The sequence below is a fragment of the Mesorhizobium sp. M1329 genome, assembly GCF_040318035.1.
Lineage (GTDB): Bacteria > Pseudomonadota > Alphaproteobacteria > Rhizobiales > Rhizobiaceae > Mesorhizobium.
In genome coordinates, this window is record NZ_JAMYLN010000014.1 from 1 (window position 1) to 56,834 (window position 56,834).

General features: G+C 62.7%; 54 protein-coding genes and 1 pseudogene (1 of these 55 running past the window's edge). 39 read left to right on the plus strand and 16 right to left on the minus strand.

The annotated features are described in order from the left end of the window. Positions 1-414: 414 nt before the first annotated feature. From recR to NKH21_RS16055, 8 genes are all read left to right on the plus strand, one after another. Entirely contained in the window at positions 415-1,020 is a 606-nt protein-coding gene (gene recR, locus NKH21_RS16020) for a recombination mediator RecR (protein WP_352448580.1), read from the plus strand. Positions 1,021-1,194: 174 nt separating this feature from the next. After that, positions 1,195-2,466, plus strand: a complete 1,272-nt coding sequence (locus NKH21_RS16025) for a lytic murein transglycosylase (protein WP_352866132.1) — start codon at positions 1,195-1,197, stop codon at positions 2,464-2,466. A 201-nt stretch (positions 2,467-2,667) separates the two neighbouring features. Further along, positions 2,668-4,311 (plus strand): ABC transporter substrate-binding protein, encoded by a 1,644-nt coding sequence (locus NKH21_RS16030; protein ID WP_352866135.1) that lies wholly within the window; start codon positions 2,668-2,670, stop codon positions 4,309-4,311. Positions 4,312-4,329: 18 nt separating this feature from the next. Next, positions 4,330-5,397 carry an ABC transporter permease gene (locus NKH21_RS16035; RefSeq protein WP_352866138.1) on the plus strand — a complete coding sequence of 356 codons (1,068 nt, stop codon included), beginning with the start codon at positions 4,330-4,332 and terminating at the stop codon, positions 5,395-5,397. A gap of 13 nt (positions 5,398-5,410) precedes the next feature. After that, positions 5,411-6,331: a nickel transporter permease gene (nikC, locus tag NKH21_RS16040; RefSeq protein ID WP_352866141.1), complete on the plus strand. Its 921-nt coding sequence runs from the start codon at positions 5,411-5,413 to the stop codon at positions 6,329-6,331. A 10-nt stretch (positions 6,332-6,341) separates the two neighbouring features. Further along, positions 6,342-7,175, plus strand: coding sequence for an ABC transporter ATP-binding protein (locus NKH21_RS16045; RefSeq protein ID WP_352664307.1), 834 nt, complete (start codon positions 6,342-6,344; stop codon positions 7,173-7,175). Then, entirely contained in the window at positions 7,172-7,921 is a 750-nt protein-coding gene (locus NKH21_RS16050) for an ABC transporter ATP-binding protein (RefSeq protein ID WP_352664305.1), read from the plus strand. Before NKH21_RS16045 ends, NKH21_RS16050 begins: the two co-directional genes overlap by 4 nt. 144 nt (positions 7,922-8,065) lie before the next feature. Further along, positions 8,066-9,343 carry a 4-aminobutyrate--2-oxoglutarate transaminase gene (locus NKH21_RS16055; protein WP_352866144.1) on the plus strand — a complete coding sequence of 426 codons (1,278 nt, stop codon included), beginning with the start codon at positions 8,066-8,068 and terminating at the stop codon, positions 9,341-9,343. Positions 9,344-9,405: 62 nt separating this feature from the next. Here the strand turns inward: NKH21_RS16055 and NKH21_RS16060 are convergent, their stop codons facing one another. Beyond that, complete coding sequence (locus tag NKH21_RS16060) at positions 9,406-10,008, minus strand: sulfotransferase family protein (protein WP_352866147.1); 603 nt, start codon at positions 10,006-10,008, stop codon at positions 9,406-9,408. 116 nt (positions 10,009-10,124) lie between these two features. After that, positions 10,125-11,378, minus strand: a complete 1,254-nt coding sequence (locus NKH21_RS16065; protein ID WP_352866150.1) for an NAD(P)/FAD-dependent oxidoreductase — start codon at positions 11,376-11,378, stop codon at positions 10,125-10,127. Between the two features lie 425 nt (positions 11,379-11,803). Here NKH21_RS16065 and NKH21_RS16070 point away from each other — a divergent pair, with 425 nt between their 5' ends. From NKH21_RS16070 to trmB, 17 genes are all read left to right on the plus strand, one after another. Next, a complete protein-coding gene (locus tag NKH21_RS16070) occupies positions 11,804-13,093 on the plus strand; it encodes an imelysin family protein (RefSeq protein ID WP_352866264.1) in 1,290 nt (429 codons plus the stop codon). A 56-nt stretch (positions 13,094-13,149) separates the two neighbouring features. Beyond that, entirely contained in the window at positions 13,150-13,461 is a 312-nt protein-coding gene (locus tag NKH21_RS16075; RefSeq protein ID WP_023676882.1) for a (2Fe-2S)-binding protein, read from the plus strand. Further along, positions 13,427-13,912, plus strand: coding sequence for a bacterioferritin (bfr, locus tag NKH21_RS16080; RefSeq protein WP_023676883.1), 486 nt, complete (start codon positions 13,427-13,429; stop codon positions 13,910-13,912). The genes NKH21_RS16075 and bfr overlap by 35 nt, the downstream gene beginning before the upstream one ends. Positions 13,913-13,993: 81 nt before the next feature. Continuing rightward, on the plus strand, positions 13,994-15,532 hold the full coding sequence (locus NKH21_RS16085) for a di-heme oxidoreductase family protein (protein ID WP_502911897.1): 1,539 nt from the start codon (positions 13,994-13,996) through the stop codon (positions 15,530-15,532). Beyond that, positions 15,532-16,605, plus strand: coding sequence for an imelysin family protein (locus NKH21_RS16090; RefSeq protein ID WP_352866155.1), 1,074 nt, complete (start codon positions 15,532-15,534; stop codon positions 16,603-16,605). Before NKH21_RS16085 ends, NKH21_RS16090 begins: the two co-directional genes overlap by 1 nt. 2 nt (positions 16,606-16,607) lie before the next feature. Next, entirely contained in the window at positions 16,608-17,714 is a 1,107-nt protein-coding gene (locus tag NKH21_RS16095; RefSeq protein ID WP_352866157.1) for a DUF1513 domain-containing protein, read from the plus strand. A 158-nt stretch (positions 17,715-17,872) separates the two neighbouring features. After that, on the plus strand, positions 17,873-18,550 hold the full coding sequence (tsaB, locus tag NKH21_RS16100; protein WP_352866159.1) for a tRNA (adenosine(37)-N6)-threonylcarbamoyltransferase complex dimerization subunit type 1 TsaB: 678 nt from the start codon (positions 17,873-17,875) through the stop codon (positions 18,548-18,550). Continuing rightward, positions 18,550-19,044, plus strand: a complete 495-nt coding sequence (gene rimI, locus NKH21_RS16105; RefSeq protein ID WP_352866161.1) for a ribosomal protein S18-alanine N-acetyltransferase — start codon at positions 18,550-18,552, stop codon at positions 19,042-19,044. Before tsaB ends, rimI begins: the two co-directional genes overlap by 1 nt. A 21-nt stretch (positions 19,045-19,065) precedes the next feature. After that, complete coding sequence (olsA, locus tag NKH21_RS16110; protein ID WP_352866163.1) at positions 19,066-19,866, plus strand: lyso-ornithine lipid O-acyltransferase; 801 nt, start codon at positions 19,066-19,068, stop codon at positions 19,864-19,866. 63 nt (positions 19,867-19,929) lie between these two features. After that, entirely contained in the window at positions 19,930-21,339 is a 1,410-nt protein-coding gene (miaB, locus tag NKH21_RS16115) for a tRNA (N6-isopentenyl adenosine(37)-C2)-methylthiotransferase MiaB (RefSeq protein WP_352866166.1), read from the plus strand. Positions 21,340-21,422: 83 nt separating this feature from the next. Then, positions 21,423-22,415, plus strand: a complete 993-nt coding sequence (locus NKH21_RS16120; protein ID WP_473556448.1) for a PhoH family protein — start codon at positions 21,423-21,425, stop codon at positions 22,413-22,415. Between the two features lie 17 nt (positions 22,416-22,432). Then, a complete protein-coding gene (gene ybeY / locus NKH21_RS16125) occupies positions 22,433-22,930 on the plus strand; it encodes an rRNA maturation RNase YbeY (protein ID WP_352866168.1) in 498 nt (165 codons plus the stop codon). 28 nt (positions 22,931-22,958) lie between these two features. Then, entirely contained in the window at positions 22,959-24,032 is a 1,074-nt protein-coding gene (locus NKH21_RS16130) for a hemolysin family protein (protein ID WP_254816261.1), read from the plus strand. A gap of 69 nt (positions 24,033-24,101) precedes the next feature. Then, positions 24,102-25,688, plus strand: coding sequence for an apolipoprotein N-acyltransferase (gene lnt / locus NKH21_RS16135; RefSeq protein WP_352866171.1), 1,587 nt, complete (start codon positions 24,102-24,104; stop codon positions 25,686-25,688). Between the two features lie 137 nt (positions 25,689-25,825). Continuing rightward, positions 25,826-26,245, plus strand: a complete 420-nt coding sequence (locus NKH21_RS16140; RefSeq protein WP_352664277.1) for a helix-turn-helix domain-containing protein — start codon at positions 25,826-25,828, stop codon at positions 26,243-26,245. 329 nt (positions 26,246-26,574) lie between these two features. After that, positions 26,575-27,864 (plus strand): methionine adenosyltransferase, encoded by a 1,290-nt coding sequence (gene metK / locus NKH21_RS16145; RefSeq protein ID WP_352866173.1) that lies wholly within the window; start codon positions 26,575-26,577, stop codon positions 27,862-27,864. Positions 27,865-27,875: 11 nt separating this feature from the next. Then, the gene (gene trmB / locus NKH21_RS16150) at positions 27,876-28,577 is read left to right on the plus strand and encodes a tRNA (guanine(46)-N(7))-methyltransferase TrmB (RefSeq protein ID WP_352866175.1); all 702 of its coding nucleotides are present in this window, start codon (positions 27,876-27,878) and stop codon (positions 28,575-28,577) included. A 60-nt stretch (positions 28,578-28,637) separates the two neighbouring features. On the opposite strand, the gene NKH21_RS16155 is transcribed toward trmB, so the two are convergent. Continuing rightward, positions 28,638-28,802 (minus strand): hypothetical protein, encoded by a 165-nt coding sequence (locus NKH21_RS16155; protein ID WP_352866177.1) that lies wholly within the window; start codon positions 28,800-28,802, stop codon positions 28,638-28,640. A gap of 282 nt (positions 28,803-29,084) precedes the next feature. On the opposite strand from NKH21_RS16155, the gene rimP reads away from it, so the two are divergent. The 11 genes and pseudogenes from rimP (at position 29,085) to NKH21_RS16210 (ending at position 41,977) form a co-directional block, all read left to right on the plus strand. Beyond that, complete coding sequence (gene rimP / locus NKH21_RS16160; RefSeq protein WP_023719564.1) at positions 29,085-29,717, plus strand: ribosome maturation factor RimP; 633 nt, start codon at positions 29,085-29,087, stop codon at positions 29,715-29,717. A gap of 47 nt (positions 29,718-29,764) precedes the next feature. Next, the gene (gene nusA / locus NKH21_RS16165; RefSeq protein WP_352686820.1) at positions 29,765-31,360 is read left to right on the plus strand and encodes a transcription termination factor NusA; all 1,596 of its coding nucleotides are present in this window, start codon (positions 29,765-29,767) and stop codon (positions 31,358-31,360) included. Between the two features lie 38 nt (positions 31,361-31,398). Next, positions 31,399-32,049 carry an RNA-binding protein gene (locus NKH21_RS16170; RefSeq protein ID WP_352488163.1) on the plus strand — a complete coding sequence of 217 codons (651 nt, stop codon included), beginning with the start codon at positions 31,399-31,401 and terminating at the stop codon, positions 32,047-32,049. Further along, entirely contained in the window at positions 32,046-34,613 is a 2,568-nt protein-coding gene (gene infB / locus NKH21_RS16175) for a translation initiation factor IF-2 (RefSeq protein WP_352664270.1), read from the plus strand. The genes NKH21_RS16170 and infB overlap by 4 nt, the downstream gene beginning before the upstream one ends. A 16-nt stretch (positions 34,614-34,629) precedes the next feature. Then, complete coding sequence (locus tag NKH21_RS16180) at positions 34,630-35,202, plus strand: YcxB family protein (RefSeq protein ID WP_352866267.1); 573 nt, start codon at positions 34,630-34,632, stop codon at positions 35,200-35,202. Between the two features lie 48 nt (positions 35,203-35,250). Next, the gene (gene rbfA, locus NKH21_RS16185) at positions 35,251-35,673 is read left to right on the plus strand and encodes a 30S ribosome-binding factor RbfA (RefSeq protein ID WP_352866180.1); all 423 of its coding nucleotides are present in this window, start codon (positions 35,251-35,253) and stop codon (positions 35,671-35,673) included. After that, entirely contained in the window at positions 35,673-36,632 is a 960-nt protein-coding gene (gene truB, locus NKH21_RS16190) for a tRNA pseudouridine(55) synthase TruB (RefSeq protein ID WP_352866183.1), read from the plus strand. The genes rbfA and truB overlap by 1 nt, the downstream gene beginning before the upstream one ends. 146 nt (positions 36,633-36,778) lie before the next feature. Further along, a pseudogene (corA, locus tag NKH21_RS16195) lies at positions 36,779-37,872 on the plus strand (magnesium/cobalt transporter CorA). Positions 37,873-38,012: 140 nt separating this feature from the next. Next, the gene (gene rpsO, locus NKH21_RS16200; RefSeq protein WP_352866269.1) at positions 38,013-38,324 is read left to right on the plus strand and encodes a 30S ribosomal protein S15; all 312 of its coding nucleotides are present in this window, start codon (positions 38,013-38,015) and stop codon (positions 38,322-38,324) included. A gap of 407 nt (positions 38,325-38,731) precedes the next feature. Next, complete coding sequence (gene pnp, locus NKH21_RS16205; RefSeq protein WP_292654001.1) at positions 38,732-40,879, plus strand: polyribonucleotide nucleotidyltransferase; 2,148 nt, start codon at positions 38,732-38,734, stop codon at positions 40,877-40,879. Positions 40,880-40,963: 84 nt separating this feature from the next. Further along, a complete protein-coding gene (locus NKH21_RS16210; RefSeq protein ID WP_352866186.1) occupies positions 40,964-41,977 on the plus strand; it encodes a class I SAM-dependent methyltransferase in 1,014 nt (337 codons plus the stop codon). Between the two features lie 36 nt (positions 41,978-42,013). Here NKH21_RS16210 and fabI read toward each other — a convergent pair whose 3' ends face one another. The 3 genes from fabI to fabA all read right to left on the minus strand — a co-directional run bounded on the left by fabI (position 42,014) and on the right by fabA (position 44,700). Next, a complete protein-coding gene (fabI, locus tag NKH21_RS16215) occupies positions 42,014-42,826 on the minus strand; it encodes an enoyl-ACP reductase FabI (RefSeq protein ID WP_352664258.1) in 813 nt (270 codons plus the stop codon). 13 nt (positions 42,827-42,839) lie between these two features. Further along, positions 42,840-44,060 (minus strand): beta-ketoacyl-ACP synthase I, encoded by a 1,221-nt coding sequence (gene fabB / locus NKH21_RS16220; RefSeq protein WP_352866188.1) that lies wholly within the window; start codon positions 44,058-44,060, stop codon positions 42,840-42,842. 121 nt (positions 44,061-44,181) lie between these two features. Further along, a complete protein-coding gene (fabA, locus tag NKH21_RS16225; protein WP_352866191.1) occupies positions 44,182-44,700 on the minus strand; it encodes a 3-hydroxyacyl-[acyl-carrier-protein] dehydratase FabA in 519 nt (172 codons plus the stop codon). A 240-nt stretch (positions 44,701-44,940) separates the two neighbouring features. On the opposite strand from fabA, the gene irrA reads away from it, so the two are divergent. Both irrA and NKH21_RS16235 read left to right on the plus strand, forming a co-directional pair. Beyond that, positions 44,941-45,372, plus strand: a complete 432-nt coding sequence (irrA, locus tag NKH21_RS16230) for an iron response transcriptional regulator IrrA (protein ID WP_023676913.1) — start codon at positions 44,941-44,943, stop codon at positions 45,370-45,372. 10 nt (positions 45,373-45,382) lie between these two features. Beyond that, the gene (locus NKH21_RS16235) at positions 45,383-45,742 is read left to right on the plus strand and encodes a DUF4260 domain-containing protein (RefSeq protein WP_023676914.1); all 360 of its coding nucleotides are present in this window, start codon (positions 45,383-45,385) and stop codon (positions 45,740-45,742) included. 80 nt (positions 45,743-45,822) lie between these two features. Here NKH21_RS16235 and NKH21_RS16240 read toward each other — a convergent pair whose 3' ends face one another. Next, positions 45,823-46,380 (minus strand): SH3 domain-containing protein, encoded by a 558-nt coding sequence (locus NKH21_RS16240; RefSeq protein ID WP_023676915.1) that lies wholly within the window; start codon positions 46,378-46,380, stop codon positions 45,823-45,825. Positions 46,381-46,535: 155 nt separating this feature from the next. Between NKH21_RS16240 and NKH21_RS16245 the strand changes: the two genes are divergently transcribed. Beyond that, the gene (locus NKH21_RS16245) at positions 46,536-47,537 is read left to right on the plus strand and encodes a 2-hydroxyacid dehydrogenase (RefSeq protein ID WP_254816279.1); all 1,002 of its coding nucleotides are present in this window, start codon (positions 46,536-46,538) and stop codon (positions 47,535-47,537) included. A 64-nt stretch (positions 47,538-47,601) separates the two neighbouring features. Here NKH21_RS16245 and NKH21_RS16250 read toward each other — a convergent pair whose 3' ends face one another. The 9 genes from NKH21_RS16250 to NKH21_RS16290 form a co-directional block, all read right to left on the minus strand. After that, a complete protein-coding gene (locus NKH21_RS16250) occupies positions 47,602-48,090 on the minus strand; it encodes a GNAT family N-acetyltransferase (protein WP_352866196.1) in 489 nt (162 codons plus the stop codon). Continuing rightward, positions 48,087-48,848 (minus strand): molybdopterin-synthase adenylyltransferase MoeB, encoded by a 762-nt coding sequence (locus NKH21_RS16255; protein WP_352664250.1) that lies wholly within the window; start codon positions 48,846-48,848, stop codon positions 48,087-48,089. The genes NKH21_RS16250 and NKH21_RS16255 overlap by 4 nt, the downstream gene beginning before the upstream one ends. 76 nt (positions 48,849-48,924) lie before the next feature. Next, positions 48,925-50,073, minus strand: coding sequence for a DNA replication/repair protein RecF (gene recF, locus NKH21_RS16260; protein ID WP_352664248.1), 1,149 nt, complete (start codon positions 50,071-50,073; stop codon positions 48,925-48,927). A 26-nt stretch (positions 50,074-50,099) separates the two neighbouring features. Beyond that, positions 50,100-51,218: a DNA polymerase III subunit beta gene (gene dnaN / locus NKH21_RS16265; protein ID WP_023676920.1), complete on the minus strand. Its 1,119-nt coding sequence runs from the start codon at positions 51,216-51,218 to the stop codon at positions 50,100-50,102. A 199-nt stretch (positions 51,219-51,417) separates the two neighbouring features. Beyond that, entirely contained in the window at positions 51,418-52,965 is a 1,548-nt protein-coding gene (dnaA, locus tag NKH21_RS16270) for a chromosomal replication initiator protein DnaA (RefSeq protein WP_376702025.1), read from the minus strand. Between the two features lie 838 nt (positions 52,966-53,803). Next, entirely contained in the window at positions 53,804-54,070 is a 267-nt protein-coding gene (gene rpsT / locus NKH21_RS16275) for a 30S ribosomal protein S20 (protein WP_023676922.1), read from the minus strand. Positions 54,071-54,229: 159 nt separating this feature from the next. Further along, positions 54,230-55,003: an enoyl-CoA hydratase gene (locus NKH21_RS16280; protein ID WP_023719544.1), complete on the minus strand. Its 774-nt coding sequence runs from the start codon at positions 55,001-55,003 to the stop codon at positions 54,230-54,232. 27 nt (positions 55,004-55,030) lie between these two features. Then, positions 55,031-55,921 carry a bifunctional DNA-formamidopyrimidine glycosylase/DNA-(apurinic or apyrimidinic site) lyase gene (gene mutM, locus NKH21_RS16285; protein WP_352664246.1) on the minus strand — a complete coding sequence of 297 codons (891 nt, stop codon included), beginning with the start codon at positions 55,919-55,921 and terminating at the stop codon, positions 55,031-55,033. Then, positions 55,914-56,834, minus strand: the 3' portion of a protein-coding gene (locus tag NKH21_RS16290; protein WP_352866200.1) for a phosphopentomutase. 321 nt of this gene lie beyond the right edge of the window; only the last 921 of its 1,242 coding nucleotides appear in the window; its start codon lies beyond the right edge, outside the window; it ends in the stop codon at positions 55,914-55,916. The genes mutM and NKH21_RS16290 overlap by 8 nt, the downstream gene beginning before the upstream one ends.

Sequence of the window (56,834 nt, forward strand, 5' to 3'; positions counted from 1 at the left end):
CAAGGTCATGCGCATCGGCCTCGCCGAATTCCACGCCATCAAGTACGGAACCAAACTCAATCTGCAAAATGTGTGAATCCGATAGGTATAGTGACGGGGAGAAGGACGCCTTTGCCAAGGACTTCGCCAATTTCCGGCGCTGCAAAAAGGGTGCCGAGGTCGCGGTTGGCCCTTTCTCCCCGTCACTATACGGGCAGAAATGCCCGGCAGGGCAATGAGGGGCGGCGCAAACCTAAAGCGATTGCCTCCTTGCGCGCCGAACAGCACGCGCCTCAGCAGTGTTCCAAAACCCGCTGAAAAATCTAGACCCTGATCCATTCCGATAGATCGGAATGGGCTCTATCGTCTTGTTTGACCATGATCTTTTCCGAAAACCGGTTTCCACTTTTCGGGATCATGGTCTAAACCGGTGCGATGTCGAAGCGAATCGCCGGTCCCGAGATCGAACGCCTGATCCAGCTGCTGGCCAAGGTGCCGGGGCTCGGCCCGCGTTCGGCACGCCGCGCCGCGCTTCACCTCATCAAGAAGAAGGAGCAGCTGCTGGCGCCGCTCGCTGCCGCCATGGGCGAGGCGGTCGACAAGGTGCGCATCTGCTCGACCTGCGGCAATGTCGATACCTCGGATCCATGCATGATCTGCACTGACCCGCGCCGCGACCCCACTACGCTCATCGTCGTCGAGGACGTGGCCGACCTTTGGGCGCTGGAGCGGGCGACCGCAATGAACGTGCGTTATCATGTGCTCGGCGGCACGCTGTCGCCGCTCGACGGCATTGGCCCCGATGAGCTCAACATCCGTTCGCTGGTCGATCGCGTCGCCGGCGGCGAGGTCAAGGAAGTGATCCTCGCCGTCAACGCCACGGTCGAGGGCCAGACCACCGCGCACTATCTCACCGACCAGCTTTCCGGCTTCGACATCAAGGTGACGCGCCTGGCGCACGGCGTTCCGGTCGGCGGCGAGCTCGATTATCTCGACGAAGGCACGCTGGCCGCCGCACTGCGCTCGCGGACGGTGTTTTGAGGCGAGTTGCAGGGTAGTTCTGAGATGATTGCGTTCCGTCGCGCCCCCCTCTGTCCTGCCGGAAATCTCCCCCACGAGGGGGGAGATCGGACGTCACGCCGGCTTTCGCTAACCTTCAAAGCCGGAGAAAAGGCGCCGCCGTCAAGGCTGGCAATCTCCCCCCAAGTGGGGGAGATGTCCGGCAGGACAGAGGGGGGCGCGACAGAACGTCGGTTTTGCGGATTGGCGATCTTTCTTGCAGTCCTCTTTGCCTTCCTCCTCGCCACCCCCGCCTCCGCCTCAAAGATCGACGACCAGTTCCGCGCCTGGCTTGGCAACGACCTCTGGCCCGAAGCCAAGGCCAAAGGCATCTCCAAGAAAACCTTCGATGCCGCCTTCGACGGCGTCAAGCCGAACCTCAAGCTGCCCGACCTGGTGAAGCCGGGCGAGAAGGCGGCGACGCCGCAGAAGCAGCATCAGGCCGAGTTCGGTTCGCCGGGCGCCTATTTCGCCGAAAGGATAGTCCGAGCGGTGACCGCCGGCGGCCGCACCCGCGAGGCGGCCAATGCGAGCATGCTGGCCGCGATCGAGAAACGCTACGGCGTGCCTGGCGAAGTGCTGCTGGCGATCTGGGGCCGCGAGAGCGGCTTCGGGGCGGCGAAGATGCCTTATGACGCCCTCGAGGTGCTGGGCACCAAGGCGTTCATGTCGACCAAGAAGGAATTCTTCCGCACCGAGCTCGTCGCGGCGCTCGAGATCGTCGAGCGCGGGCTTGCCCCGGTCGACGCGATGAAGTCGTCCTGGGCCGGCGCGCTTGGCCAGCCGCAGTTCATGCCGACATCGTTTCTGAAGCATGCCGTCGATTTCGACGGCGACGGCCGCACCGACATCTGGAATTCGACGCCCGACATACTGGCCTCGATCGCCAATTATCTCGTGGATTATGGCTGGGTCAGGGGCCGCGACTGGGGCTTCGAGGTGACGGTGCCGGACAGCGTCTCGTGCTCGCTCGAAGGTCCCGACCAGGGCAAGAAGATTTCGCAATGGGCTGATATGGGCATCAGGCGTGTGTCGGGTAAACCGTTCCCGGCGAGCGAACTGAAAGCCGAGGGCTTTCTTTTGATGCCGGCCGGGCGTAGCGGCCCGGCCTTCATCGTCACCCCCAATTTCTATGTGCTGAAGCAGTATAACACCAGCGATCTCTATGCCCTGTTCATCGGCCATGGCGCCGATCGCATCGCCCATGGCGACAGCAATTTCTCAGGCAATTGGGGCGCGGTCGGCGGGCTCTACCGCTCCGACATCGCCGCCCTGCAGCGGGCGCTGGAAGCCAAGGGCTACGATGTCGGCAGCGCCGACGGCCTGCCCGGCTTCAAGACGCGCCGCTCGATCGGCAAATGGCAGGCCAGCAACGGCCGTTCCGCTACCTGCTTTCCCGACGCCGACCTGGTTACCGCGCTGAAATAGCCGGATTTTCGCACCGCCGGTCTGGCCCAATCAACCGTTCTGCAAATGCTCGTTGCCGCGCTCGAAACCGCCGGATATGGTGAACCGGAACCGCACAAAAAATTGCCAAGACGACGGTCCGGGGATCACCGTTCGACGCGGCAAGAAATGCCACAACCCTGAGCCGGGAACTCAGGTCAACAAAAACAGGGAACAGTTAAAATGATGATGGAAAAGTTTGCTCTACGCTCCCGCTTCTTGCTCGCGGGCGCGGCCATGTCCGCGCTGCTTCTGGCCGGTGCGCCTGCCTTCGCGGTCACGCCCGCCGACACGCTGGTCGAGGGTTTCGCCATCGACGACATCATCTCCATGGATCCGGGCGAGGCATTCGAATTGTCGACCGCCGAAATCACCGGCAACACCTATGATCTTCTGGTGCGCCTCGACCTCAGCGACACCTCCAAGGTCAAGGGCGATCTCGCGGAAAGCTGGAGCGTCTCCGACGATGGCCTGACCTACACATTCAAGCTCAAGCCCGGCCTCAAATTCGCTTCCGGCAATCCGATCACGGCGGCGGACGTCGCCTATTCGTTCGAGCGCGCCATCAAGCTCGACAAGAGCCCGGCCTTTATTATCGGCCAGTTCGGCATCGATGGCGGCAACGTCACCGAGAAGGCCAAGGCTGTTGATGATACGACGTTCCAGTTCACCGTCGACAAGGCCTATGCGCCGAGCTTCGTGCTGAACTGCCTGTCGGCGACGGTCGCCTCGGTCGTCGACGCCAAGCTGGTCAAGGAGCATGTCGCCGCGGTCACGCCGAGCGCCGACTACAAATGGGACAATGATTTCGGCAATGCCTGGCTGAAGACCGGCTATGCCGGCTCCGGCGCCTTCAAGCTGCGCGAATGGCGCGCCAACGAGGCCGTCGTCCTCGAGCGCAACGACAATTACAACGGTGAAAAGGCAAAGCTTGCGCGGGTCATCTATCGCAACATGAAGGAAAGCTCCGGCCAGCGTCTGGCGCTGGAAGCCGGCGACATCGACGTTGCCCGCAATCTCGAACCGAACGATCTCGACGCGATTGCCAAGAACGCCGACCTCACCACCACCTCAGCGCCGAAGGGCACGGTCTTTTACATCAGCCTCAACCAGAAGAACGCGAACCTCGCCAAGCCCGAGGTTCGCCAGGCCTTCAAATATCTGGTCGACTACGATGCCTTGAGCTCGACCATCCTCAAGGGCATCGGCGAGATCCATCAGACCTTCCTGCCCAAGGGCGTGCTCGGCGAACTGGACGAAAACCCGTTCAAGCTCGACGTGGCCAAGGCCAAGGAACTGCTTGCCAAGGCCGGCCTCGCCGACGGCTTCAGCGTTACCATGGACGTGCGCACCGGGCAGCCGACGACGGGCATGGCGGAATCCATCCAGCAGACGCTGGGACAGGCCGGCATCAAGCTGGAGATCATCCCCGGCGACGGCAAGCAGACGCTGACCAAATACCGCGCCCGCAACCACGACATCTATATCGGCCAGTGGGGCCAGGACTATTTCGACCCGAACTCCAACGCCCAGACCTTTGCTAGCAACCCCGACAATTCGGATGAAGGCAAGACCAAGACGCTGGCCTGGCGCAACGCCTGGGACATCCCGGACCTGACCAAGCAGACCGAAGCGGCTCTGCTCGAGAAGGACGCGGCCAAGCGCGCCGCAATGTACCAGGATCTCGAGAAGAAGATCCTCGACACTAGCCCCTTTGTCATCATCCACCAGCAGCTGGAAGTGGCCGGCCTGCGCAAGAACCTCAAGGGCTTTGCGCTCGGCCCGAGCTTCGACACCAACTTCGTCGGGCCCGTCTCGAAGGAGTGACGCCGGCGGACGCGCCGTATGAGTGTGGCTGAAAGCGAAGTGACAGCAGGGCGCGGCGGCGCCCGCGCCGTTGCCGTGGCCTCATCGATCGCCCGGTTCCTGGTCATCGCGATAACGACCTATCTCGGTCTGCTCGCGGTGACCTTCTTCATCGGCCGCGTGATCCCGATCGACCCGGTGCTGGCGGTGCTCGGCGACCGGGCGCCGGCCAATGTCGTCGAACGCACGCGCCGCGAGATGGGCCTCGACCTGCCGCTGGTCGAGCAGTTCTACATCTATGTCAAACATGCCCTGAACGGTGATTTCGGCACCTCGGTGCTGACCACCAATCCGGTGATGACCGATATTCGCCGCGCCTTTCCCGCGACGCTCGAACTGGCGACGCTGGGGACACTGATCGGTTCGGTGATCGGCGTGCCGCTCGGCGTGCTGGCTGCGGTGCGGCGCGGCAGCATCATCGACCAGGTCGTGCGCATCATCGGCCTTGTCGGCTATTCCGTGCCGATCTTCTGGCTGGGACTGCTGGCGCTGGTGCTGTTCTACGCCAAACTGCAATGGGTAGCCTTTCCCGGCCGCCTCGACGTCGTCTACGAATACACGTTCACGCCGGTTACCGGCTTTTACCTGCTGGATGCACTCTGGCAGCGGCAGTGGGACGTATTTGCCGATGCCTTCCGCCACATCATCCTGCCGGCCTCGCTGCTCGGCTATTTCTCGCTCGCCTATATCAGCCGCATGACGCGCTCCTTCATGCTGAACGAACTCACCCAGGAATACATCGTCGCGGCGCGCGCCAAGGGCCTGTCGGAAACGCGCATCATCTGGGGTCACGCGTTGCGCAACGCCGCGGTGCCGATGGTTACGGTGATCGCTCTGTCCTATGCCGGGCTGCTGGAAGGCTCGGTGCTGACCGAGACGGTGTTTTCGTGGCCGGGCATCGGCCTCTACATCACCAACTCGCTGCAGAACGCCGACATGAACGCCGTGCTTGGCGGCACGATCATCATCGGCTCGGTCTTCATCGGCATCAATCTTTTGTCCGACCTGCTCTACCGGGTGCTCGACCCAAGGACCAAGGCAGCATGAGGACCAAGGCAGGATGAGCGCAGAAGCGATTCAAACCCGCCGCGACTGGCTGCTCAGCGAGCGGCCGGCGTCGCGCGTGCAGGCAAGGCTCGGCCGCGCCTATGTCGCCTGGCGGCGCTTCTCCGCCAACCGGCTGGCGTTTCTCGGCCTGCTCACCATCATCGCCTTGTTGTTGGTCGCAGCCTTCGCCGACGTACTGGCGCCCTATTCGCCGACATTCGGCGACCTCAAGGGCTCGCGGCTGCTAGCGCCAAGTACGGCGCACTGGTTTGGCACCGACGATCTCGGCCGCGATATCTATTCGCGCATCATCTTCGGCTCGCGCTGGACACTCTACGTCGTCGTTCTGGTTGCCATCATGGCCGCGCCCATCGGCTTGCTGGTCGGCACCGTCGCCGGTTACTCCGGCGGCTGGACCGATGCGATCCTGATGCGCATCACCGACATCTTTCTCGCCTTTCCGAAGCTGATCCTGGCGCTGGCCTTTGTTGCCGCGCTCGGCCCCGGCATCGAAAACGCCGTGCTTGCCATCGCCATCACCTCGTGGCCGCCCTATGCCCGCATCGCGCGCGCCGAAACGCTGACCGTGCGCAATTCCGATTATATCAAGGCGGTGCAGCTGATGGGCGCCTCGCCGTTCCGCATCGTGCTTCGCCACATCATGCCGCTCTGCATCTCCTCGCTGATCATCAGGGTGACGCTCGACATGGCCGGCATCATCCTGACCGCCGCCGGTCTCGGCTTCCTCGGCCTCGGCGCGCAGCCGCCGCTGCCGGAATGGGGTGCGATGATCGCATCGGGCCGCCGCTTCGTGCTCGACCAGTGGTGGGTGGCGGGCGCGCCGGGCTTTGCCATCCTCATCGTCAGCCTCGGCTTCAACCTGCTCGGCGACGGCCTGCGCGACGCGCTCGACCCCCGAAGCGGCGACCAATGAGCGGTGACCAATGAGCACGCTTCTCGAAGTCGACGACCTGCGCGTCACCTTCCCGACGCGCACCGGCCTGATCGAGGCAGTGCGCGGCGTCTCCTTTTCGCTCGGCCGCGAGCGGCTCGGCATCGTCGGCGAGAGCGGTTCGGGCAAGTCGCAGACCGGCCGCGCCATCATGGGCGTCACCCCGCCGCAGGCCGAGGTGACCGCGAAGACGCTTGCTTTCGACGGCATCGACCTGCTGGCGGCCTCGCCGCGCGAGCGCCGGGCGCTGCGCGGCAAGCGTATCGCCATGATCCTGCAGGATCCGAAATATTCGCTCGACCCGGTGATGAGCATCGGCCGCCAGATCGTCGAGACACTGCGCACGCATGAGAAGGTCTCCAGGGCCGAAGCCCGCGACCGCGCGCTGGCCATGCTGGAGGCTGTGCAGATCCGCGATCCGGCCCGTGTCTTCGACCTGCATCCGCACGAGGTTTCCGGCGGCATGGGCCAGCGCGCCATGATCGCCATGATGCTGATCGCCGGGCCGGAGATGATGATCGCCGACGAGCCGACCTCGGCGCTCGACGTCACCGTGCAGCTTGACGTGCTCGGCATCCTCGACCGGCTGGTCAGCGAGCGCGGCATGGGGTTGATCTTCATCTCGCACGATCTGCGCCTGGTCTCGTCCTTCTGCGATCGTGTCATCGTCATGTATGCCGGTAAGGTGGTCGAACAGCTCAAGGCCTCGGAGCTCGGCCGCGCCCAGCATCCCTATACGCGCGGCCTGCTCAACTGCATGCCGAAGATCGGCGCCGACCGCCACCCGCTGCCGGTGCTCGACCGCAAGCCGGAGTGGGCGGCATGACGGCAGCCCTTTCCGTCGACAGGCTGGAGGTGATGTTCGACCGCTTCCGCGCGCTGAAAGGCGTCAGCCTCGAGGTGCAATCCGGTGAATCGTTCGGCCTCGTCGGCGAGTCCGGCTCCGGCAAGTCGACGTTGCTCAGGGCAATCGCCGGCCTGGCGCCTGCCGCATCGGGCACCATTACCGTCAACGGCAAAACGCTCGGCGCGCGCCGCGACAAGGCGTTTTATCGCGAGGTACAGATGGTGTTCCAGGACCCGTACGGCTCGCTGCACCCGCGCCAGACCGTCGACCGCCTGCTGCAGGAGCCACTCGCCATCCACGGCTTCGCCGACGGCGAAAAGCGCATCCAGCGGGCGCTGGACGAGGTCGGCCTGGGCACCGGTTTCCGTTTTCGCTATTCGCATCAATTGTCCGGCGGCCAGCGCCAGCGCGTGGCGATCGCGCGCGCCCTGATCCTGGAACCATCGATCCTGCTGCTCGACGAGCCGACCTCGGCGCTCGACGCTTCGGTGCAGGCCGAGGTGCTGAACCTGCTGGAGGAGATCCGGCGCCGCCGCAAGCTGACCTTCCTGATGGTCAGCCACGACCTCGCCATCATCACCCACATGTGCGAGCGGCTGATGGTGATGCAGAACGGCGAAGCGGTCGAGCACCTCACCGCCGGCGATCTCGTCGAGCGCCGCGTCACCGAGGACTACACGCGCAATCTGCTTCGGGCGAGCGAAGGGTTTGTCAGGACGGCATGAGCGGCGGGCGTTCGGCTGCCGACACCGGCATCGGCAGGCCCAATCGCCCGGCGATGCTGCCAACTTGAGGAAAACCTGAAATAAGCCCAGAAGAGTCTCAACAGCCATCAAACGAGAGCGGGCGCTGGCCCGGTGAGGGATACGATGACAAATTCAGCCATTTCCGAACGCAAGAGCCAGTCGATTTCGCGCGGCGTCGGCATGACCACGCAGATCTATGCCGATCGCGCCGAAAACTCGGAGATCTGGGACGTCGAAGGCCGGCGCTATATCGATTTCTCGTCCGGCATCGCTGTCGTCAACACCGGCCACCGTCATCCGAAGGTGATCGAAGCGGTCAAGGCGCAGCTCGACCGCTTCACCCACACCTGCTACCAGGTCGTGCCCTATGAGAGCTATGTCAGGCTGGCCGAACGGCTCAACGGCATGCTGCCCGGCAAGTTCGACAAGAAGACGATCTTCGTCACCACCGGCGCCGAGGCGGTGGAGAATGCCATCAAGATTGCCCGCAACGCCACCGGCAGGCCGGCGGTCATCGCTTTTTCCGGCGGCTTTCACGGCCGCACCTTCATGGGCATGGCGCTGACCGGCAAGGTCGTGCCCTACAAGGTCGGCTTCGGCGCCATGCCGGCGGATGTCTTCCATGCGCCGTTCCCGGTGGCGCTGCACGGCGTGTCGGTCGCCGATTCGCTGGCGGCGCTCGACCGGCTGTTCAAGGCCGATGTCGATCCGGCCCGCGTCGCCGCGATCATCGTCGAGCCGGTGCAGGGCGAGGGCGGCTTCTACGAGGCGCCGCGCGATTTCATGACCGCATTGCGCAAGATCTGCGACCAGCACGGCATGCTGTTGGTCGCCGACGAAGTGCAGACCGGCTTTGCCCGCACCGGCAAGATGTTCGCCATGGACCACCACGAGGTGGCAGCCGACATCACCACCATGGCCAAGAGCCTGGCCGGCGGCTTCCCGCTGGCGGCGGTCACCGGGCGTGCCGAGATCATCGATGCGCCGAACCCCGGCGGGCTCGGCGGCACCTATGGTGGCAGCCCGATCGGCGTTGCCGCGGCGCATGCGGTGCTCGACGTCATCGACGAGGAGAAGCTCTGCGACCGTGCCAACACGCTGGGCAACCGTCTGAAGCAGCGTCTGCAATCGATCCGCGACGAGACGCCGGAGATCGTCGATATCAGAGGCCCCGGCTTCATGAACGCGGTCGAGTTCAACGACGTGAAGAAGGGCCTGCCGTCGCCGGAACTCGCCAATGCGGTCCGGGTGAAGGCGCTCGACAAGGGCCTGATCCTGCTGACCTGCGGCGTCTACGGCAACGTCATCCGCTTCCTCGCGCCGATCACCATCCAGGATGGCGTCATGAACGAAGCGCTCGACATCCTGGAAAGTTCGATCCGCGAGGCCCGCTCCGCCTGAGCGGCGAGGATATCGCCTAGATTCAACTGCGGCGAGGGCCGAGATAGGCGGCAAGCCGCCGTTCAACGCCCTATGCGAGCACGAAATTCGGTAGTCGAATTGGTGCGTGGAAACGGTTCGGAAGGCAACTGTACACCGAGAAAGGCACAAAGCGGCTCCCACCCTTCGGAGGCCTGATAAGTAAGAAGGCGTTCAGGTGGCAGCGTTGATTTCACGGAAGCGTTATGTGCTTCATAGACAGCGATTGCGTGATCACGGTTATCAAATCGACCGCCAAAGACAGTGTTTCCAACCACCGCCACACCAAAGGACTGTGGATCATTGGTAGCAGCATCCATCGTGAGCCCTATTGTTTGCACCATGCTGTCATACCAGGCTTCCGGTTCACGAACTGTCAGGATAACCTTTGCATCAGGGTAGTGGTCACTCACTTCGCGCCAAAAATGCGCCGTTGGCCAATCGACCGCGGAAAGATAGCCGGCATATGCCGCATCCCAGGTCGGGAGTTGTCCCTGGCCGGCGGCGCGCCACAGCGCCTTCTGCTCGGGATTGGCGTGGACATCTGCCATGTGATGACACGGCCCGAACCCAAGATGCTCCAACGCGAGCTTCAGCGAATATGTGCCAGTGCGACCCATGCCTGCGCCAATGACAAATAGAGCCATGAGCACCCCCCGACGATTTCAATTGGTCAAAATACCGCTGTTTCCTTTACTTCGCTATACGTTTTGAAGGTCAGCTCCCGGTCGAACTCGGTCATTCAGGGTGATTGGGTTTGATCTTATCCCGCAGCGCGGGCAGGCTCTGCCTGCTGGAAGGCGGCGAGCGCCGCCTTCAGCCCCTCGGGCCCGGTCGCGACAATCTGCGGCGACGGCGAAAAGCCGGCGCCGAGCATCTTGCGGCCAAGCATATGGTCGCCTGGCCGATTGACCGATTCGATGCCGAGCAGCCGGCTTCCGGCGTAGTGGTAGATCGAGAATTTGTTCTCGGCCACGTCGCCCAGCACGACATGGCTGTCGCCGCCCGCAATCAGGCCGACCATCTGCAGCTTCATGTCGCCGATATCGGACCAGAACCACGGCACCGCCGAGTAATTGTCGGCGTGGCCGACGACGGTGCGCGCGGCAAGCCGCGCCTGGTCAGTGGCGTTCTGTACCGATTCCAGCCGCACATCGCCGCCGGTGAACCAGTGCCGGTAGGAGGCGGCGTCGCCGATGGCGAGGATTTCCGGCACCGACGTGCGCATCTGCTGGTCGACGCGGATGCCGTTGGCGATGGCAATGCCGGCGGCTTCGGCCAATTCGACATTCGGCACGACGCCGATGCCGATGACGACCATCTGCGCCGGCAATCTTTCGCCGGATGAGGTGATAGCAGCCGAAATACGGCCGTTCTCACCCTCCAGCCGTTCGATGGTGGTGCCGGTAAGGATGCGCACACCGGTGGCTTCCAGCCGCTGGCGCACATGGCCGGCGATGACCGGCGCCACGGCGCGGCCGAGCAGCCGGTCGACCGCTTCGACCACCGCAACCTTGCGGCCGGCCGCGGTGAGCGTCGCGGCAATCTCCAGGCCGATGAAGCCGCCGCCGAGGATGACGACCTCCTCGCTTTGCGCGCTCAATTCGCGGATCAGGCGGGCATCGCCGAGCGAGCGCAGCGACACAACGCCGGAAAGCTCCGAACCCGGCAGCGGCAGCAGGCGCGGCCGGGCGCCGGTGGCGAGGATCAGCCGGTCGAACGGCAGCACGCCACCGCCTGATATCTCCAGCCTGTGGCCGCCTGCGTCGATGCGCTCGATCCGGATGCCTGGCCGGAAGTCGATGGTGCTGCCGGTATAAAAAGCTTCGCCACGCAACGGCTGCGGCTTTGCTTGCTGATCCTTGATGAAGGTCTTCGACAGCGGCGGCTTGTGGTAGGGCAATTCGTTTTCGTCGCCGATCAGGATCACCGGGCCGTCATAGCCTTCTTCGCGCAGGCTGGCGGCCGCTTGCACGCCCGCATGACCCGCACCGACAATGACGACCCCGTTCTTCATAACAGCCCGATTCCTCATCCAAATCTAGGACGTCCCGCCAGGTGGCGATTGTCCGGCGCCTCGCAAGAGCGCCGATCCGGGTCGCACCCGGAACGGCCGCCTGTCAACCGAGTCATGCGCCGGCATACCCTATACATCGGCGTTAAAGTTGACAGTTCTAGTTTAGAATAATTCTAAACTGTTGTTTCAATTGAATTTTTTCTACGCCCCCAGTTGACATCCGGTGTCTTCGCCGTTTTATGGAAGCTCGCGCGTCAGCGCATCCCTTTGATGTCTGGGCCTTGAACCCTTTCGATTGGAGGCATTTCGGTGTCTTTCTTCCGCGAACCGCGCGATGGCGCGACCCTTCTTTGCCCGCTGGCAGCTGCCCGCCGCGGCACCGGCATTTCATTGATTCCCAAGGAGAGACAATCATGAGAACGATGATGACCGCGCGGTATGGCGGCAGGCTTGCGGCGATCGGCGCCACCGCGATGCTGACGGCGGCGGTGTTCGTGCTGCCGGCCAAGGCGCAAACCGATGCCAAGGCGGTCATCAAGACTTATTCCGACATCGCGCTCGCCAAATACGAGGATTCGCTGATCACGGCCGAGGCGCTCGACAAGGCTGTCGATGCACTGCTCGCCAAGCCATCGGCCGAAACGCTGAACGCCGCCCGCGAGGCGTGGAAGGCATCGCGCGTTCCCTATCAGCAGACCGAGGTCTATCGCTTCGGTAATGCCATCGTCGACGACTGGGAAGGCAAGGTGAACTCCTGGCCGCTCGACGAAGGCTTGACCGACTATGTCGCCAAGAGCTACGGCACCGAGTCGGACGCCAACGCGCTCTACACCGCCAATGTGATCGCCAACAAGTCGATCGAGATCAACGGCAAGAAGGTCGATGCCACCAATCTGACGCCGGAGTTCCTCTCCGGCACCCTGCAGGAAGCCGGCGGTATCGAGGCAAATGTGGCGACCGGCTATCACGCCATCGAATTCCTGCTTTGGGGGCAAGACCTGCACGGCACCGGTCCGGGGGCTGGCGAGCGGCCCTACACCGATTACGACCTCACCAATTGCACCGGCGGCAATTGCGACCGTCGCGGACAGTACCTAAAATCGGCGAGCGACCTTCTGGTTTCCGATCTCAAGGACATGGTCGACGACTGGAAGGAAGGCGGCGCCGCCCGCAAGAACCTTGTCGATGGCGAGCCGAACGCCGCCATTTCGACCATCTTCACCGGTATGGGCTCGCTGTCCTATGGCGAGCTCGCTGGCGAGCGGATGAAGCTCGGCCTCTTGCTGCACGATCCGGAAGAGGAGCACGATTGCTTCTCCGACAACACCTACAACTCCCATCTTTATGACGCGATCGGCATCCGTGCCGCCTATCACGGCAGCTACACGCGGCTTGACGGCACGGTCGTCGAGGGGCCGTCGGTGGCCGACATGGTCAAGGCGGCCGACCCGGCGGTTGACAAGGAGTTATCGGACAAACTGGACGTCACCATCGCCAAGATGGAGGCCATCAAGGCGCGGGCGCTTGCCGGCGAGGCCTACGACCAGCAGATCGGAGAAGGCGACGCGGAAGGCAACGCCACCGTGCAGGCGGCGATCGACGCACTGGTCGATCAGACCAAGTCGATCGAACGCGCCGTCGGTACCCTGAAGCTCAATGCCATCGCCTTCGAGGGCTCGGACAGCCTCGATTCACCGGACAAGGTGTTCCAGTAAACTATCGAAACCACCAGCCACGCGGCGCAACGAAGCGCCGTTAGCCAGAGCGACAAATGCTGATCTGCCATTGCAACATCATCACCGAAAAGGAGATAGAGCAGACGATCGTCGGACTGCTGGATGAGGACCCCTGGCAGCTGATCGTGCCGGCGAAGGTCTATCATGCCATGCACAAGCGCGGTCGCTGTTGCGGCTGCTTCCCAAATGTGGTCGAAACGATCATTCGGGTCACCGAAAATTACCACGCCCGCTCGGCGGCGAGTGGCGTGGACATCGTTTCACACCTGGATCGCGTCAGAGGCCTGCGCGTCCAATACGGGAGCAGAACGCATGAAAGGCGAACAGCAGATCATCGAGCGGCTTAACGAGGCTCTGTTTCTGGAACTTGGGGCGGTCAATCAATACTGGGTGCATTTCCGGCTGCTGGAAGACTGGGGATACGCCAAGCTGGCGAAGAAGGAACGCGCTGAATCGATCGAGGAAATGCACCATGCCGACCGGCTCGTGGCGCGCATCATCTTCCTCGAGGGCCATCCGAACCTGCAGTCCGTGGCGCCGCTGCGTATCGGGCAGAATGTCAAGGAAGTGCTCGAATCCGATCTTGCCGGCGAATATGACGCGCGCACCGCCTACAAGCGTTCGCGCGAAGTTTGCAACGAAGCAGGCGACTACGTGACGATGAAGCTGTTCGAGGAATTGCTGGCTGACGAGGAAGGTCATATCGACTTCCTCGAGACGCAACTCGACCTGCTCGCCTCGATCGGCGAGGAAAAGTACGGCCAGCTCAACGCGGCGTCGGCCGACGAGGCGGAATAAGGATATGCGGGAATGCGGCGCCCCCTAGATTTCATGCGCCGCTTGCGGCCGGCCGAGCATTGCGGCCTGCCGCCTCAGAAGATGCCGCGATACGGTATCTTTCGCGGCGCCTTTCTTGCCGTGGTGGCGACGCTCACAGCCTCGGCGCTGGCCGGGGCGCCGCAACCGGCGGGGCTTGCCACCAGCCGCACGGATCTGACGCCGAAGGATCTGGCGCGCGTCATCGCCATTACCAGGCCGACCAGCGATTTCTCCAAGCCCGAGCAATTCGAGCTGATGCAGGGCGGCGCCGGCACGTCGAAGAAGGACGTCAACAAGGACGCCTTCTCGCAATCCTCTGCCAACATCAGCTTCGAGGAAGAGGGCACGTTCAAGCTGGGCAATGCCATTTTCCGCAAGAACTGGGTATCCTCGCCATCCTCGACACAGGCCTCGGATGGGCTTGGTCCGCTGTTCAACGAGCGCGCCTGCCAGAACTGTCATCTGAAGGACGGCCGCGGCCATCCGCCGGAAGGCGACAGCGGCACCACGTCGATGTTCCTGCGTCTGGCAAGGGAAGCCAGTACCGAGGAGGAGAAAGCCGCGCTCGCCGATCACAAGGTGCTCAACTTCCCCGACCCGGTCTACGGCACGCAATTGCAGGAATTGGCCGTTGCCGGCCTGCAGGGCGAAGGCAGGATGCATGTCGATTATCAGGAGCAAAAAGTAAAACTGGCGGACGGCAGCACGGTGTCGCTGCACAAGCCGAGCTATTCGGTCGAGGGTCTCGCCTACGGGCCGCTCGGTCCACACACCACGCTGTCGCCGCGCATGACGCCGCCGATGATCGGCCTTGGCCTGGTCGAGCAGATCGCTCCTGCCGACATCCTTGCCCGCACCGACCCGGCCGACCGCGATGGTGACGGGATTTCCGGCAGGCCCAATATAATACGCGACGGCAGCAGCGGTGAACTGACGCTCGGCCGTTTCGGCTGGAAGGCGCAGGCGGCATCGATCCGCCAGCAATCGGCGGATGCTTTTGCCGGCGATATCGGCATTTCGACGCCAGAGGTGCCGAAGCACTGGGGTGATTGCACCCCCGCCGAAAAGACCTGCCTTGCCCTAGCCAACGGTGTGCAAGAGCGTCTCGGTCCGGTCGAAGCGCCGCCGCCGGTCATGGACCTCGTGACCTTCTATTCGCAAAACCTTGCCGTGCCGGCCCGGCGCGATCTCGACAGACCGGACGTGCTCGTCGGCAAAAAACTGTTCTACGATATGGGCTGCATCTCCTGCCATACGCCGAAATTCGTCACCCGTCGCGGCACCCCGAACAGGGCGCAGGCCTTCCAGCTGATCTGGCCTTATTCGGATTTCCTGCTGCATGACATGGGACCCGGCCTTGCCGACGGACAGGCGGTGGGCGAGGCCACGGGAAGTGAATGGCGCACGCCGCCGCTGTGGGGCATCGGACTCACCCAGACCGTCAGCGGCAGCACCTTCTTCCTGCATGACGGGCGCGCACGCAGCCTGGCCGAGGCGATTCTGTGGCATGGCGGCGAGGGCCAGAAGGCGCGTGACCGCTTTGCCGCTGCCGATGCGGCCGATCGCGCCGCGCTGATCAAGTTTCTGGAGTCGCTCTGATGCGGAAGCGTCTTGCACTCGCTCTGATGCTGGTCCTCGCCGGTGCGCTGCCGGCATCCGCGGCGGTGAAGGCTTCGGATGTGATACAGCGGGCGATCGACGGCTTCGTCCGCCCGGCCTATGCCAGGCTGTATGACCATGCGGACAGCTTGACCGAGGCAATGCACGCGCTTTGCAAGACGCCCTCGCAAGACAATCTCGATGCGGCGCGCGCCGAATTCTCGGGTGTCGTGGATGCCTGGTCGGTGGTGGAAATCATCCGTTTGGGGCCGATCGCGGAAAACAACCGGCTTGAGCGCATGCTGTTTTGGCCGGACCGCAAGAGCATCGGCCTGAAGCAGGTGCAGGCAGCACTTGCCGGCAAGGATCCGACAGCCGCCGATCCAGCCCAGCTGGCGACAAAGAGCGTCGCCATGCAAGGGCTCGGCGCACTGGAATTCGTCCTCTACGGTGACGGCGCCGATCAATTGGCCGGCAGGGACGACGCCTATCGCTGCGCCTATGGCGCGGCCATTGCCGGCAATATCGAGGCAATCGCCGGCGACGTCGGCGATGCTTGGACCAAGCCCGACGGCTTCGCCGCGCTCTGGGCCAATCCGGGTCCGCAGAACGCGCTCTACCACAACGGCACTGAAGCGGTGACGGAACTGGTCGGCGTCTTCATCAACGAACTGGAAATGGTCCGCGACGTACGCCTGAAAGGCTTCCTGGGTGCCAAGCCGGAGGCCGATAAACCGAAACAGGCGATCTATTGGCGCTCGCAAAACACCGCCCGCTCGCTGACCGGGAATCTGGGGGGCATGGACGCGCTGTTCCAGGCCTCGCAGCTTGGCGACGCGCTGCCGCCCGATGCGCGCTGGATGGCGGAATCGGTTCACATCCAACTCACCAACGGGATCGAGGCGGCCAAGGCGATCAGAGGACCGATCGACAAGGCACTTGCCGATCCGGCGCTGCGCCGGAAGCTCGACTATTTCTCGCTGGTGACATCCAGCCTGACGACCCTGCTCGGCACCAGGCTGACCGCCGAATTCGGCCTGACCGCCGGGTTCTCGTCGCTGGATGGCGACTGACCATGAGGACGCCGCTGATCGATCGGCGCGATTTCCTGAGGGCCGCAGGCGCCGGGTTCATAACGGCGATGGCGCCGTCGGCCTGGGCAAAGACACTCGACGCCGACGCGGTCTTCGCCACCGCTTTCGTCAAGCGCGACGGCAGCTATGGCGCGGCCGTCCTGTCCGAGGCCGGCAAGTTGTTGCACATGATCGATCTGCCCGATCGGGGCCACGACGTCACCTTCGATCCGGTGTCTAAACGTTCGGTGGTGTTTGCCAGGCAGCCGGGCACCTTTGCTGTCGTCTTCGACCATACCGGCCGCGATGAACCGCACACAATTGCCAGCGTTGCCGGCCGGCATTTCTTCGGCCATGGCGTGTTCTCGGCCGACGGCACGCTGCTCTACGCAACCGAGAACGATTTCGACAATGCCGCCGGCGTCGTCGGCGTCTATGACGCGCATGCGAAATTCAAGCGCATCGGCGAGTTCCCGACCTACGGCACAGGTCCGCACGAGCTTTTGCTGCTTTCCGACGGCAGGACGATTGCTGTGGCCAATGGCGGCATCGAAACACATCCGGATTTCGGCCGCACCGAGCTCAACATTGCGACGATGAGGCCGTCCTATGTGCTGGTCGACCGTCTCACAGGCGATTTCACCGAAAAGCACGAATTACCGCCGGCGCTGCACCAGCTGTCGATCCGCCATATGGATGCCGACCGCTCCGGCACCGTCTGGTTCGGCTGTCAGTACAGGGGGCCGGGTACCGATCGTCCCCCGCTGGTCGGCCGCGCGCCGCGTGGCATGGACTTGAAACTGCTCGACATGTCGCAGGACGTGCTTTCCGGCTTCAGGAACTATATTGGCTCGGTCGCCGCCAACCCTGCCGCCGGCACCATCGCCGTGTCTTCGCCTGAGGGGAATTCGCTTGCCGTGATCGACGCGGCCAGCGGCCGCATCGTCGCCACCAAGGCGTTGGTCGAGGTCTGCGGGGTGGCACCCGATGGGGAAAGCTTCATGGCCACGACCGGCGCCGGCGAGATCGTCGAGGCCGGTGGCTCGATCCATTCCGAGCCGGACTATGTCTGGGACAATCACGTGCTGCGTATCGAGCAGGTCGGCTAGTCCCGATACCTATTGTGGCGATTGCGTGCGGCGAAACTTACATTTTGGACCCGCGCCGAAGCCAAGTCGCCCGACGATTTATCCATTATTCCCTTGCGGGGATCAGCCCTGGCGGGCAGAGGGAACCTGTTTTCGAAACTGTCTCAACCGGCCGCTTCATGAAATTGCTTGCCATCGACTGTGCCGCCAATCTCTGCGCCGCCTGCGTCTACGACGCGGCGGTCGGGAAAGAACTCGGCCGTTCGGTGCTCGATCTCGGCAAGGGTCATGCCGAGCATCTGATGGGTGTCATCGAAGAGGCGTTGGGGACCAGCAGAACCGACTATTCCGACCTCGGCGCCATTGCCGTTTCGACGGGTCCGGGCTCCTTCACCGGTCTGCGCGTCGGCGTCTCGGCGGCGCGCGGCCTTGCGCTGGCGCTGAAAATCCCGGCGATCGGCGTGACGACTCTGGAGGCACTGGCGACGCAAGCGAGAGCGGCATTTCCCGGTCGCGCCGTGCTCGCCGCGCTCGATGCAGGCCGCGAGGAGATCCACGCGGCACTTTACGATGAGAGGTCGGTTCTGGTCTATGGTCCGGCTGTGACCACGCTCTCGCAAGCCGCCGCCATGGCGGTCGACAGATCTGCGGTTCTCGCCGGCACCGCGACGTCGCAAATTGTCGCCTCGATCGGGCGCGCTTTTGACACCGGCCCGGTAGGGGCCACCGCCGACATCGCCGTCTATGCCCGGCTGGCGACTGCTAAGGACGATGGTGAAAAGCCGAAGCCGTTGTATTTGCGCGGCGCGGACGCCAAGCCGCAGGCCGGCTTTGTTTTGTCGAGGCAAAAAAACTGATGCGCATTCCCTTCCTCCAGCCGCGTCGCAGGGACTATGCGATCGAGCCGCTGACGATTGCCGACAGCACGGCAATGTCGGTGCTGCATCGCGAGGATTTCGCGCGGCCGTGGACCGCCGACGAATTCGCCGCGCTGCTTGAGCAGGACACTGTGTTCGGCTATGCCGCGCGCGAGACCGGACAGGGCGCCAAGCCGCCGGTCGGCTTCGTGCTGGCGCGGCTGGCGGCCGGCGAGGGGGAGATACTGACGGTCGCGGTGGCACGCTCGCATCGGCGCCAGGGGCTCGGCTGGCAATTGATGGATGCGGTGCTGCGTGAACTGCACGCACAGCGCGCCGAGGCACTTTTCCTCGAGGTCGACGAGACCAATGTCGCCGCGATTGCGCTCTACCGGCGGCTCGGCTTCCGCGAGGTCGGCAAGCGCGCCAACTATTACAAGTCGCCGGAACACGGCCCGACCGGCGCGCTTGTCATGCGCCGCGATCTTCGCTAGCCAAACGCCGGGGTGGTGCGGATGATCGGAAAAATCAGGATTTTCCTGGCGCTTGGGCTGGTTGTCGTCGGCTCCTTGGTGCTTGTGCCTTTGCAGGTCCTGTCGATGAAGACCGGGCTCTGGCGCGAGACCTTCATCCTGAAGATCTGGCACAGGATGATCGTCAGGGCGCTGGGGCTGCGCATCCATGTCAAGGGGGCGCTGTCCGGCCAGCGCCCATTGCTGGTTGCCGCCAACCACATCTCCTGGACCGACATCATGGTGCTGGGGTCGATGGTCGACGTGACGTTCATCGCCAGGGCCGACATGGCCGGCTGGCCGCTGATCGGCATGCTGTCGAAGCTGCAGCGCACCGTCTTCATCGAACGTGAGCGCAAACGTTCGTCGGGCGACCAGGCGAGCGAGATCGCCGCCCGCATGGCCAAGGGCGACGCCATGGTGCTGTTCGCCGAAGGCTCGACCGGCGACGGCAACATGATCCTGCCGTTCAAGAGCACGCTGTTCGGCGCCGCTACAATGGCGATTGCTGAAGGGGCGGCCGAACAGGTCTTCATCCAGCCGGTGGCGATCGTCTATACGCGCCTGCATGGCGTGCCGCTCGGGCGCCGGCATCGGCCGGTTGCCGCCTGGATTGGCGACGAGGAGCTGATGCCGCACCTCAAGGTGCTGATGGCCGAGGGCGCTCTCGACGTCGAGGTGCATTTTGGCGAGGCGATCGCTTTCTCCAAGGGCTCGAGCCGCAAGGAGACGGCAAAGCAGATGGAACGCCAGGTGCGCGAGATGGTGCAGGCGGCGCTCGCCGAACCGCGCCCAAGCCGGTAGTCTGCGCAGGTTCCGGCCAGATTCGTCTGTTTTTTGTCAGGGAAAGGCGCTAGAAGCCGCGAAATGGAATTGAACACGATAGAGCGCGACGACATCGGCGCTGCCGCCGAAGACCTGGTCGTTCCGGCTGCCGCGACCAGGAAGGTCTTCGTCAAGACCTATGGCTGCCAGATGAACGTCTACGATTCGCAGCGCATGACCGATGCTTTGGCGGCCGATGGCTATGCCGCGACCGATGCCATCGGCGAGGCCGATCTGGTGCTGCTCAACACCTGCCACATCCGCGAGAAAGCGGCGGAAAAGGTCTATTCCGAACTTGGGCGCATCCGTGAGTTGAAGGCGGAACGTGCCAAGACCGGGCGCGAAATGCTGGTCGGCGTCGCCGGCTGTGTGGCGCAGGCCGAGGGTGCTGAGATCATCCGCCGCTCGCCGGCCGTCGATCTGGTCATCGGCCCGCAGACCTATCACCGGCTGCCCGGTGTGCTGGCGAGGGCACGGAGCGGCGAAAAGATCGTCGAGACCGACTATGCCGTCGAGGACAAGTTCGAGCATCTGCCGCAGCCAAAGCGCGCCGAACTGATCAGGCGCGGCGTGACCGCGTTCTTGACCGTTCAGGAAGGCTGCGACAAGTTCTGCACCTTCTGTGTCGTGCCCTATACGCGCGGCTCGGAAGTCTCGCGGCCGGTGGCACAGATCGTCGCCGAGGCCGAGCGCCTGGCGGATGCCGGCGTGCGCGAGGTGACGCTGCTCGGCCAAAACGTTAACGCCTGGCACGGAAGAGGCGAAAACGGCGAGGAATGGGGCCTTGGCCGGCTGCTGTTCAGGCTGGCTGAGATTCCGGGTCTGGCGCGGCTGCGCTACACGACCAGCCATCCGCGCGACATGGACGATGAATTGATCGCCGCCCATCGTGATTTGCCTGCGCTGATGCCCTATCTACATTTACCGGTGCAATCCGGCTCCGACCGCATACTCAAGGCGATGAACCGCAGGCATATGGCCAAGGACTATCTGACGTTGATCGACCGCATCCGTGCCGCACGGAACGACGTCGCACTGTCCGGCGATTTTATCGTCGGCTTTCCCGGTGAGACGGAGGCGGATTTCAAGGCGACGATGCAGTTGGTCGAAGACGTCAACTATGCCTCGGCCTTCTCGTTCAAATACTCTCCGCGCCCCGGCACGCCGGGCGCCGAGATGAGCGATCACGTGCCGGAGGCCGTCAAGGACGAGCGCCTGCAGCGGCTGCAGGCGCTGCTTCTGAAACAGCAGCAGCATTTCGGCGCAAGCCTGGTCGGCAGGACTATCGACACGCTGATCGAAAAGCCGGGCCGCCAGGCCGGCCAGAAGGTTGGCCGCTCGCCGTGGCTGCAGCCGGTTATTGTTGATGAAAAGGCCGGCGAAATCGGTGACATTATCCAGGTACGAATCACGAAGACGGGCTACAACAGCCTGTTCGCCGAATTGGCCTGAAGGCCTCGGCAGATGAGGAGAGACGGTTGAGCGCTGCTGAAGTCAAGAACCTGCCCCAGAATCTACCCTCCGGGGCCTCGGATATGGCGCACATCGTACTGACTTTCGACAATAACAAGCTTGCCAGCGCCCTTTACGGCCAGTTCGACGAGAATCTGGCCAGGCTCGAGCAGAAGCTCGGCGTCGATATCCGCTCGCGCGGCAATCAATTGACCATCAAGGGCTCCTCTTCGGCCGCTGAGCAGGCGCGCCGTGCCTTGGACAATCTTTACGGCATCCTCCAGAAAGGCACCGATATCGGCCAGTCCGATGTCGACGGCGCGGTACGCATGGCGATCGCCTCCGACGACCAGCTGACGCTGCCGACGCTGGAGCGCAAGGGCAAGGTGTCCGCCGCCCAGATATCGACGCGCAAGAAGACCATCTATGCCCGCTCGCTCAACCAGGACGCCTATATGCGCGCGCTGGAGCGGTCGGAACTCGTCTTCGGCATCGGCCCGGCCGGCACCGGAAAGACCTATCTGGCGGTGGCGCATGCGGCAATGCTGCTCGAACGCGGCATGGTCGAACGCATCGTGCTGTCGCGCCCCGCGGTCGAGGCCGGTGAACGGCTTGGCTTTCTGCCGGGCGACATGAAGGAGAAGGTCGATCCCTATCTGCGGCCGCTCTATGATGCGCTCTACGACATGATGCCGGCCGACAAGGTCGAGCGGGCGATCGCCGCCGAGGTCATCGAGATCGCGCCGCTGGCATTCATGCGCGGCCGTACGCTGGCGCACGCCGCCGTCATCCTCGACGAGGCGCAGAACACCACGCCGATGCAGATGAAGATGTTCCTGACCCGGCTCGGCGAGAACTCGCGCATGATCGTCACCGGCGATCCGACCCAGATCGATCTGCCGCCGAACACCAAGTCCGGCCTGGTCGAGGCGTTGAGAATCCTCGACGGCGTCACCGGCATGGTGACCGTACGCTTCAATGAAGGCGACGTCGTCAGGCATCCGCTGGTCGCCGAGATCGTCAAGGCCTACGACCGTGACGGCAAGCTGGCCAGGGGCTTGGGTGTCGAAAGCTGATATGATTATGCGGCCGCATGGCTGAGGAGCAAAAGGCGGGGGCACCGCTTCCCGTCGAAATCGATATCGCGATCGAGGCGGGCGACTGGCCCGACGAGGCGGCGCTGATGCGGCTTGTCGACCGTGCGGTCTCGGCCGCCTTTGCCGAAACCGGCGCGGAGGGCCGTTCCGAGCTTAGCATCGTCTTTTCCGACGATGCCCATATCCGTACGCTCAATGCCGGCTGGCGCGGCAAGGACAAGCCGACCAACGTCCTGTCTTTTCCGGCTTTTCCGTTTGCCAGGGGCGGGCCTCTGCCGCCGATGCTCGGCGACATCGTGCTGGCCGCCGAGACTGTCGCGCGCGAAGCGGCACTGGAACATAAGCCGCTCGAGGACCATATCTCCCATCTCGTCATTCATGGCCTGCTGCATTTGCTGGGCTATGATCACGAAACGGATGCCGAAGCGGAACTGATGGAAGTGACAGAGCGCGCAGCACTTGCGAGGCTTGCCATTCCCGATCCCTACACGTAATTACAAAAGACCAATTGACCGGACGATGATGAACGACAAACCAGAGACTGCCGCCCGCTCCGACGCCGGCAGTGCGATCAAGCCTTCCGAAACGACGGAAGAGGGCTCGAGTCCGAGTACCACGACCGGCAGCTTCGCCAGCGAGGCATCGCCTGCCGGTCCTTCCCTGTTCGATCGCGTGCTCGGGCTTTTCAGGCACCGCAACGGCACCAGTCTGCGCGAGGAGATTGCCGGTGCGCTTGCCGAAACGGCGAGCGATGCAGAATCCTTCTCGCCCGGCGAACGCGCCATGCTCAACAACATCCTGCGCCTGCGCGAAGTGCGGGTCGAGGACGTCATGGTGCCGCGCGCCGACATCGAGGCGGTCGAGATCACGACGAAGCTTGGCGATCTTCTGGGGCTGTTCGAACAGTCCGGCCACTCCCGCATGCCGGTTTATTCGGAGACGCTCGACGATCCGCGCGGCATGGTTCATATCCGCGACGTGCTGGCGCACATCACCAAGGTCGCCCGCGTCAGAAAGGGCAGGACGACCAGGAAAACTCCGGTCGCGACGGTTCTCGATCTCGCCCAGGTCGATCTGGCGCGCACCATCGGCGATCTCAACCTGATCCGACCGGTGCTGTTCGTGCCGCCGTCGATGCTCGCCTCCGACCTGATGGGGCGAATGCAGACGACGCGCACCCAGATGGCGCTGGTCATCGACGAATATGGCGGCACCGACGGTCTTGTCTCGCTCGAGGATATTGTCGAGATGGTGGTCGGCGACATCGAGGACGAGCATGACGAAGACGAGCCGATGATCACCCAGGCCGGCGAAGGCGTCTTCATCGTCGACGGCAAGGCCGAGATCGACGACGTCGCCAAGATGATCGGCGAGGATTTCGCCGCCGGCGAGCACGGCGAATATGTCGACACGATCGGCGGTATGATCTTCAACACGCTTGGCCGGGTGCCGGCGCGCGGCGAAGTGGTGCAGGCCATACCCGGCTTCGAGTTCCATGTGCTCGACGCCGATCCGCGCCGCGTCAAGCGCGTGCGCATCGTCGAGACCCTGAAGGGCGAGCGGCGCCGCCGCGCCGTCCGCACCGAGCAGGCTTAGGGTTTGTTTGGAGCCAAGCCCGCGGCCTGATAAATCTTGCTTCCTGATTCGCACGACTCGGAAGCATTGATGGAGCGCCAGGCCGGCCGGATAATTCTGCTTTGGGGCTGGCGGCGCGCGCTGGTGGCGTTTCTTGCCGGGGCGCTGGCGGTTCTTGCCCAGGCGCCTTATGATTTCTTCGCCGTCTGCTTCGTTTCGTTCCCGCTGCTGGTGTGGCTCCTCGATGGCGCGACCAGCGAAGCCTCGGACGGTTTTCTGCGGCGCTTGCGGCCGGCTTTCGCCACCGGCTGGTGGTTCGGTTTCGGCTACTTTCTTGCCGGTCTCTGGTGGGTCGGCTCGGCGCTTCTGGTCGAGGCCGACAGCTTTGCCTGGGCTTTGCCGTTCGCGGTGGTCGGCATCCCCCTCGCGCTGGCCTTCTTTTACGGTTTCGCTGCCGTGGTTGCCCGGCTGTTGTGGAGCAACGACATTGGCCGCATCGCCGCGCTGGCCTTCGGCTTTGCGCTGGCGGAATGGCTGCGCGGCTTCCTGTTCACGGGCTTTCCGTGGAATGCCGTCGGCTATGCGGCGATGCCGGTGCCTTTGCTGATGCAGAGCGTCTCGGTGACCGGCATGGTCGGCATGAACGCGCTTGCGGTCTTCGTCTTCGCGCTGCCGGCGCTGCTTGCGGCGCGCCGGCATCTTCGCCTCGGCGCGGCATTGCTTGTCGTTCTCGTCGCCGCCCATGCCGGCTTCGGGTATATCCGGCTCGCCGCCCCCGAAAAGCCGGCTGCCCGCAGCCTCGACGTCCGTATCGTGCAGCCTGCCGTCGACCTCACGGAAAAATGGGATGCCTCGGTGCGTGACCGCATTTTCGCCACCATGATGGGGCTTTCGGCCAAGGCGCCGGAACCCGGCCATGACAGGCCGCAATTGATCCTGTGGCCGGAGACGTCCGTGCCGTTTCTGTTCACCGAACGTCCGGATGCCCTGCCTGCGATCGGAGAGATGCTTGGCGATGGCCAGATGCTGGTCGCCGGCGTCGTTCGCGAGGAAAGCGGCTCGGCGGCCGGCAGCCGTTACTACAACTCTGTGGTGGCGATCGACGAAAGGGGCGAAATCGTCGATGCCGTCGACAAGGTCCACCTGGTACCCTTCGGCGAATACCTGCCTTTCGCCGATCTGCTCGGCCGCTTCGGGCTTGAGCAGCTTGTTGCCGGTCCGATGACCTTCGCGGCCGGCAATGAGCGGCACCCGATCGCGCTGCCCGGCGGTATCCGGGCGCTGCCGTTTATTTGCTATGAGGTCATCTTTCCCGATCTGGTCGCGGTTGACGCAACGGCAGCCGAGCTTATTGTGAATGTCACCAATGACGCCTGGTTCGGCGACACGCCGGGGCCGTACCAGCACTTCCGGCAGGCGCAGATCCGGGCGGTGGAGAATGGGGTACCCCTGTTGCGCGCGGCTAATAACGGCATTTCGGCCGTTGTCGACCCGCGCGGTCGCATCGTCGACGCGCTGGCAATCGATGCACGCGGCGCCATCGATGTGCGTGTGCCGATCTCCAACCAAGCCATCGTTTCCTCCAGCCAACGACGCATTAACGGAATGCTGATCATGTTTTTGCTTGCCGTTGCGGCATGCATTTTGAACGTAAGGCAAAGGCTACGGGCGAATTGACAGCCGACACATTAGAAACTCATACTGTAAGCGCCTGAAAATTTTCGAAGTCGATAAGGTCGTTCTGATGGGGCACGGGCCGCCGTCTTCGTTTGGGCAGCAAAATGGAAAAGCCGGAAAAATTCGGCGAGGAAAAAATGACAGAAGAAAACAAGAAAAAGCCGAATCCGATCGACATCCACGTCGGAAGCCGCATCCGGCTTCGCCGCAATATGCTGGGAATGAGCCAGGAAAAACTGGGCGAAAACCTCGGCATAACGTTCCAGCAGATCCAAAAGTACGAAAAGGGCACCAATCGCGTCGGCGCCAGCCGTCTGCAGGCAATCGCCTCCATACTCGGCGTGCCCGTCGCCTTCTTCTTCGAGGATGCGCCCGGTCAGGAGTCCGTGGGCACCCGTGGATTTGCCGAGGATGCGTCGATGACCTCCGCCGTCGAATTCTGCGGCAGCCCGGAAGGGCTCCAGCTGAACCGCGCCTTCGTCAAGATCGCCGACGTGAAAGTGCGCCGCAAGATCATCGAGCTTGTGAAGTCGCTCTCCGCCGGCGAGGTCGATTGACTGGCCCGTGAAGAGTTCAAAGAGGAAGAGGTCGTCGTAGCTGGGATGTAATTTCTCGCCGCTGCGCGTATCGAGGGATGTGTATTCCGCAGATACGCTAAAGCGCGGATCGATTTCGCTCGACACACTTCCTCGAAGCCGTTTTCCTCAGTCTGTTGGTGCGAGGGCTGATCGCAGTCCGCCCTGCCGCCGTCTCGGGATGCAAAGATAATAACGTCAAAATTCATGCCAGAACGGCTGCATGGCTTGACGAGCGGCGCCCGGCACCGTTAACAACTGGCGCGCCAAAATCGGCGGCCTGCCGATATTTTTTTCAAGAGGGGACACCCGTGACGCGGCACAATTACTTCTTCACCTCGGAATCCGTTGCCGAGGGCCATCCCGACAAGGTCTGCGACCGCATCTCCGACGAGATTGTCGATCTCGTCTATCGCGAAGCCAGAAAGACCGGCATGGACCCGTGGAAGGTCCGCGTTGCCTGCGAGACGCTTGCGACGACCAATCGTGTTGTCATCGCCGGCGAGGTGCGCGTCCCCGAGACGCTGCTCAAGAAGGACAAGGAGGGCAACGTCCTGAAGGATGCGGCCGGCCATCCGATTGTCAACCCAGCCAAGTTCAAGTCGGTCGCCCGCAAGGCAATCCGCGAAATCGGCTACGAGCAGGCCGGCTTCCACTGGAAGACGGCCAAGATCGAGGTCCTGCTGCACGGCCAGTCGCCGGATATCGGCCAAGGCGTCGACAACGCTTCCGACCGGCAAGGCGAGGAAGGAGCCGGCGACCAGGGCATCATGTTTGGGTATGCCTGCCGCGAAACCCCGGACCTGATGCCGGCGCCGATCTATTACAGCCACAAGATCCTCGAATTGCTGGCCACTGCGCGCCATGAAGGCAGCGGTGATGCCGGCAGGCTCGGGCCGGATGCCAAGAGCCAGGTCACCGTCCGCTATGTCGACGGCAAAGCGGCGGAAGTGACGCAGATCGTGCTGTCGACCCAGCATCTCGATGAGACGTGGGATTCGAAGAAGGTGCGCAACGTCGTCGAGCCCTATATCCGCGAAGCACTGGGCGATCTGAAGATCGCCGACAATTGCAACTGGTACATCAACCCAACCGGCAAGTTCGTCATCGGCGGGCCCGACGGCGACGCCGGCCTGACCGGCCGCAAGATCATCGTCGACACCTATGGTGGGGCTGCGCCCCATGGCGGCGGCGCCTTCTCCGGCAAGGACACCACCAAGGTCGATCGCTCGGCCGCCTATGCGGCGCGTTATCTCGCCAAGAACGTGGTTGCCGCAAAGCTCGCCGATCGCTGCACGATCCAGCTTTCCTATGCAATCGGCGTTGCCCAGCCGCTGTCGATCTACGTCGACCTGCACGGCACCGGCAAGGTCGACGAGGCAAAGCTCGAGCGTGCGCTGCGCACCGTGATGGACCTGTCGCCGTCCGGCATCCGCCGCCACCTCGATCTCAACAAGCCGATCTATGCCAAGACGTCGTCCTACGGCCATTTTGGCCGCAAGGCCGGCCGCGACGGATCCTTCTCCTGGGAGAAGACCGATCTCGCCAAGGCGCTCAAGGACGCTCTCGCCGAACCGGTCGCCGAAGCAGTCGCCGCCTAACCGCGGCGCCTATGGACCCGAAGGACCGGCCAAGCCGTGCGACCGAGGCATTTTTCGGTCGCCGGCGCGGCAAGACCATTCGACCACAGCAGGCGGCGGCGCTGGAGAGCGGTTTCGCCGCCTACAAGCTCGATCTGACGGTTGAACCGCCAGCCGATCTGCGCAGCCTTTTCGAAGCAGAAGTTTCGGCTGTCCAGCTCGAAATCGGTTTTGGCGGCGGCGAACATCTTCTGCACCGTGCCACGGCCAGCCAGGCGACCGGGTTTATCGGCGTCGAGCCCTTCGTCAACGGCATGGCCAAGATGATGATGGCGGTCCGGGAGCGGCCGCTTGCCAATCTGCGCGTCTATGACGACGACGCCACACGCCTGCTGGACTGGCTGCCGCAGGCTTCGCTTGACGGCATTGATCTTCTCTATCCGGATCCGTGGCCGAAGAAGAAGCACTGGAAGCGGCGCTTCGTCAGCCCGGTCAATCTCGACCGCTTCGCGCGTGTCCTGAAGCACGGCGGAAAGTTCCACTTTGCGTCCGACATCGACAGCTATGTGAACTGGACGCTCCTGCATTGCCGGGCGCACGGCGCCTTCACGTGGCAGGCAAGCGAAGCGGCCGACTGGCATCGGCCCTATGATGGCTGGCCGGGGACGCGCTATGAGGCCAAGGCCATTCGCGAAGGCCGCCGGCCCGCCTATCTCACCTTCGTGCGGAAATAAGCGGGAAATTAGAGCTGAGCACAAGGCGAGCGGGCCGAAGGCCCTCGGCGCTCACCTGGCTCAGAAGCGACGGATCTTGTCGAAGGCTGCCGGCTCCATCCCGAGATTGCGCAAATCATGCGCAAGCGGCTTGCGACCGTTTTCCACGGCTCGCGACGCTGCTACGGCGCTGCCGAACACGCAAAAGACATTGCCTATGGCTGAAAAAAATCGACGATCGTTCATGATGGTACCCTTTCGAGCGCAGCGAGCGCTCCAATTGTGCAATGCAACATAGATAGTCGTGCGCCGCCGGTGCTCAAAGGGGATCACTGCATGGGCGCCATGCATTTGGCGCAGCGCTGCGGACTCGGAGCCTTGCCGTCATGCAGGACGGGCTTGAAACGAGGACCATGATCGTCTATATCAGCTTCAAATTCTTGGTCGGTATGACGAAGAGTGGGTCCACCCGGTCCCGCTCTTTTTTATTACCTGCCGGCCAAATAGGAATCGAGCGACAGGGACCGAATGACAGTGACGGCAAGCGAAGGCGACGACCGCATCATCCGCGAAAGCGGCATCGATGCGCGCATCGCGCTGATCGTTCAGCCGGTACTGCGCGCCATTGGCTTCCGCTTGGTACGTGTGCACCTGTCGGGCCAGAACGGGCTGACGCTGCAGATCATGGCCGAGCGCGAGGACGGCACCATGACGGTCGAAGATTGTGAAGAGGTCAGCCGGGCGGTGTCGCCGGCTCTCGATGTCGATGATCCGATCGAGAAGGCTTATCATCTCGAAGTGTCGTCGCCGGGCATCGACCGGCCGCTGGTCCGCAAATCGGACTTTGCAGCCTGGACCGGCCACCTGGTGAAGATGGAAACATCGGTTCTCGTCGCCGACCGCAAGCGCTTCAAGGGCAAGATCGCCGAAAGCGACGCGGACGGTGTGCTGATCGAGCGCGACAAGGCCGCTTACGGCGAGGAGCCGACGGTGCGTGTTCCCTACGACGCGATTGCCGAAGCGCGGCTGGTCCTGACCGACGATCTTATCCGCGATGCGCTGTCGAAGGACAATCGGGCGCGCAAGGAAGCCAGGAAACGCCGCGGCGAACCCGAAGACGCACCAGAGGGTGCGGAAGACGAAACCGAACAGGAAATGTGATTGGGCTGCCGGCCGTAAAGGTCGGCAACAAGCTCGGGAGAAAGAAGATGGTTGTAAGCGCCAACAGGCTTGAACTGCTGCAGATCGCCGATGCGGTCGCGCGTGAAAAGTCGATCGACAAGTCGATCGTCATCGCCGCCATGGCCGATGCGATCCAGAAGGCCGCGCGCTCGCGCTACGGCCAGGAAACCAATATCCGGGCCGATATCAATCCGAATACCGGCGAGATGAAGCTGCAGCGGCTGATGGAAGTGGTCGAGAAGGTCGACGACTACGCGACCCAGATTGCCATTTCCTCGGCACGCGAGCGCAATCCGGATGCCCAGCTCGGCGATTTCATCGCCGAACAGCTGCCGCCGATGGATTTTGGCCGTATCGCCGCCCAGTCGGCCAAGCAGGTCATCGTGCAGAAGGTGCGCGAGGCCGAGCGCGACCGGCAATATGACGAATACAAGGACCGTATCGGCGAGATCGTCAACGGTACCGTCAAGCGCGTCGAATACGGTAACGTCATCGTCGATCTCGGCCGCGGCGAAGCGATCATCCGCCGCGACGAGCTGATTCCGCGCGAAAACTACAAATATGGTGATCGCGTCCGCGCCTATGTCTATGACGTGCGTCGCGAACAGCGCGGCCCGCAGATCTTCCTGTCGCGCACCCATCCGCAGTTCATGGCGAAGCTGTTCACGATGGAAGTGCCGGAAATCTACGACGGCATCATCGAGATCAAGTCGGTCGCCCGCGATCCCGGTTCGCGCGCCAAGATCGCTGTCATCTCGCGCGACAGCTCGATCGATCCGGTCGGCGCCTGCGTCGGCATGCGCGGCAGCCGCGTCCAGGCGGTCGTCGGTGAATTGCAGGGCGAGAAGATCGACATCATTCCGTGGTCGCCTTCGGCCGCGTCCTTCATCGTCAATGCGTTGCAGCCGGCGGAAGTCGCCAAGGTCGTGCTCGACGAGGATGCCGAGCGCATCGAGGTCGTCGTTCCCGACGATCAGCTGTCGCTGGCCATCGGCCGCCGTGGCCAAAACGTCCGTCTTGCCTCGCAGCTCACCGGCTGGGACATCGATATCCTGACGGAGCAGGAAGAGAGCGAACGCCGCCAGAAGGAATTCGTCGAACGGTCGTCGCTGTTCATGGAAGCCCTCGACGTCGACGAGATGGTCGGTCAGGTGCTCGCTTCCGAAGGCTTCACCAGCGTCGAGGAGGTCGCGTATGTCGACTCCGGTGAAATCGCGTCGATCGACGGCTTCGACGAGGACACGGCTTCGGAAATCCAGACCCGCGCCCGCGAATATCTGGAAAAGATCGAAGCCGAGCATGACGAGAAGCGCAAGGCGCTCGGCGTCAAGGACGAATTGCGCGAGATTCCCGGCATCACCACCGCAATGATGGTGACGCTCGGCGAGGACGGCGTGAAGACGATCGAGGATTTCGCCGGCTACGCCGCCGACGACCTGACCGGTTGGAAGGAACGCAAGGACGGCGAGACGAAGGTATTCCCGGGTGTGCTCGCCAACCACGGCGTGTCGCGCGCCGATGCCGAGCAGATGGTCTTGGCCGCTCGCCTGAAGGCTGGCTGGATCACCGAAGACGAGCTTGCCGCCGAGGGCGCGCCGGCTGACGAAACCGTCGGTGCGTGAGGTGAAACCGCATCGCACCGAACCCGCCCTTGGACGAGATGAACGATCGCACCTGCATCGTCACCCGCAGGCAAGCCGAACCGGATGAGCTGATCCGTTTCGTCGTCGGCCCGGATTCGGCCGTCGTTCCGGACATCAAGAGAAACCTGCCCGGCCGCGGTTGCTGGGTGACGGCCGACCGCCTACATATAGAAAAGGCAGCGGCCAAAAACCTGTTTGCCCGTGCTTTTAAGGCGCAGGTGACCGTGCCGGCCGATCTTGGTGGTATGGTCGACGCGCTGCTTTCCAGGTCCGCTTTGGGCATGCTTGGCCTGGCCCGCAAGGCGGGCGCCATAGCGCTCGGAGCGACCAAGGTCGAGAGCGCCGTGCGCGGCGGACTTGCACTTTTCGTGCTCCACGCGACCGAGGCTTCCGACGATGGCGTCCGCAAGATAAGCCAGGCGCGACGGGCAACCGTCCACCTCGGCGGGCCTGCGATCCGCGCTTACAAACTTTTCTCCGAGGCCGAGTTGAGCTTGGCATTGGGGGGTACAAATGTGATACATGCTGCCGTTCTCGCGGGAGACGCGGGCAGGGCGGTCCAGAAGCGCATGGTTGCGCTCGACCGATATCGGGGCGGTTCCCCGGACGATCTGGCAATGCTTGCGGCCGTTGCTGACGAAGATGATGCCGCAGAGGATATGGAATGAGCGATACGAAATCGGGCGACGACAAGACGCTGAGTGTTACGCCGAAGAAGACCTTGACGCTGAAGCGCCCCGGTATGGAGCAGGGCACTGTGCGCCAGAACTTCTCGCACGGCCGCACCAAGTCGGTGGTCGTCGAGACCAAGAAGCGCAAGTTCTCGCTGCCCGGCGACAAGCCGGAGCCGGCGGCAGCGCCTGTATCCGTCTTCACGCCGAAGCCGGTCGCGGCAGCGCCTGCTGTGCAGGAAGCTCCCAAGGCGCCGCCGCCTCCGCCGCCGGTCGAACGCGGCGGCATGGTGCTGAACGAGTTGTCGCGCCAGGAAATGGAAGCACGCCGCAGGGCTCTCGAGGGCTCGAAGGTCCGCGACGTCGAGGATCGCCAGCGCGCCATCGAGGAAGCCAAGCGCCGCAGCGAGGACGAAGAGCGCCGCCGCCGCGAGCGCGAGGAATCGGCTCGACGTCAGGCCGAGGAAGAGGCACGGCTGCAAGCCGAGGCCGAATCCCGCCGCCGTGCCGAGGAAGAGGCGCGCCGCCGTGCGCCGCTGGCCGCCGAACTGGCGACAGTGGATGACGAGGAAGAGGTCAAGCCGAAGCGGACCGGTGCCGGTGCACCAGTGCGCCGTCTGGTCACGCCCGAAGTGGCGCGTCCGGCCAAGCCGACCAAGGGCGAGGAAGACCGCCGCCGCGGCAAGCTGACGCTGAATTCGGCTCTTTCCGACGAGGATGCGCGCGCCCGCTCGCTCTCGTCGATGCGCCGCCGTCAGGAGAAATTCAAGCGCGCGTTGCATAACGAGCCACGCGAGAAAGTCATGCGTGAAGTGATCCTGCCCGAAACCATCACCATCCAGGAGCTGGCGCAGCGCATGTCCGAGCGCGCTGTCGACGTGGTCAAGTTCTTCATGAAGCAGGGCCAGATCCTGAAGCCTGGCGACGTGATCGACGCCGACACGGCCGAACTCGTCGCCACCGAATTTGGCCACACGGTCCGCCGCGTCGCCGAGTCCGACATCGAAGAGGGCTTGTTCAACATCGCCGATCGTCCCGAGGACCTGCAGCCGCGTCCGCCGGTGGTAACGATCATGGGCCATGTCGATCACGGCAAGACCTCGTTGCTCGATGCCATCCGCAATGCCAACGTCGTGTCCGGCGAAGCCGGCGGCATTACCCAGCATATCGGCGCTTATCAGGTCGAGAAGAACGGTCACAAGATCACCTTCATCGACACGCCCGGCCACGCCGCCTTCACCGCGATGCGTGCCCGCGGCGCCCAGGCGACCGATATCGCCATCCTCGTGGTGGCAGCCGACGACAGCGTCATGCCGCAGACGATCGAATCGATCAATCACGCCAAGGCGGCCGGCGTTCCGATCATCGTGGCGATCAACAAGATCGACAAGCATGACGCCGATCCGCAGAAGGTGCGTTCGGAACTGCTGCGCCACGAGGTGTTCGTCGAATCGATGGGCGGCGAGGTGCTGGATGTCGAGGTGTCGGCGACCAAGGGCATCAATCTCGACAAGTTGCTCGAAGCGATCCTGCTGCAGGCCGAAATCCTCGACCTGAAGGCCAATCCGGACCGCACCGCCGAAGGCGTTGTCATCGAAGCCCAGCTCGACAAGGGCCGCGGCCCAGTCGCTACCGTGCTGGTGCAGACCGGCACGCTGATGCCGGGCGACATTCTCGTCGCCGGCAACGAATGGGGCCGGGTACGCGCGCTCGTCAACGATCGCGGCGAGCAGGTCAAGGAAGCGCCGCCGGCAATGCCGGTGGAAGTCCTCGGTCTGCAAGGTACGCCGTTGGCCGGCGACCGTTTCGCCGTTGTCAACAACGAAGCCCGCGCCCGCGAGATCACCGAATATCGCCAGCGTCTGGCGCGTGAGAAGGCGGTGGCCAGGCATGCCGGCCAGCGCGGCTCGCTTGAACAGATGATGTCGCAGTTGCAGACCAGCGGATTGAAGGAATTCCCGCTGGTCATCAAGGGCGACGTGCAGGGCTCGATCGAAGCGATCAACGCGGCGCTCGACAATCTCGGAACCGACGAGGTGCGCGCCCGCATCGTCCATGCCGGGGCTGGCGGCATCACCGAAAGCGACGTGTCGCTGGCGGAAACCTCGGGGGCTGCGATCATCGGCTTCAACGTTCGCGCCAATGCGCAGGCCCGCGCGGCCGCGGCTGCGGCAGGCATCGAGATCCGCTACTATTCGATCATCTACAATCTGGTCGATGATGTGAAAGCGGCGCTCTCCGGCCTGCTCTCGCCGGAGCGTCGCGAGACCTTTATCGGCAATGCCGAGATCCTCGAGATCTTCGACATCACCAAGGTCGGCAAGATCGCCGGCTGCCGTGTCACCGAAGGCAAGGTCGAACGTGGTGCGGGCGTGCGCCTGATCCGCGACAATGTCGTCATCCACGAAGGCACGCTGAAGACCCTGAAGCGCTTCAAGGACGAGGTTTCGGAAGTTCCGGGAGGCCAGGAATGCGGCATGGCCTTCCAGAACTACGAGGACATGCGCGTCGGCGACGTCATCGAGTGCTTCCGCGTCGAGATGGTGACCAGGACGCTATAGAAGGTTCGGTTTGCCGATGGAGATTGGCTTCACGCCGAACTATGAGGAATCGATCATTGCGGGTCGCGCAGCGGCCCGCAATGCGTTTAGCTTTTGGCAGAGATACTGGTGCTGGCCTGTTTATCTGCTTCTGGGTCTAGCCATTGGCTGGTTCTTAGGCTGGTCGTGGGCCCATTGGGGCCGTTCTCTGGGCAGGGTGGGCGGACTCGCGGCTTCCGCATCGATAGCATTTTTACTCTATTTCGCAGGCGCCAAGCTCGTAATGAGGCTTGCCCGGCGTCTGGGTATTCGCTGGATAAGACAACGAAGAACTGAAACAGCGGTTGTTTTTTCCATCGAAGCAGACGGGTTGCAGTGGAAAAGCGCCCACAGCCTTATGAGATTGGGTTTTCCGGACATCGATCAGATATACGAGACGGAGAGACTAGTGGGGTTTGTTTCAGCTGGATCAGCACACTATGTGCCCAAACGCGCGTTCGGCTCATCTGACGAAAGTCGAACGTTTGTAAGAGATGTTTTCCAACGTCTCTCCGACGACGCAAAGCAGCGTTCACTCAAGCAAAACTCAATACGCGTTGTGGTATCCTGATAAGTCGGCGCATCAACCCGATCTCGGCGCGACAGTCTGGAAAGAAAAATGATAGCATCTACCAAAGGCCCCTCCCAGCGCATGCTGCGCGTCGGCGAGCAGGTGCGCCATGCGCTGTCCGAGACTTTGCAGCGCGGCGAGATCCTCGATCCGCTGATCGAGAATGCCGTGGTCTCGGTCTCCGAAGTGCGTATGTCGCCCGATCTGAAGATCGCCACCGCCTTCGTCTCGCCGCTCGGCGCCAAGGATGCCGGTGCGGTGGTCGAAGCGCTCAACAAGCATGCGAAGTTTGTTCGCGGCCGCGTCTCCGGCGCGCTGCGGCAGATGAAGTACATGCCGGAATTCCGCTTCCGGCTCGATACCAGCTACGACAATTTCCAGAAGATCAACGAATTGCTGCACTCGCCCGAAGTGGCGCGCGATCTCAGCGCCGACGACAAAGACAAAGACGACCGGAAGGACAGCGAATAGTGGCGCGTCGCGGCAAGAAGAAGGGCCGGCCGATCTCGGGCTGGCTGGTACTGGACAAGCCGGTCGGCATGGGCTCGACCGAAGCCGTCTCCAAGATCAAATGGCTGTTCCAGGCGGAGAAGGCCGGCCATGCCGGCACGCTCGACCCGCTGGCGTCCGGCATGCTGCCGATAGCACTTGGTGAAGCGACCAAGACCGTGCCTTACGTCCAGGACGGTGCCAAGGTCTACCGCTTCACGGTTGCCTGGGGCGAGGAGCGTTCGACCGACGACCTCGAAGGCCCGGCGACCAAAAGCTCGGATCGTCGTCCGGCTGAAGCCGACGTACGGGCGCTGCTTTCGAAATATACCGGCGTCATCATGCAGACGCCGCCGCAATTTTCGGCGATCAAGATCGCCGGCGAGCGCGCCTATGATCTTGCTCGCGATGGCGAGACGGTCGACATTCCGGCACGCGAGGTCGAGATCGGCCGGCTCGACGTGGTCGAGCACATGGCCGATCGCACCATCTTCGAGGTCGAATGCGGCAAGGGCACCTATGTCCGCTCGCTGGCGCGCGACATGGGCCGCGACCTCGGCTGCTTTGGTCACATCGCCGAGCTGCGGCGGGTCGAGGTCGAGCCGTTCACGCAGGACGATTTCGTCACCCTGGCCGAGCTGGAGGCCGCCCGCTTCGGCGAACAGAGCGGGGAAGGTTCGCTAGCAGCGGACGCGCCGATCGACTTCGGTGCCATCGATGCACTTCTGGTCGACACCGCGGCGGCGCTCGAATGCCTGCCGCAAGTCGCGATCAGCGATGATGCGGCAACCAAAATCCGCCTCGGTAATCCGGTCATCATTCGCGGCCGTGACGCGCCGGTAGAAGCTGAAGAGGCCTGCGCCACCGCGCGCGGCAAGCTGGTCGCCATCGGCGCCATCGAGCAAGGCATGTTCAAGCCAAAGCGGGTCTTTATCGGGTAACAGCTGTCTCTCGGCGCATGATCTCCAAACCGGATTCTATTTTGGGAAAGGATCATGCGCTAAATCAACAGGGCTACGGCGTCGTTTGCCGTCCGAAGGGATGCGCGGCGCTGTAGGGCCATCCGACGCTGCACTCGAGGGGGCATATGGCAAAGGCTGAGACGGGCAGGAAGCGGGCGGTGCTCAACACACGGCGGCCGCCGGTCGGGGCTTCGCCCGGCACGCTGATCGCCGACCCGGCGGCACGCCGCTCCGAGCTCAGGCTGACGTTGATCTCGCCCGAGAAGTTCAAGACCATCGACAATGCCAGCATCGACGACGTCGACACCCATTGCCACAATTGGCCGGTCATCTGGCTCGATTGCACAGGCCTCGCCAACATCCGGCTGATCGAGGAGATCGGCCGGATATTCAACCTGCATCCGCTGGCGCTGGAAGATGTCGTCAACACGGGCCAGCGGCCGAAGGTGGATTTCTTCGAGGACCATGCCTTTGTCGTCGTCAGGATGATCGACGATGTCACCGCGCATCGCTACGAACAGATCACCGTCTTCTTCGGCAAGAACTTCGTCGTCACCTTCCAGGAGCGCGAAGGCGACCCGTTCGATCCCGTGCGCAAGCGAATCGCAAGCTCGGTGCCCAACCGCTTGCGCTCGCGCGGCGCCGACTATCTCGCCTATGCTTTGATCGACGCCATCGTCGACAGCTATTTCCCGCCGATCGAGGCTGCCGGCGAATTGGTCGACAGCATCGAGGACCAGATGCTGAACCAGGCGCACAAGCACCAGATGCGGCAGCTTCACGAATTGCGGCGCGATGCCAATGTGCTGAAGGGCGTGCTTTGGCCGATGCGCGATGCGCTGGCGACCATGATCCGCAACGACGTGCCCTATGTGAAGGCCGAAACCAAGATATTTCTGAACGACACGCTCGATCATTCGCTGCGATTGATCGAACTGGTCGAAACCCAGCGCGACATGCTGACCGGCCTGATCGAGATGCACTTGTCGCTCAGCCAGGCGCGCACCAACGACGTCATCAGTTATCTGACGATCGTCTCGGTGATCTTCCTGCCGCTCACATTTCTCGTCGGCGTGTGGGGATGAATTTCGACCCCGACACCTCGCCCTGGAATATGCCGGAGCTAAAAGCCTATTACGGCTATCCCCTGTCGCTCGTCTTCATGCTGCTCGTTGCGGTCGGGCTCTACGCGTACTTCAAATGGAAGAAATGGCTCTGACCGAGCGGAAGTGCCCGTTTATGCAGCAAAAAGCCGGCTTGTGAATTGGGCTGGCCTTTTTGTCGGAATTGCACTATATGCGCCGCAGTTTCGCGCTTTGACGCGTTGCTTGCACCGGCCCCTGCTGGACGACATCCCGGCTGAGGGCGTCCCGTTTCCTCAAACACACAAGGAAAAACACGATGTCGATTACTGCCGAACGCAAGAAGGAATTGATGGGCGAATTCGCAACCGCCAAGGGCGACACCGGGTCTCCGGAAGTCCAGGTGGCTATCCTTTCCGAGCGCATCAAGAACCTGACCGACCATTTCAAGGACCACAAGAAGGATAACCATTCCCGCCGTGGTCTGCTCGCTCTCGTTTCCCAGCGCCGCAGCCTGCTTGATTATCTCAAGCGCAAGGACGACGCGCGCTATCAGACGCTGATCGAGAAGCTCGGTCTGCGCCGTTGACGAATTGACCGGCGGGTTCTTTCGAGAGCCCGCCGGTCGCGCATTGGAGCATCGGGTCATCCAAGGCTCCAATGAAGAAAGTAGAGCGCCGCGCATCGGTTTGGATGCGCAAAGGACGCTCTGAAGTTTAGATTTGCGCGGGATATTTTCCGAAAACCTGGTTTTCGGGTTCACGCGCAAGGCCAGTCGGATCGATTGGCCAACCGGTTTCGAAACAGCAGAGGGCCACTCGAAACCGCCCATGGACGGTCATGGGGCAGGATTGCAGGACGCTCGTGCGGCACCGCGCCGAATAAGCCGAGCCTCCCGTTGTCTTGCCCGTGGCTGCCCGAGAAAGGAAGCCAAGGGAAAGGGGCATCCGCGCACGCTGAAACGGCGCGGCCCTTTCCGCATACGAAGGACAAGACATGTTCAATTACCACAAAGTGGAAATCGAATGGGGCGGCCGTCCGCTCATTCTCGAAACCGGCAAGATCGCACGTCAGGCTGACGGCGCGGTGCTGGCCACCTATGGCGAAACCAAGGTTCTCGCCACCGTCGTCTCGATGAAAGAGCCGAAGCCCGGCCTCGACTTCTTTCCGCTGACGGTCAACTACCAGGAAAAGACTTACGCCGCCGGCAAGATCCCGGGTGGCTATTTCAAGCGTGAAGGCCGTCCGAGCGAGAAGGAAACACTGGTTTCCCGCCTGATCGACCGCCCGATCCGCCCGCTCTTCGCCGAGGGCTACAAGAACGACACCCAGATCGTCGTCACCGTCGTCCAGCACGATCTCGAAAATGACCCGGACATTCTGTCGATCGTCGCCACATCCGCCGCCTTGACCTTGTCCGGCGTGCCGTTCATGGGCCCGGTTGGCGGCGCCCGCGTCGGCTACATCAACGGCGAATACGTGCTCAACCCGCATGTCGACGAGATGCAGGAATCGAAGCTCGACCTGGTCGTCGCCGGCACCGCCGACGCCGTGCTGATGGTCGAGTCCGAAGCCAAGGAACTCGGCGAGGACCTGATGCTCGGCGCCGTCATGTTCGGCCACAGGGGCTTCCAGCCGGTGATCGACGCGATCATCAAGCTGGCCGAAGTCGCCGCCAAGGACCCGCGCGACTTCACCGCGCCGGACTATTCCGCACTTGAAGCCGAGATGCTGAAGATCGTCGAAGGCGAGCTTCGCGACGCCTACAAGATCACCGACAAGCAGAAGCGCTATGCCGCCGTCGACGCCGTCAAGGCGAAGGTCAAGGCCGCGTTCGCGCCGGCAGAAGGCGAAGAGGCCAAATACACGTCCGAACAGATCGGCACCGTGTTCAAGGAACTCCAGGCCAAGGTCGTGCGCTGGAACATCCTCGACACCGGCTCGCGCATCGACGGCCGCGACCTGAAGACGGTCCGCAAGATCGTCTCGGAAGTCGGCGTCCTGCCGCGCACGCACGGCTCGGCGTTGTTCACCCGCGGCGAGACCCAGGCGCTGGTCGTCGCCACGCTCGGCACCGGCGAGGACGAGCAGTATGTCGATTCGCTGACCGGCATGTACAAGGAGAAGTTCCTCCTGCACTACAACTTCCCTCCCTATTCGGTCGGTGAAACCGGCCGCATGGGTTCGCCGGGCCGCCGCGAAATCGGCCACGGCAAGCTCGCCTGGCGCGCCATCCGGCCGATGCTGCCGACCGCCGACCAGTTCCCCTATACGTTGCGCGTCGTTTCGGAGATCACCGAGTCCAACGGCTCGTCGTCGATGGCTACCGTCTGCGGCACCTCGCTGGCGCTGATGGACGCCGGCGTGCCGCTTGCCAAGCCGGTCGCCGGCATTGCGATGGGCCTGATCAAGGAAGGCGAGCGCTTCGCCGTGCTCTCCGACATCCTTGGCGACGAGGACCACCTCGGCGACATGGACTTCAAGGTTGCCGGCACCGCCTACGGCATCACCTCGCTGCAGATGGACATCAAGATCGAGGGCATCACCGAGGAGATCATGAAGATCGCGCTCGACCAGGCCAAGGATGGCCGTCAGCACATTCTCGGCGAAATGGCCCATGCGTTGTCCGGCGCACGTGCCGAGCTCGGCGAGTTCGCGCCGCGCATTGAGGTCATGCACATCCCGACCGACAAGATCCGCGACGTGATCGGCTCGGGTGGCAAGGTCATCCGCGAGATCGTCGAAAAGACCGGCGCCAAGATCAACATCGAGGACGACGGCACGGTCAAGATCGCTTCGGCCAATGCCAAGGAGATCGAGGCGGCGAAGAAATGGATACACACCATCGTCGCCGAGCCGGAAGTCGGTGAAATCTACGAAGGCACGGTCGTCAAGACCGCCGACTTCGGCGCTTTCGTCAATTTCTTCGGTCCGCGTGACGGCCTCGTCCACATCTCGCAGCTCGCTAATGACCGCGTCGCCAAGACCTCCGATGTGGTCAAGGAAGGCGACAAGGTCTGGGTCAAGCTGATGGGCTTCGACGAGCGCGGCAAGGTTCGCCTGTCGATGAAGGTCGTTGACCAGGCTACCGGCAAGGAAATCGTGCGCGACAAGAAGAGCGAAGGCGAAGAAAACGCCGCCTAAGCTGATCTAACTATGCAATCGAAGCGGGCGGGCCGGAAGGTCGCGCCCGTTTGCATTTCAACAACAGCCTTGCAGAGTAGGTGAATGTCCGCCGAGCCGCTGAAGACGCTTTTCCATCCATTCGAGGCCGGGGCTGTTTCCCTGCCAGGAAAGGATGAACGCATTCTCTTTCTCGGTGCCGAGCCCGGCTTTCGCTTGCCTGAAGGCTTTGATGCCAGGCTTCATCTCGTCCAAGGCTTCCGGCCGCATTTTCGCGCCTTGCAGGCATCCGGCTTCACGGTGACGCCGCAGGTCGAAGGCGAGACTTTCGACGCGGCATTTGTGCTCGCCGGCCGCCATCGCGGCCAAAACGAGTTGCGCGTCGCCGAAGCGGTCGAACGCGTGGCACCAGGCGGGTTGATCGTCGTCGCGGGCGGCAAGGACGATGGCATCGCCAGCCTGCGCAAGCATGTCGGCGCCCTTGTGCCGCTCGAAGGCCACCTGCCGAAGCATCACGGCATTGCTTTCTGGTTTCGCAGGCCGGCCGATACCATTGCCGCGGCAACGCTTCGCGCCGCCAATCCGGACTTGGTGGTCGAGGACCGCTTCCGCACGGCCCCAGGCATGTTTTCGTTCGACAAGATCGATGCGGGATCGACGCTGCTGGTCGAAAATCTGCCCAACGATCTGCGTGGCGGCGTTGCGGATTTCTGTGCCGGTTGGGGCTATGTCGCCGCCGAAGTCGCCGCCCGTTCACCCGGCATATCGGCGCTTGACCTTTACGAAGCGGATTGCGAAGCGCTGGAGGCGGCGAAGGCCAATGTCGGCAACACAGGCGTGGAGCCACGTTTCTTCTGGATAGATCTTTTGAGCGAACCGGTCGAGCGCCGCTACGATGTGGTCGTCATGAACCCACCCTTTCACCGCAGCCGGGCGACTGAGCCGGAAATCGGTGCCGGCATGATCCGCGCGGCAGGCAAGGCGCTGAAGCCGGGCGGCCGGCTGTTCATGGTGGCAAACCGTCAGCTTCCCTACGAACCGGTGCTGGCGGCTGCCTTCTCCAGCCATGCGGAGCTCGCCCGCGACGGCATGTTCAAGGTCTTCTCGGCGCGACGCTGAAATGCTGCGGGGTCAGCCGGCGATACGTCGCTCGCGCTATTCCCGCCCGCCGTCGGTCCGCTTCAACTCGTCAAGCGTCGGCATGGACACGATGTGATAGCCGGAATCGACATAGTGGATTTCGCCGGTGACGCCGGAGGACAGGTCGGACAGCAAATAAAGCGCGGAGCCGCCGACTTCGTCGATCGTCACTGTACGACGTAGCGGCGAGTTGCGCTGCTGATAGGAAAACATGTGGCGTGCGTCGGAAATCCCGGCGCCCGCAAGCGTCCGTACCGGTCCCGCCGATATGCCGTTCACCCTGATGCCGCGCGGGCCGTAGTCGTTGGCGAGATAGCGGACACTGGCCTCCAGCCCGGCCTTGGCGACGCCCATGACGTTGTAGTTCGGCATGACACGGACCGAACCGGCATAGGTCAGCGTGATCATCGAACCGCTATCCTTCATCAACGTGGCGGCGTGACGGGCGACCTCGGTGAAGGAGTAGCAGGAGATCACCATGGTGCGGATGAAGTTGTCGCGGCTGGTGTCGGCGTAGAGGCCTTTCAGCTCGTTCTTGTCGGAAAAGCCGATGGCATGGACGACGAAGTCCAGCCCGCCCCACGCCTTGCCAAGGGTCTCGAAGGTGGCAGCGACCGATGCGCTGTCCTCTACGTCGCAAGGCACGACCAGCGATGCGCCCAGTCTCTCGGCGAGAGGCTTGACCCGGCGCCCGAAGGCCTCACCCTGATAAGTGAAGGCGAGTTCCGCGCCATGTTCGGACAGTTTGCGGGCGATACCCCAGGCGATCGAATGATCGTTGGCGACACCCATGACAAGCCCGCGCTTGCCCTTCATCAATCCGTCCATGGTAGGCAAATCCTTATGCGGAATAGCGCTGGAAAATCAGCGTAGCGTTGGTGCCACCGAAACCGAACGAATTGGACAAAACGGTGTCGATCCTGGCTTCGTCGATGCGCTTGCGCACGATCGGCATGCCTTCGAATTCCGGATCGAGGTTGTCAATGTGGGCGCTCTCGCCGATGAAGCCGCCTTGCATCATCAGGATCGAGTAGATCGATTCCTGCACGCCGGCCGCACCCAGCGAATGGCCGGTCAGCGATTTGGTCGACGTGATGAAAGGCATCTTCTCGCCGAACACCTCGCGGATGGCGCCCATTTCCTTGGAATCGCCGACCGGCGTCGAAGTGCCGTGCGTATTGATGTAGTCGACCGGCGAGGACACCGTTGCGAGCGCCTGCTTCATGCAGCGCGCCGCGCCTTCGCCCGACGGCGCCACCATGTCGTAGCCGTCCGAGGTCGCGCCATAGCCGACGATCTCGGCATAGATCTTGGCGCCGCGTGCCTTGGCATGCTCGAGCTCTTCAAGAATCAGCACGCCGGCGCCGCCGGCAATGACGAAACCGTCGCGATCGACGTCATAGGCGCGGGAGGCGACCGATGCCCTGTCGTTGAACTTGGACGACATGGCGCCCATGGCATCGAAGAGATCCGACATCGTCCAGTCGAGATCCTCATGGCCGCCGGCGAAGACGATGTCCTGCTTGCCCCACTGGATCAGCTCGTAGCCATTGCCGATGCAATGCGCAGACGTCGAGCAGGCCGATGAGATCGAATAGTTGACGCCGTGGATCTTGAACCAGGTGGCAAGCGTCGCCGACGCGGTCGACGACATCGCCTTTGGCACCGCGAAGGGGCCGATCCGCTTGGGACTTCCGTTCTTGATCGTGGTCTCGGCCGCTTCGACGATTGCTCGGGTCGACGGTCCGCCGGAGCCCATCACGATGCCGGTTCGCTCGTTGGTGATGTCGGTCTCGTCGAGGCCGGCGTCTGCGATCGCCTGGTCCATTGCGACGTGGTTCCAGGCAGCACCCTGCGACAGGAAGCGCATGGCGCGACGGTCGATCATGTTCGATGGATCCAGCGTCGGCGCACCCCACACCCGGCAACGGAAGCCATGCTCGGCGAAAGAGTCGGAGAAGCTGATGCCGGACCTGGCATCGTGCAGCGAGGTCTGCACCTCGTTGGCATTGTTGCCGATCGACGACACGATGCCGAGACCTGTGACTACGACCCGTCTCATTCGCAACTCCTTCCAGCGCGGACCCTGAACCTGAAATCAATTTCCGGAACGGAACCATGCGCAAATTAAAGTGCTACAGCGTCCTTTGGACGTCCAAGACGTGGCACTGTAGGGTCTTCGTTCAGACGGCGGCCGGTTGCTTGGACAGACCGACCTTCAGATCCGTTGCCGCGTATATGGGCTCGCCATCTGCCTTCAGCCAGCCATCGGCGATGCCAAGCACAAGCCGACCGCGCATCACTCGCTTGAAGTCGACGCCATACTCCACCTTCTTGACCGAGGGCGTGACCATGCCTTTGAACCTCACCTCGCCGGTCGACAGCGCCATCCCCTTGCCGGGTTCACCGAGCCATCCGAGATAGAACCCCGTCAACTGCCACATGGCGTCCAAGCCCAGGCATCCCGGCATGATCGGATTGCCGATGAAATGGCAGGCGAAAAACCACAAATCCGGCTTGATATCGAATTCCGCGCGGATGAAACCCTTGTCGAACGCACCGCCAGTTTCGCTGATCTCGGTGATGCGGTCGAACATCAGCATCGGCGGATAGGGCAGCTGCGCATTTCCCGGTCCGAACAGCTCGCCGCGGGCGCAGGCAAGCAATTCCTCGTAACCGTAGTTGGATTTCGAACCCGCCATCAATCTCGTCCCCGTGATCGTCTCGGGCGATAGGCGCCCTTGTCGGTGGTTTCCTAACACAATCTGTTTCAGGCCGGAAACCGGCGTTTGCGCTTAACCTGCCCGTCTGCCCGGGTCAATGCGCACTATTGATCGCATTCGGTCGACAGAATATATGTCACGACACGTTCAGTTTCGGCAGATGCTCTATTTCTGCCATTTTGGGCGTGTCTGAGGCGGAACTGTGAGCGCGACGGGTAGATGGATCTGGGTTGCCGGAAGGATAATGTCGCTGTGGACAAGCGGGTTCGCGAGGCCGGTCTGAGGCCGACACGCCAGCGCATCGCGCTGGCCGATCTGCTTTTCGCCAAGGGCGACCGCCATCTTTCGGCCGAGGAACTGCACGAGGAGGCGCTTGCCGCCGGCGTGCCGGTGTCTCTGGCCACCGTCTACAATGCTCTGCACCAGTTTACCCAGGCAGGTCTTCTGCGCATCCTCGCCGTCGAGGGATCGAAGACTTATTTCGACACCAATACCTCCGATCACCATCATTTCTATATCGAGGGCGAAAACAGGATCTTCGATATCGACAGCGGCCCGGTGACGGTTTCCAACCTGCCGGAACCGCCGGAGGGCATGGAGATCGCCAATGTCGATATCGTGGTGAGACTGCGTCCGAAACGCTGCGACTGACCGGCGCCTTATGAAATTCCTGGATTTGACGCTCCGGCTCGAATGGGTCGCCGTCGCGGTGGCGGCTCTTGTCTTCTATGCAATCGCCGGTGTTTCCTGGTGGCTGTTTGCCGTGCTCATTCTGGCGCCCGACCTGTCGATGCTGGGTTACATGGCCGGGCCGCGCGTCGGGGCCGTCGCCTACAACGCCTTGCACATACTGATCTTGCCCGTTCTGCTGGCGCTTGTCGGCAGCGTGTTTGACAATGCAATGGCGATAGCTGTTGCGCTGATCTGGATCGCCCACATCGCTATCGACCGCGCTCTGGGCTATGGTTTGAAGCTGTCGAGCAGTTTCCAGGATACCCATCTCGGCCGCATCGGCCGCTAAACCATCCCCGAACCGAAGATCAGCGAAACAAATGCCGGATCCGTGCTTGCAGCGCTGGTCCGACCTCCGGTTCGGAAAAGTCAGTTCTTGACCTTTTCGCCGGGATAGGCACCCCAGACCAGCGACTGCGCGAGCCAGCCGGTGTGGCCGTCGAAGGTCATTTCGCACCACTGGCCATCGCAGGACTTGATCGTGCCCATCACCCCCGGTTCGAGGATCGCGATGACGCCTGCATCTTTTGCCGGGTCGTCGAGGAGGTTGACGCGAGCGTCCTTGCCGCGCTGCCAGGGGGCGACGATCGCCGTGCGGCGGCCCGAAAGCAGCGACTGATTGATCCAGCCTTCCGAGCCGTCGGCATCGCGCACCCGGCGCCACGTATCGAACTCCTGGATGATCTCCATCGGCAGGCCCGGCTTCATATACATCCAGTCGACGGAATAGTTGACGCCCGGCCCAACGCGCGAGTTGACGCGGCCGGATTTCAGGCTGACGAAGCGCGGCAGCGGCAAGCCGCTTGGTCCGAGCGTGACGCTCTGGGCGGGTGCCGCGGCACTTTGCGCCATCACCAGTGGGCTATGGATGAGAGCGCCGAGGAATGCTGCACTGAGGGTCAGGCGGAGCGACGCGAAACCAGACACTTTCGTTCCTTTCGGCGCCGGCCCATCGGCCTTCGCCCCTTTTTCTTTGTCTTCGGCGGAACCGCTTGTTACATGGATGACCGGTACCGCGATCGGCTCTCAGTTTCGCCGTTCTTGGTTAAAGAGGTCTCAACGAGATCGGGTTCGAGGAAACAATGGCAGGCAAAAAGAAGCCCCTCGTCATCATCACGCGCAAATTGCCCGACCCGGTCGAGACCCGCATGCGCGAATTGTTCGACGCCCGCTTGAATGTCGAGGACAGGCCGATGACGCAGCCGGAATTAGTGGCGGCGGTCAAGGAGGCCGACGTGCTGGTGCCGACCGTGACCGACAATATCGATGCGGCGCTGATTGCCCAGGCTGGCGACAACCTCAAGCTGATCGCCAATTTCGGCAATGGCGTCGACAAGATCGATGTTGCGGCAGCGGCCAAGAAAGGCATCACCGTCACTAACACGCCGAACGTGTTGACCGAAGATACGGCCGACATGACCATGGCGCTGATGCTGGCCGTGCCGCGGCGGCTGGCCGAAGGCGCCAACGTGCTGACCGGCGACAAGAAATGGGCGGGCTGGTCGCCGACCTGGATGCTCGGCCGGCGCATCTGGGGCAAACGGCTCGGCATTGTCGGCATGGGTCGCATCGGCACCGCCGTCGCCAGGCGCGCCAAGGCCTTTGGCCTCTCGATCCACTACCACAACCGCCACCGCGTGCTGCCAGCAATCGAGGACGAGTTGGAGGCGACGTATTGGGAAAGCCTCGACCAGATGCTCGCCCGCATGGACATTATCTCGGTCAATTGCCCATCGACACCGGCAACCTTCCACCTGCTTTCGGCGCGGCGGCTGGCGCTTCTGCAACCGTCAGCTTACATAGTCAACACCGCGCGCGGCGATATCATCGATGAGGAATCGCTGGTCAAGCTCATCCATGACGGCAAGATCGCTGGCGCCGGCCTCGACGTGTACGAGCACGAGCCGGCGCTGAACAGCAAGCTGCTGAAGCTCGCCCACAAAGGCAAGGTCGTGCTGTTGCCGCATATGGGTTCGGCGACGCTCGAAGGCCGTATCGACATGGGCGAGAAGGTGATCATCAACATCCGCGCCTTCTTCGACGGTCATCGCCCGCCCGACCGCGTGCTGCCGCTGCGGGCGTGACCTGCCGTCATGCCGTCATGGTCTTGCCGCGGCAACCACACGTTCGTCTTTGCACAATGTTGGCTTACGAAAGCGCCTTGCGCATGGTGATTGAGGTCGGCCGGTCGTAGCCCTTGTGCGCTGTCCGTTCGGTTTCACGAAAACCGAGGCGGACAAAGGCTGCGTGATTTCCGGTCAGCTCGATCCGGGTCTGGAGCTCGATGGCGGTCCTGTTGTGGCTGCGGGCAAGATCTTCGACGGCCTGCATCAGTCGTTTTCCAATGCCTTGTCCCTGAAGAGCCGGCTCGACCGCGAGCTTTCCAATATAGAGGTCGTCTGCGCGCTTCAGGACGAAGACGCAACCGACGATCTCGCTTTGCTTCAGCGCCAGGAATGTTGTCTCCTCCGTCGCTTTAGCTCTGAGATTTTCGACGGTGAGCCGATGCGCCGAGGATGGCGGGTCAATAACCCCGTCCATGAAGGCGAAGGCGCGCAGGACAAGTGCCAAGATCTCGTCCCAACGGTCGAAATCGGCCGCAAGCTGCACGATGGAAACGTCGGCAGGCAGGCTCACGGGCTGGTTCGCTTGTAGCGGATCGTGTCGAAGCGTGCCGCAAGCGCATCGTAGAGCAGCAGTCGTCCGACCAGCGGCTCGCCAATCCCGGTGATCAGCTTGATCGCTTCCATGGCCTGCAGCGTGCCGATGACCCCGGTCAGCGCGCCGACAATGCCGGCCACCGCGCAGGACGGCACCAGTCCCGGCGGCGGCGCCTCGGGAAAGAGATCGCGGTAGCTTGGGTTCAACGTGCCGTCCGGACCGGTTTCGAACGGTTTCAGCACGGTGACCGAGCCGTCGAAGCGGCCAACGGCGGCATGCACGAGCGGCCGGCTCTCGGCGGCGCAGGCGTCGGCCACCGCATAGCGTGTCTCGAAATTGTCGGAGCCGTCAACGACGATGTCATAACGGGCGATGAGAGCAGGGGCGTTGTCCACGGTCAGCCTGAAATTGTGCTCTTCCACGACGACGTTTGGATTGATGCGGATGATCGCCGCCCTGGCGCTGTCGGTTTTCGCCACCCCGACATCGCCCGTGGCGTGGATCACTTGTCGTTGCAGGTTGGAAAGCGAAACGATGTCGTCGTCGACGATACCGAGAGTGCCAATCCCTGCGGCGGCGAGGTATTCGAGCACCGGCGCTCCCAATCCGCCGGCGCCGATGACCAGCACCCGCGCCCGCTTCAGCCGCTGCTGGCCGGCGCCGCCGATCTCGGGCAGCACGATGTGGCGGGCGTAGCGTTCGAGCTCTTCATCGGTGAGGGCGGCTGTGATCATCGCCGGACCATATAGCGGAGGAAAAAGCTTGTCAGGTATCAATGCATGCCGCTCAGAAGTGCGCCATGAACCAAGTTCAAATGGTCGGCCTGACCGTACCGTGATCGACGGTCAGGAACTGCGCGCGTCCCTTGAGGCTGTCAAACAATGCGGCATCGGTCCCGGTCATGAAAGCCTGGCAGTTCAGCTCCTCCAGGATCGAGAACAAGGCCGCCCGTCGACCGCCGTCGAGATGGGCAGCAATCTCGTCGAGCAGCAGGATCGGCGTCATGCCCGACATCTCGCCGGTTAGCCGCGCATGCGACAAGACAATGCCGACCAGCAGCGCCTTCTGCTCACCGGTCGAACAGAGCTCGGCCGGCATCGCCTTGGGCCGGTGGCGCACCACAAGGTCGGAACGGTGCGGGCCGTCGAGCGTGCGTCCCGCAGTGCGGTCGCGGTCGCGCCCTTGGGCAAGCGCACGACGGAACCGTTCCTCGACGTCGACGGCTGGCAACATACCGATTTCGCCTTCCAGTTCGCCCGAGATGCCGATGTCGGCTTGCGGAAACGGTCCGTCGCCGGGCAGACGGTCGATCATGGCGGCGAGCAGGCGCACCAGTTCGGCACGCGCCGCGGCAATTGCCACGCCGGTCTCGGCCATTTGTATCTCGATTGCGTCGAACCAGGCACCGTCGCGCGAACCGTCGGCGAGCAGTCTGTTGCGGCCGCGCATTGCCTTTTCGTAGTCAAGCGCGCGCTGGCCGTGGCCGGGATCGATCGCCAGCACCAGCCGGTCGAGGAAGCGCCGGCGGTCGGCGGCCGGCCCGGGGAACAGGCCGTCCATGGCCGGTGTCAGCCAGACCACGCGCAGCCATTCCAGCATGTCTTCCGCTGAGCGTGCCGCCGCGCCGTTGATCCGCACCCGCCGGCCGCCTTCGCCGTCGCTGCCCGCTATCCCCGTACCAATCTCGACCTGGCCTTCCGGTCCGTCAAGCCGGGCATGCAGCGCAAAGCCACCATCGCCGCCTTCGCGCGCCACCTCGGCATAGGGTGCGCGGCGCAGGCCCCGGCCTGGCGTGAGCAGCGAGATCGCTTCAAGCAGATTGGTCTTGCCGGCGCCATTGTCGCCGGAGAAAACCACAGCGCCGGGATCAAGGTCGATTGCCAACGCCGCATAGTTGCGAAAATTCGTAAGTGTGAGCTTACTTATGTAGGTCTGCTGCGGTTTTGCAGATCTGGTCACGACAGCAAGATGGCCCCGTTCGGGCCCTACACCCGCATCGGCATCAGCACGTAGAGCGCGGTCTCGTCGGCCATGTCGTGGATCAGCGTCGGGGAACCGGCATCCGCCAGCATGAACTTCGCCTCCGTGCCGGTCAGTTGCGCGGCAACGTCGAGCAGGTATTTGGCGTTGAAGCCAATTTCGATCGGATCGGACGAATAGTCGGCCGCCAGTTCCTCGGTGGCGCTGCCCGAATCCGGGTTGTTGACCGCAAGCGTGACCTGCCCTTCGGCAATCGAAAGCTTCACCGCCCGGCCGCGTTCGGACGAAATGGTCGAGACGCGATCGACGGCGGCGGCGAAACTCTGGCGATCGATAATCAGCTTCTTGTCGTTGCCGGTCGGAATGACGCGCTGGTAGTCTGGGAAAGTGCCGTCGATCAGCTTGGAGGTCAAGATGACGCTGCCGATGGTGAAACGGATCTTGGTGTCCGACAGCTCGGTGGTCACTGCAACATCGGGATCGTCGACCAGCTTTTGCAGCTCGCTGACCGTCTTTCGCGGGATGATGACGCCAGGCATGCCCTCGGAGCCTGCCGGCGCATCGATCTCGGCGCGCGCCAGTCGGTGGCCATCGGTCGCGACCGAGCGCAGCTTCAGCTTGCCGCCGGCCTCGTGCGTGTGCAGATAGATGCCGTTCAGATAATAGCGCGTCTCCTCGGTCGAGATGGCGAACTGGGTCTTTTCGATGAGCCCCTTTAGTCCGACGGAATCGAGCCGGAAAATATGCGAGAACGACCCGGCTGAAAGCTCGGGAAAGTCGGACTGCGGCAGGCATTGCAGGCGGAAGCTCGAGCGCCCCGACGTCACCGTCATGGCGTTGCCGTCTTCGTCGGTCTTCAGCGCCACCTCCGCGCCATCGGCAAGCTTGCGCACGATGTCGTAGAGCAGATGTGCCGGGACCGTCGTCGCCCCGCCACGCTCGACCTTTGCCGGCGTTGCTTCGGTCACCTCCAGGTCCAGGTCGGTCGCCTTCATTTCAAGGCTGGCCCCCTCGGCGCTGAGCAGCACGTTCGACAGGATCGGAATGGTGTTGCGCCGCTCGACCACACGGTGAACATGGTTGAGCGACTTCAGGAGATTTGACCGTTCCAGGATAACACGCATGACGAAACAGGCTCGCTTGAATGAATGAACGGGTCTCCGGCAACCGGCGCCCCGCGAAAGGTCTGAACAGGCTCAGAATCTGCGTAAACTGACAGGAAAAACCCGGCAAACGCAAGCCCGGGCCACCGGTTCGGGCCGGCTGCACGGGCTTTCTGGGGATAAAAAGGCCGAAGTCCGCGAGCTGGCGTTTTTCGGGCCGTCAGGCCTGGTCGTTGATCAGCCTTCTCAGCAATTCGAGTTCCTGCGCCAGTGTGTTGTCGGCACCGGAAAGATCCTCGATCTTGCGCACCGCATGCAGCACGGTCGTATGGTCACGGCCGCCGAACCGCCGCCCAATCTCCGGCAGCGAGCGCGGCGTCATCACCTTCGACAGATACATGGCGACCTGCCGTGGCTTGACGATGGTGCGTGTGCGCCGGTTGGACAGAAGTTCGGTCTTCGACACGTTGTAGTGGCGCGCGACGATACGCTGGATGTCCTCGATACGCACCCGCTTGGGTTCGCCCGAACGATAGATGTGGCCAAGGATCTCGTCGATGCGGTCGATGGTGATCTGCGGTTCGAAGGATTGGCGAAACAAAAGCTGGTTGAAGGCACCTTCGAGCTCGCGTCCGCTGCCGGTCACCGTGCGGGCGACGTGGTTGAGGATCTCTTCGGAAATATCGAGCGACGCATCGTCGAGCTTGGCGGTGGCAAGCCTGAGCTTGAGCATACCGATACGCATAGCGAAATCCGGGGCTGACATTTCCAGCGCGACGCCGCCATTGAGGCGCGAGCGGACGCGGGGCTCCAGCGACTCCAATTCGGACGGCGGCCGGTCGGCAGCGACCACCACTTGCTTGGCGCTGTCGAGCAGCATGTTGATCAGATGGCAGAATTCGTGCTGGATCGACTTGCCCTGCAGGAACTGCATGTCGTCGATAATGAGGAGGTCGATGTCGCGCAGCTGTTCTTTCAGCGTCAGTGCGTTGTTGTCGCGGATCGCGGTGGCGAACCGCCACATGAAATACTCAGCCGTCAGATAGACGACCCGCGATTTCGGATTCTGCTTCAGCGATTCTGCGGCGATCGCCTGCAACAGATGCGTTTTGCCCAGCCCGACCGTCGCGTGGAGAAAGAGTGGATTGAAACGCACCGCGCTCGACTGCGATTCCGCGACCGCCTTGGCGGCGGCAAAAGCCACTCGGTTCGATGGTCCTTCGATGAAGGAGGTGAAAGTGTAGCGTGGATCGAGCGGCGAACCGAGAACATTGTGCCGGAACTCGGTTTCTGCCGGCATCCCTGGGCGGGGTGCCGGGACCCGTTCGACCCTGCTGGGGCTCGCCGTGCCGGCAGAGAGCGCGGTTTGCGTCTGCCTGGTCATCTTGCGCGCCGGGGCCACTTCTGGCTCGACGCTGTTGCGGCCCTGGCGTGTGGCGGTACGAACGACGATCTCGATCTTGAGGATCTCCGGATCCTCGTGCTTCCACAACTCGGTGATGAGATCGAGATAGTGGCCGTTGATCCATGAACGCAGGAATGCGGTTGGCACAGAGATGCGGACAATGCCCTTGGAAGATTCAGCGACCTTCATGCGCCCGAACCAACTCGAATAGACCTCGGTCCCCAGACGCGCCTTCAACTGGGCCTTGACCCGATCGAACTTCTGTTCAGCTTCATTGGAAGCCGCCATGTCGTTCCTTCCGATTAACGTTCCAGGAAATGGGAGGTCGCCTGTAAGCTCCCTTTCGATGCCGCCGCTCTGCATGATCGAGTTCCTTGTCTCTTGTACCTGTTTTCCGCCGGGGATGCGCCTCCTGCATCCATGTTTCCGGCGACCGTGTCTTCGCTGCGACACCATCGCCGCCGCCGGCTGATGAATCGCCTCGTTGTCGGTCCGGCGCCGAAGAGCCGATCCGCTTTGGTCATGTCAGGGCAACAAAATGCCGTCCGGCGAAAAACCGCCGGCGCACCGTCGACCTGCCATGTACAATTACGCCAGTCCCCTACCGTATCGAAAAGACAAACCAACCCCGTCCGCGGAGTTGAATCCGCGCTGTAAACTCTGCCAATTTGAGCTGGCCGGTTTCAGGCTGGTCAAGGGCCAAGGGCCCGTCCCTTCGATGGACAGACATTACCGAAATCGCTGTGGATAGGGCAAGGCCACCCCTAACGGATTTTTAAGGAATCTGACTGGCAAGGAACGTTTCGGACGCCATGCTGCAACAGTTGATTTTGACAAAGCCATTGTGATTCAAACCCTTTTCCGCCGAATATGAAAAAGGCCACACAACGCGAAATTTTCTGAAATAATTCACTTGACAGCCAATTGTCGCCTATCGACTGCAGCTGATGTGAACAAGCTGTGGATCACCATCGGTAAGCTGCTGAAAAGAAATGGTAATCTGTGACGCTCGGAAATTTTCGTATGGGCGGATTCGGAGGCTCCGAATATGAGCGGGCATGTATATGCCGGCAAAGCATTTCGAACTTTGAAATGCTCGCGGAGCGCCGTTTTGCGGGCTTTCTTTTAAGTACTTGCCGGCAAACGAAAAAACCCGGCGCGATTGGCCGGGTTTGAAGAAGCGCAGTTCAAGATGGATATATTAGGCTGACAGCACCTTGACCCGTTGGGCCAGCCGCGACACCTTGCGCGATGCCGTGTTCTTGTGCACCACGCCCTTGGTCGCGGCGCGCATCAATTCCGGCTCGGCCACCTTGAAGGCAGCCTGTGCGGCCGCCTTGTCGCCAGCCGCGAGCGCCTCTTCGACCTGGCGGATGTAGGTCCGGACGCGGGAGCGGCGGTTCTTGTTGATCGCGGCGCGACGGGCGATCTTGCGCGTTGCCTTTTTGGCCGAGGAGGTATTGGCCATGGTGCCTCTCTTCTGATCTGGTGGGCGCTTGCGGGATACCGCAGGGCGCAAAAACAAACGGGCAGCCACAGGGCCGCCTCGATTGGTGCGGCTTATAGTTCAGCTTTTCCGGCGCGTCAACGCTGCAGCGCTTTCTTTTTGACCGGCGCCTTCGTCATCTCATCGGTTCGTGAAATTCGGCTTCCGCTTGCCGGTGAAGGCCGCCATGCCTTCCTTCTGGTCATCCAGCGCAAACAGCGAATGAAATAGCCGGCGCTCGAACCGCAGACCCTCGGTGAGCGTCGTCTCGTAGGCGCGGTTGACGGCCTCCTTTGCCATCATCACCGACGGCAAGGAAAAACCGGCGATCTTGGCCGCTGCCTTAAGCGCTTCCTCGATCAACTCGCCGGCTGGCACCACGCGCGAGACCAGGCCGGAACGCTCGGCCTCGGCTGCGTCCATCATTCGCCCCGTCAAGCACATGTCCATCGCCTTCGACTTGCCGACGAAGCGGGTCAGGCGCTGCGACCCGCCCATGCCGGGCATGACGCCAAGCGTGATCTCGGGTTGGCCAAACTTGGCGGTGTCGGCGGCAATAATGAAGTCGCACATCATCGCCAGTTCGCAGCCGCCGCCCAGCGCATAGCCCGCCACCGCCGCGATGATCGGCTTTCGTGCCCGCGTAAATTCTTCCCAGCCGACGAAGAAGTCCTGCAGATAGGCATCCACATAGGAGATCGACTGCATTTCCTTGATATCGGCACCTGCCGCGAAAGCCTTTTCCGAACCAGTGATGACCATGGCGCCAATGTCGGCATTGGCGCCCATGCTATTCACCGACGCGACCAGTTCCGCCAGCACTTGTGAATTCAGCGCGTTGAGCGCCTGCGGCCGGTTCAGCGTAATCAGCCCGACCTTGCCGCGGGTTTCGACGATGATGGTTTCATAGCCCATGCTTTGCTCCTCCTCCTCGCTTCTGGTTCAAGCCTGACAGGTCCGGCAGTGGAAAGTCGAACGACCGCTTTGCACGATACGCTCGATGTGGCCGCCACAACCAGGCTTGGAGCAGGCTTCGCCCTCGCGATCGTAAACCGCGAAGGAATGCTGGAAGTAGCCCAGCGATCCATCGGTCTGCATATAATCGCGCAACGACGAGCCGCCGGCGGCGATCGCATCGGCGACGACCGAGCGGATTGCTTCGGCCAGGCGTTCGCTCTGCTCTTTGGCTATCTTGCCGGCTCTCGCGAGGGTGCCCGCTTCGCGCAGCGGCGACAGGCCGGCCCGCCAAAGCGCTTCAGAGACGTAGATATTGCCTAGCCCGGCGATCAGCCTCTGGTCCAGAAGTGCCGCTTTCAGCGGTGACTTGCGACCTTTCAGCAACGAAGCGAGCAGCGCGCCGTCCAGTGCATTGCCTGTAGGCTCGACGCCCAATCCCGCCAGCATCGGATGCATGTCGGGCTCGCCTTCCGAAAACAGCATGAACCCGAAGCGGCGCGGGTCGTTGAAGATCACGCGAGAGCGGACGCCGGCAGGTGATACGATGTCGAAGACGACGTGATCGTGAGCGGTATTTTTCGAACGTTCGTGGTGGAACGCGCCGGGCGTTGCGCTCTCGTCGGCCGTTTCGATGCGAAACGAACCCGACATGCCGAGATGGCAGATCAAAACCGGGCCGTTGTCCACGTGGATCGTCAGATATTTGGCACGGCGGCCGAGCGCCGCAATCGTCTTGCCGATCAGCCGCTCCGAAAATCTCTCGGGGAACGGAAACCGCAAATCCGGCCGGCGTGCCTCGATACCGACAATGCGGGCACCTTCAAGGGCCGGCTGCAGGCCGCGCCTGACTGTCTCGACCTCCGGCAGCTCAGGCATGGCCATCTATCGTGGCATGGAAGGAGGTGCCGTAACGGCCGCGCGCCAGCCCGAGATGTTCGGCCACGGTTTCGCCGATGTCGGCAAATGTCGTCCTCAGTCCGATGTCTGCGCCTTTGAAACCCGGCCGCATCCCGATAACCGGAATTCGCTCGCGCGTGTGATCGGTGCCGCGCCACGTCGGATCGTTGCCGTGATCGGCGGTCAAAATGAGCAGATCGCCTGGCCTCAGCCGTGCGAATGCCTCGGGCAGGCGCCGGTCGAAAGCTTCGAGTGCGGCGGCATACCCCGCAACGTCGCGCCGATGCCCGAACTCGGTGTCGAAGTCGACAAAGTTCGCGAAGACGAGGTCGCCGTCGCGGGCATCTTCCATGGCGCCAAGCGCTTTGTCGAACATTGCCATGTTGCCGGCAGCCTTGCGGACTTCCGAGATCCCGCGATGGGCGAAAATGTCGCCGATCTTGCCGACCGCGATAACCCGGCTGCCGCGCGCCGTCAGCCGGTCGAGCAAGGTCGGTTCCGGCGGCGGTACGGCATAGTCGCGACGATTATGCGTTCGCTCGAACGTGGCGGCGGTTTCACCGATAAACGGCCGCGCGATGACGCGGCCGATATTCAGCGGATCGACGAGCCTGCGCACCACTTTGCAGAACTCGTAAAGCCGTTCCAGGCCGAAATGAACCTCATGCGCGGCAATCTGCAGGACGGAGTCGATCGAGGTGTAGCAGATCGGCTTGCCGGTGCGGATATGGTCTTCGCCGAACCGTTCGATGATCTCGGTGCCCGGAGCATGGCAATTGCCGAGGATGCCGGGCACCTTCCCTTCACGCACCATTGTTTCGGTCAATTCGGCTGGAAAGGCGGGAATCGTGTCCGGGAAGTAACCCCAGTCGAAACGGACCGGCAGGCCGGC

Bases quoted from the DNA above. Each gene is read 5' to 3' on its own strand.
- recR (WP_352448580.1), top strand. From the start codon at position 415: ATGTCGAAGCGAATCGCCGGTCCCGAGATCGAACGCCTGATCCAGCTG.
- NKH21_RS16025 (WP_352866132.1), top strand. From the start codon at position 1,195: ATGTCCGGCAGGACAGAGGGGGGCGCGACAGAACGTCGGTTTTGCGGA.
- NKH21_RS16030 (WP_352866135.1), top strand. From the start codon at position 2,668: ATGATGATGGAAAAGTTTGCTCTACGCTCCCGCTTCTTGCTCGCGGGC.
- NKH21_RS16035 (WP_352866138.1), top strand. From the start codon at position 4,330: ATGAGTGTGGCTGAAAGCGAAGTGACAGCAGGGCGCGGCGGCGCCCGC.
- nikC (WP_352866141.1), top strand. From the start codon at position 5,411: ATGAGCGCAGAAGCGATTCAAACCCGCCGCGACTGGCTGCTCAGCGAG.
- NKH21_RS16045 (WP_352664307.1), top strand. From the start codon at position 6,342: ATGAGCACGCTTCTCGAAGTCGACGACCTGCGCGTCACCTTCCCGACG.
- NKH21_RS16050 (WP_352664305.1), top strand. From the start codon at position 7,172: ATGACGGCAGCCCTTTCCGTCGACAGGCTGGAGGTGATGTTCGACCGC.
- NKH21_RS16055 (WP_352866144.1), top strand. From the start codon at position 8,066: ATGACAAATTCAGCCATTTCCGAACGCAAGAGCCAGTCGATTTCGCGC.
- NKH21_RS16060 (WP_352866147.1), bottom strand. From the start codon at position 10,008: ATGGCTCTATTTGTCATTGGCGCAGGCATGGGTCGCACTGGCACATAT.
- NKH21_RS16065 (WP_352866150.1), bottom strand. From the start codon at position 11,378: ATGAAGAACGGGGTCGTCATTGTCGGTGCGGGTCATGCGGGCGTGCAA.
- NKH21_RS16070 (WP_352866264.1), top strand. From the start codon at position 11,804: ATGACCGCGCGGTATGGCGGCAGGCTTGCGGCGATCGGCGCCACCGCG.
- NKH21_RS16075 (WP_023676882.1), top strand. From the start codon at position 13,150: ATGCTGATCTGCCATTGCAACATCATCACCGAAAAGGAGATAGAGCAG.
- bfr (WP_023676883.1), top strand. From the start codon at position 13,427: ATGAAAGGCGAACAGCAGATCATCGAGCGGCTTAACGAGGCTCTGTTT.
- NKH21_RS16085 (WP_502911897.1), top strand. From the start codon at position 13,994: ATGCCGCGATACGGTATCTTTCGCGGCGCCTTTCTTGCCGTGGTGGCG.
- NKH21_RS16090 (WP_352866155.1), top strand. From the start codon at position 15,532: ATGCGGAAGCGTCTTGCACTCGCTCTGATGCTGGTCCTCGCCGGTGCG.
- NKH21_RS16095 (WP_352866157.1), top strand. From the start codon at position 16,608: ATGAGGACGCCGCTGATCGATCGGCGCGATTTCCTGAGGGCCGCAGGC.
- tsaB (WP_352866159.1), top strand. From the start codon at position 17,873: ATGAAATTGCTTGCCATCGACTGTGCCGCCAATCTCTGCGCCGCCTGC.
- rimI (WP_352866161.1), top strand. From the start codon at position 18,550: ATGCGCATTCCCTTCCTCCAGCCGCGTCGCAGGGACTATGCGATCGAG.
- olsA (WP_352866163.1), top strand. From the start codon at position 19,066: ATGATCGGAAAAATCAGGATTTTCCTGGCGCTTGGGCTGGTTGTCGTC.
- miaB (WP_352866166.1), top strand. From the start codon at position 19,930: ATGGAATTGAACACGATAGAGCGCGACGACATCGGCGCTGCCGCCGAA.
- NKH21_RS16120 (WP_473556448.1), top strand. From the start codon at position 21,423: ATGGCGCACATCGTACTGACTTTCGACAATAACAAGCTTGCCAGCGCC.
- ybeY (WP_352866168.1), top strand. From the start codon at position 22,433: ATGGCTGAGGAGCAAAAGGCGGGGGCACCGCTTCCCGTCGAAATCGAT.
- NKH21_RS16130 (WP_254816261.1), top strand. From the start codon at position 22,959: ATGAACGACAAACCAGAGACTGCCGCCCGCTCCGACGCCGGCAGTGCG.
- lnt (WP_352866171.1), top strand. From the start codon at position 24,102: ATGGAGCGCCAGGCCGGCCGGATAATTCTGCTTTGGGGCTGGCGGCGC.
- NKH21_RS16140 (WP_352664277.1), top strand. From the start codon at position 25,826: ATGACAGAAGAAAACAAGAAAAAGCCGAATCCGATCGACATCCACGTC.
- trmB (WP_352866175.1), top strand. From the start codon at position 27,876: ATGGACCCGAAGGACCGGCCAAGCCGTGCGACCGAGGCATTTTTCGGT.
- NKH21_RS16155 (WP_352866177.1), bottom strand. From the start codon at position 28,802: ATGAACGATCGTCGATTTTTTTCAGCCATAGGCAATGTCTTTTGCGTG.
- rimP (WP_023719564.1), top strand. From the start codon at position 29,085: ATGACAGTGACGGCAAGCGAAGGCGACGACCGCATCATCCGCGAAAGC.
- nusA (WP_352686820.1), top strand. From the start codon at position 29,765: ATGGTTGTAAGCGCCAACAGGCTTGAACTGCTGCAGATCGCCGATGCG.
- NKH21_RS16170 (WP_352488163.1), top strand. From the start codon at position 31,399: ATGAACGATCGCACCTGCATCGTCACCCGCAGGCAAGCCGAACCGGAT.
- infB (WP_352664270.1), top strand. From the start codon at position 32,046: ATGAGCGATACGAAATCGGGCGACGACAAGACGCTGAGTGTTACGCCG.
- NKH21_RS16180 (WP_352866267.1), top strand. From the start codon at position 34,630: ATGGAGATTGGCTTCACGCCGAACTATGAGGAATCGATCATTGCGGGT.
- rbfA (WP_352866180.1), top strand. From the start codon at position 35,251: ATGATAGCATCTACCAAAGGCCCCTCCCAGCGCATGCTGCGCGTCGGC.
- pnp (WP_292654001.1), top strand. From the start codon at position 38,732: ATGTTCAATTACCACAAAGTGGAAATCGAATGGGGCGGCCGTCCGCTC.
- NKH21_RS16210 (WP_352866186.1), top strand. From the start codon at position 40,964: ATGTCCGCCGAGCCGCTGAAGACGCTTTTCCATCCATTCGAGGCCGGG.
- fabI (WP_352664258.1), bottom strand. From the start codon at position 42,826: ATGGACGGATTGATGAAGGGCAAGCGCGGGCTTGTCATGGGTGTCGCC.
- fabB (WP_352866188.1), bottom strand. From the start codon at position 44,060: ATGAGACGGGTCGTAGTCACAGGTCTCGGCATCGTGTCGTCGATCGGC.
- fabA (WP_352866191.1), bottom strand. From the start codon at position 44,700: ATGGCGGGTTCGAAATCCAACTACGGTTACGAGGAATTGCTTGCCTGC.
- irrA (WP_023676913.1), top strand. From the start codon at position 44,941: ATGGATCTGGGTTGCCGGAAGGATAATGTCGCTGTGGACAAGCGGGTT.
- NKH21_RS16235 (WP_023676914.1), top strand. From the start codon at position 45,383: ATGAAATTCCTGGATTTGACGCTCCGGCTCGAATGGGTCGCCGTCGCG.
- NKH21_RS16245 (WP_254816279.1), top strand. From the start codon at position 46,536: ATGGCAGGCAAAAAGAAGCCCCTCGTCATCATCACGCGCAAATTGCCC.
- NKH21_RS16255 (WP_352664250.1), bottom strand. From the start codon at position 48,848: ATGATCACAGCCGCCCTCACCGATGAAGAGCTCGAACGCTACGCCCGC.
- dnaN (WP_023676920.1), bottom strand. From the start codon at position 51,218: ATGCGTGTTATCCTGGAACGGTCAAATCTCCTGAAGTCGCTCAACCAT.
- dnaA (WP_376702025.1), bottom strand. From the start codon at position 52,965: ATGCAGAGCGGCGGCATCGAAAGGGAGCTTACAGGCGACCTCCCATTT.
- rpsT (WP_023676922.1), bottom strand. From the start codon at position 54,070: ATGGCCAATACCTCCTCGGCCAAAAAGGCAACGCGCAAGATCGCCCGT.
- NKH21_RS16280 (WP_023719544.1), bottom strand. From the start codon at position 55,003: ATGGGCTATGAAACCATCATCGTCGAAACCCGCGGCAAGGTCGGGCTG.
- mutM (WP_352664246.1), bottom strand. From the start codon at position 55,921: ATGCCTGAGCTGCCGGAGGTCGAGACAGTCAGGCGCGGCCTGCAGCCG.